This window comes from Blautia sp. Marseille-P3201T (assembly GCF_900120295.1).
Taxonomy (GTDB): Bacteria; Bacillota; Clostridia; order Lachnospirales; family Lachnospiraceae; genus Blautia.
Genome location: NZ_LT635467.1, coordinates 1 through 57,671 on the forward strand (window position 1 = coordinate 1; position 57,671 = coordinate 57,671).

The following is a 57,671-nucleotide window of genomic DNA, read 5'->3' on the forward strand; positions in this document are numbered from 1 at the left end:
ACACAACCTTTCTGACGCAGCCTTTTTACCCAGTTGTAAAAAGTTCCCGGTTTGATGTCGTGTTCCACACACCATTGATGATCTGTCAATCCACTTTGACGGCATTCCATGATGAGACGGTATTGTTCTTTGGCAGGTATTCTTTTGCTTCTCATGAGCACACCTCCATAAATCGGATAGAGTAAAATGCTCGCATCTATCATTTCTAGCAAGAGAAGATGAAGTGAAATGCTTGCATTTTCTAATGATTATTATGGATTCATTTTTAGGGCAACACAATCCGTCGAATTATTTTGCGCTTACTTTCAATTCACCTTTTTGCTTTTTTATTAATATTTATATTTTGAGTTATTTATAACACGGGAATAAAGAAATGATTAAAAAAGCACTGATTTTTCTTAAAACAAAAAATTCAGTGCTTTTTACAGATAGAGTAAATTACAAATGACAAACCATCCAACCCCTAATATCTTCATAAATATCTTCTTTGTCTGTCTCATTAATCAACTCATGTCTGTCATCTTTATAAAGTTTTATCGAAATATCCTCAATCCCTGCTTGTTCGTAAATTTCATAAACATTTTTAACTGCTTTTCCATAATTACCAACCGGATCTTCCTCTCCTGCAATCAAAAAAACCGGAAGATTTTTTGGTATTTTTTCAATATTATTTTCATTCTGTATGAACGACAGCACCTCCAATAAGGTACGGTATCCATTTACCGTAAAGGAATATGTACAATACTTATCTGCGTTATATTTATCCACAATAGCTTCATCCTTTGTCAGCCAATCATTTGATGTCCTGACGTTTGGAATACGAGCATTAAATTTGCTGAAAAACATATTTTTCAACATCCTGGATCTATAGCGATCTCCTTTAAATAATTTGGTCAGCGATACCATTATTTTACCAGCTTTCAGCACACTTCCGGACTGATTACCTGTTCCAGAAATAATCACTCCATCCAATTCATTTCCATATGTCATGATATAACGTCTTGCCATAAATGATCCCATACTGTGTCCAAACAAAAAGTAAGGGACATCCGGATAATTTTTCTTTGCAAAACAGGTTATTTTATATAAATCTTCAACCACTGTTTCGCTCATATTATCTGAACAAAAATACCCCCAATCGTCATCTGTTTTTGCCGTTTCTCCATGGCCGAGATGGTCATTCCCAACCACAAGAATGCCATATTGATTTAAATACCTTGCAAATTCATCATAGCGTTTTATATATTCAACCATTCCGTGAGAAATTTGAACTACTCCTATGACTTGAATATTCGGTTCCCAAATGACAACATGCAGCTTATTTTTTCCGTCTGTGGATGGTATATATACTTCCTTCATTATACTTACTCCTCATTTTTTCCGAGAGTCATCCATTTTATTCAAAACACAAGCGCATTCTTTAAATCTGTAAATATCACACCAAGCGCATATGCTCCTGCATCCGGATATCCGATACTTCTATCACCAACCGTACCTGCGCGTCCCATTCTTGCAGCAATTGCTTCTGTATCTTTCGCACCTTGCACCGCTGCCTGTGCTGCCTTTGTAAAAGCATGTTCGAAGGTTTCTTTTTTATCGGCGCAAGCCGTCCAGGTATCTGCACACGGAACCAATGCATCAATCAGTGTTTTATCTCCCACTACTGCACCTCTGCCAAAAGAATATTCTCCTGTTTTCTGGATTCCCGTTACTGCTTCCTGCATCATATCTGCAAATTCAAAAATCGTAAGCTCCGTTTTTCCATCTGCCTTTTTTCCTGCTGCCCGGAATGCAGATCCCCAGATTGGTCCAGATGCCCCGCCGCAATGTTCCATGATCACCATAGAACATGCCTGGAGAAATTCTCCTATACTGGATGTATGCTCTTTTGTAAGTTCTTTCCATTCTTTTTTAAGCTGGCGAAATCCTTTTGCCACACTCATTCCAAAATCGCCATCACCGGCGTGAGAATCCAGTTCACAGAATGGAATCTCGTTTTTGATAATGCAGTGGCTCATGGTTTCTACCATATAAACGATATTTTCCAGCGTGATTTTTTCATTTCTTACTTCTGCACAAGCTTTATATGATTCTTCTGTCAAATCCTCTTCTTTACATTCACGTATTTCTTCCTCAAGTACAATTTCCGGAACATGACCCTTTACAGAAAATGCTGGTGCTTCCGATTCCTGATCTAAAAGCTCTTTTAATTCTGCATTCATTTTCATAAAAGTTAAAGAGGCTCCAAGCATATCAATGCTTGTCATATAATTTCCTGCAAAGCTTCTGTAAACGCGTATATTTTTTTCATGAAGAACCTTTGCGACTGCATAATTGAAAAGATACAATTCCTGAAGAGGTGTGCTTCCGAACCCGTTTACCAGAACCGTCACTTCTTCTCCTTGCGTCACATTTAATTCTTCCGCCAATGCATCTGTCATTCTTTTCGCCAGCTCATCTGCCGAAGGAATATTTTCTCTCTGAATTCCCGGTTCCCCGTGAATGCCAACACCATACTCCATCTCATTTTCTTTTAATTCAAACGTAGGAGTTCCTTTTGCCGGAACCGTACAAGAACTCAAAGCAAATCCTATGCTGCGCACATTACTTATTGCATTTTCCGCAGCAGCTTTTACCTCTTTCAAAGAACCGCCTTTTTCTGCTGCAGCGCCTGCTATTTTATGTACCAGAACTGTACCCGCAACGCCTCGTCTGCCAACAGTATAAAGGCTGTCCTTTACAGCAATGTCGTCATCTACTTTTACATAGTCCACTTGAATTCCATCTTCTTCTGCAAGATGCGCTGCATTTTTGAAGTTCATCATATCGCCACTGTAGTTCTTTATAATCAGAAGTGTACCCTTATCACCTGCAGTTTCCTTAATTGCCTGATACACCTGAATCTGAGATGGTGATGCAAAAACATCTCCGCAAACAGCCGCATCCAGCATTCCCTTTCCCACAAATCCCGCGTGTGCCGGTTCGTGCCCGCTTCCTCCGCCGCTTATCAGGCTGACCTTATTCTTATCAAGATTTTTTTTTCGAATGACCTTGTATTTTTTTACAAATTCCAAATCAGGGTTTGTCAGGACAAGTCCTTTACACATTTCTGTCACAACGGTTTCCGGACGGTTAATGATTTTTTTCATACTTCATGCCTCCCACCCTTAACATTTGAGCGTTTTGTATTCTTTTCCAATAGAATCTGCAAGTGTAATCGCTGCAGCAACCTTTTCCACAGTAATCGGGAACGGCATTGCATAGATAGATTCCTCTGGAATACAAGCCTTTTCTGCCACCTGATACAGTTCTTCTTCTGTGATGTGATCCACGCCAATATCCTCCAGACAGACCGGAAGTCCAATGGATAAGCAGAAATCAAGAACTTCTTCTATCTCCTCCATAGGAGCATTTTCAAGTGTAAGCTGCGCAATGGTACCAAAGGCTACTTTTTCGCCATGAAAATATTTATGCGTTCCCTCCAAAATGGTAAGCCCATCATGGATGGCGTGCGCTGCTGCCAGGCCGCCGCTTTCAAATCCAAGCCCGGAAAGTAAAATATTAGTCTCAATTATCTTTTCCAATGATTCTGTCACTACATGATTTTCACATGCAATCTTTGCTTTCCATCCATCTTCTAAAAGAGATTCATAACAAAGAGATGCTAAGGCAAATGCCGCCTTTGTTCCCCTCGCTTCACCACATACACCTTCTCGGAATCCACATGGAAGTCCTGCATTGACTTTTGAATAAGACTGTACATTTGCACGCGCTTCGAAAAATGTAGATAACGCATCTCCCATTCCTGATACCAGAAAACGAACAGGCGCATGGGCAATTACTGTAGTATCAATCAAAATCACACTTGGACTCTGTTTAAAATATGCATAATCATCAAAAGCACCTTCCGGCGTATATAAAACTGCTGAATGACTGGTTGGTGCATCTGTAGCCGCAATGGTAGGCACTACGATCAGATTTTCTCCTTCTGCTACACACTTTGCTGTATCAATAGCTTTTCCACCACCAAGACCGATGGTACATGTACATTTACTTTCTTTTGCCAGTTCCTGTAATCTAGCAACTTCTCTTCTTGAACATTCTCCACAGAATCCACTTTCCACAAAACGAATATTAAATTTTTCTGCAGTACGTTTTAATTTTTCCTGTACCCTTTTTACATCATCCGGGTGAGCAATCAAAAGTGCTGAATCTCCAAATGTTTCCACAAAATAACCAAGATTTAAAATCTCATCTTCTCCCTGTACATATTTTGTTGGACAGATAAATGCCTTTCTCATAACGATTCCTCCATTCTTTCTCCGTTTATTTGATGGCATTATCTTATTATATATTTACACTAATTTCTGTGTGATTACAAATCTTGTTTTTGTATATTTTGCTGTTACTTTTTTGATTTATCATTTTTAAATTGCACTTTTATGATGAATTGTATTAATTTCACATTTTTTACTGCATATTTTTTCTATGTTTGCGATAGATTCCCGGTGTCATTCCCACTTTTTTCTTAAATGCCCGTATAAAGTATCCCGTCTCATTAAATCCCAACCGGTAACCAATATCGCTCACAGACCAGTCTTCTGTTTCCAGCCATTCCTTTGCTTTTTCTATTTTTGCATTAGATACAAATACCGAAAATCCTTCTCCTGTCTCTTTTATAAATAACCTGCTTAAATGACTTGCACTTACATGACAGATGTTTGCTGTTTCTGAAAGGGTAACATTATTTTCTAAATTTTCCACAATATATTTCTGTGCCATTTCCACAATTCTATTTTTTTTCACCATTTCTTCATTCTCTTTATGAAGAACGAAACCTTCCTCGTGTACACCCGTGACATTTTGATTTTCCCTCTCTACAATATAGTTGCAAATATCATATAACATATATGAAACTGTCTTTATCTTATCAAAATCTAATTTTCGAACCTGCTCATATTCATCTTTTAAAGCTTCTAATTTTTCTTTGATTATTTTATTTTCCGGGACAGAAGCAATCCGCTCTAAATCATTATAATCGGTCCTTACCTGACCAATCATCACAGCACCTAAATATGTCTCTTGAAACACGATAGGAATCGCCACATCCACCATTCCAAAGCAACACTTATAGATATATGTTTTATTTTCTCTCACTGCTTCCGCTCCGCCTCGGGAATCACATTTTTCACAGTATTTTTTCAAAACCTCGTCTGATCTTACTTTTTTACAAAACTCACAGCAGCCACTATGCTTTGTAATCGGTCTCCCCTTATAATCCACCATCAAAATTGCCATACCCGTTGTTTTTGCCAAAGAATCCTGTACTGTTTCCCATTTTCTTATTGAAAAAACTTTCTCTATTTTAATCATTGATGCCCCCAATTATCTTTTATATCCATCATTTTATCAGAAACTATTTTATATATTATAACAAAGGTCATAAATACTTAACAGACAAGAAAGAAAACAATTTATTCTATCATTTCCATAATCGCATTTAGGATTAAAATGTCTAATCTATCTTTATATTTCCGACAGGATGTAAAAGTATATGAATATCGCTTGACATATCGCATTCTTTGCAATAGGCGATTTATTAATTTCTAAAAGCAGCAGCGCCTGATGAAAGGAGTACATACTTATGACAAAATGGTTCAGCAAGTTTATCAAAAGCCAGTGAGGTTCAGTCCTTTTTACTAAATGAGCCTATGAGAAACACACTGTTCCAATCCATAAATATTGACTGTCAAGCAATCGAGTAGGAGGGAAATTTAAATAAATTTCCCGACCTCTCACACCACCGTGCGTCAGACTGTCTAACAATTCGAAAATTCAGTCTGATGTACGGTATTTTTATCTTCGATTTTTTTAATACCATTTTTATCTTTGTTTTTCACATGAATTACATGTGTTCCTCTCCCTGCTACATCACACTTTTTTCAAACTTCGTTACTAATTCTTCTGTTGAAAACATGCTTAATAATCGCTTAAAGTTATAAGCGATAAACATAGATGCAGCTTCTGCGTCAACATTCTCTTGTCTGCACCGAAGAAAGAAACTATATCCGAGACTTCTTTTTATAGTCCCAAATGGATGCTCCACGATACATCTTCTCTGTTTATAAACCTCGTTATTATTTAGTGTTTCATTATACACAATTTCAAGAACATCTTCATGTACCCAACGCTGTATCGTTCTTCCAGATGAAGAAGTAGTGCAGTCTTTTTTATATTTGCATGAATTGCAGTCTGTACACTTATATTTGCGATACTTCATGCCATTCTTCGAAGTATTTTCAAAAAATCGTAATCTATTTCCTGCCGGGCATGTATATTCATCAGTTTCACCATTATATATAAACTTTTCTTTGCGAAATTCATTATCCTTTGTAGCATTATTCGCTTTAGCTTTTTTTATAAAGATATTCATCCCGGCATCAACACAGTTTTTTATCTCCGTTCCGTTATAATAACCTGTATCTGCAAGAACTGTAGAAGACTCTTTTTCTAAAAGTTCGGATGCTTTTTGTGCCATAGTGTAAAAGCAATTGTAAAAGCCAGTACCGTTTTTTTATTCGGAACATAATTGACGTCTTTCCGGATTTTTGAAAAATGCCGACGATCCACATACGCCTTTGTATATGCTTCTGAATCTGTCATACCTCGCTCATCAATCATGCGAAGTAATCTCTGTGAAAATGTTTCTTCCAGCTGATTCATCAGATTATCAATGTTTCTGTTTACCGACATTGTAGAAGACATTCCTTTTTTGAGTTTCGTCTTCTGCATCGTCGAAACATCAAATTCTTCCGGTGCCGATTCTTCTGTCTGACTGTTCTCCAAAATCTGCTGATCCTGCAATGCTTTTTTCTCAGCTCTCTTTTTCCTGAAGCTTGTGATTCTATCAAAAATGGATTTCATTTCCTTATCCATCTTGATATCATCCTTCGCTGGTTCATAATATTTGTCTATGTATTTTCCCACTTCATCTATCAACTTTTGATCTGCCATATCTATACCGCCTTTTATCTTTCTTAATCGTCATAATGATTGAATCCACCAAAAAAGCCGGGATTGCTATGTCCCTTCTTTGGTTCCTGCGATAGACAAGGCCAGAGAGATATTTTCGTAGGCTGTCAGAGTATCCAGTAGATTGAAGTCCTGAAAGATAAAGCCCAGCTTTTTTCCGCGAAAGTCTGCAAGCTGTGATCCGTGAAGCGTCGTAATGTCCTTTCCCTCAAGCCTGTGAGGGGAGCTGCTTCGCCCCAGCCGTTTGGATAACGCCGTACATTGCTGCGGATTTTCTGCACCAGATCAAAGGTCTGCTGGTCGATAATGGCTTCATGGGTATTCTCAAAGATTGTCCATTCGACCTCAGAAACATAGTGGCTTTTCTTGTCCTTAAAGTGCTTGCGGGTCTTGAAATTGATGGTGTGCCCTAAATACTCTCGTTTTTTCAAAATATTCACGATGGTAGATGATCCTCATCCATAGGGGTCTTTGACCGGCTTTGAACGGTTCACACCCTCGTTGAAACGGGCAAGGTGTACGACAGGAATTTCAATCCGGTCTGCGGATAATTTGCAGGCGATCTGATAAGGCCCATATCCCTCCAGCGTGAGGGAGAAGATACGGCGTACCACTTCGGCGGCTTCCTCATCTACCAGCCAATGCTCCCGTTTTTCGTCCCATAAGTAGCCGTAAATCACAGTGCCGGTCAGGTGCTTGCCGCTCATGCCTTTTGACTTAAACACAGAGCGGATTTTCCGGCTGGTATCACGGGCGTAAAATTCATTCATAATGTTGCGGAACGGGGTAAAATCGTCATCGCCTAAATACATAAGAAAAAAGTATTGTAATGATTCCAGCATGAGTAGCAATAAAAATTCCTAGAATACATTTCATAATTCCCTCAAAAAGCGAATATCTTATATAAAAATCTGTCCAAATCTTTATGTCATAAAACAAATCAAAAATGCCGTTTACGAAAATTATAATACCTGCAATAATTGCTACACTTTCTAGTGAATTCTGTGGACGAACAATGAATAATACCCCAATCAGAAACATCATTATTACATTAATCCACATATCCGTCTCAATTTTTTTCAATACTTTCATTCTTTCTCCTCCCAACTCGTTTTGGATGCCAACTACGGAATTTACCGGTAATGAGCTTTTTCAATTTATGCCCTTTCCTAATGCCATAATGCATCAATAATTTATCCAATCTGAAATGATTCAGCAATAAACAAAGCTAATATATGAGCTGTAAAATTATCCTTTCATTTTTTCTTTTTATTTAATTGATAATTAATTACGACTGCACTAATCGAAACTGCGATTCTACATAAAAGCACTATCAAAAACTCGATTGAAAAAGGATCACTTATTTTTTCACCAAGCAATGTAGTCGTAACAATACTTAATAATGATCCAGCTATGCCTGCCAGAAGAAACATCGAATATGCGGTGCCACACGCTCCAAAATACACACTTACAATATCGCATGGAAGAAATCCCACAATTCTTGTTATGAAACAGGCGAATGATACATTCTGTTCCTGATATTCAGCAACCTGTCCTGCTTTCGGATATTTTTTGCATATTTCCTGAATAGTCCGTTTTCCTGAATATCTGCCGATCCAATAAGGAATAGTAATTGTAATTACAAATCCAGCTGTACTAACTAAAACAGCTATTATCGGTTGAAATAAGATTCCACTTGCAATATACAAAATAGAAAGTGGAAAAACCACCGTCAAACTTTTCAAAGCAAAAAAAACAAGCAATATTCCCACTGCACATATTTTATTTTGTGGAGTGTATCGCAAAATAGTGTCTACCGATAATGGTTCGCCTGATTTTCTTACAATGATAGCAAATACAATACACATAATTACCATTGCTACAATCGGAACAATTCTTTTTTTGTTTTTCATTTTCTTCATCTTCTTCAACAACATTAATACTAGCAAATTTAATAATATAAAAGGAAAGAAACACAATCTATTTAATTCAACAAATTATATTCCTTTCCCCTCTTTTACAGAAACCTTTCCGTTGTAAATGAAATGCTGTAATTATTTCTTATGCTCACGTTTAGCTCTATTCTCTTTCCAGAGTTTATCTGCAACTGGCTGCCAGTTTCTTGCATACTGATCACATTTTGAGCATAGATGATCTGCAGTTTCTGGAGATTGCAAGTCGGTGGAATGTGCCCCTGCTTTTTCAACCATAGCACGAAGTTTTTCCGGATTTTCCAGCATTGGGCATGGACGAAGCATATTGTCATTGAATGGCTGATTATCATGATAAGCCATCATCATTGGAGAACGAAGTGTTTCCAGCAATGACTTTTCTCTGATATTTGAATCAGAATAGTGGATAAATACACATGGGTCGATATCTCCATTTGCATTGATATGTAAGTAACGATGACCGCCTGCGATACATCCTCCGACATATTCCGCATCGTTCTGGAAATCCATTGCGAACAAGGGTTTTGTCGCACGATACTTACGGATTTTTTCGTAAACTCCCATACGCTGTTCTGGTGTTGGAAGCAATTCAGGCGCCGCATCATTTCCAACCGGCATATAATGAAAATACCATACGAAATATGCCCCCATTTCAATCAAAGAATCATAAAATTCTTCTGAGGCAATAGAATCATAATTCATACTGGTGTAACAGCATGAAATACCATATACCAATTTTTTGCTTCGAAGAAGTTCCATGGCCTTGCGTACTTTCTTGTAAACCCCATCGCCACGTCGTCCATCCGTAGCTTCTTCAAATCCTTCCAAAGAAATGGCTGGAACAAAGTTTCCAACTCTAAGCATCTCATCTGCAAATTCTTCATCGATCAGTGTTGCATTAGTGAAGCAGAGGAATACACAATCTGAATGCTTTTCGCAGAGACGGATCAGGTCTTTCTTACGTACTAATGGTTCTCCACCTGTATAGATATATAAATATACACCCAGTTCTTTACCTTGGCGAATAATGTCATCAATTTCATCATAAGTCAGATTTAATTTATGACCATACTCTGCGGCCCAGCACCCGGTACAGTGAAGATTGCAGGCAGATGTCGGATCCAGAAGGATTGCCCATGGAATATTGCAGTTATATTTTGCCCTCAATTCTTCTTCTTTTTTCCATCCAACCAGTGCCGAATTAATAAAGAAGTTTACTGCCAGCGTCTTTGTTACATTGGGATCAACTTCCTTGAAAAGACGGCGAATATATTCGTAATATGGATGTTCTGGATTCGTGATTGCTTCACGGATCATCCGTCTCTGTGTAACGAATTCTCCATCTGCAAACTTATCTGCCCAGTCCATCATCTTCGGCATATGCTTGTCTGGATCTTTATAAATATAATCAAAAGTCTTTTCAATCCCCAGTTTCTTTAATGTGTTTCCTGCATTCATTTTATTGTCCTCCCATTCATTTGAATTTCTAGTATATAAAACTATCCATAACATTTACGAATCTGTCTTAACAGTACAATGAACTATGTAATGTCTCGTTCCACCTTCTGCCAATAATGCACTCCCGGCAAGAATCATTGTCTTACATAGCAAAGTTACTGTGCCCAGGATTCCAGATAATACTGATAATAGCAAAATCCATTTCCACTCTGTCATTCCAAATCTTTTTGCATCAAACGATGTCTGGACAGCTAGAAGACTATCAAGAAGAATAAAAATCCCTAATCCCGCCAACAGATAACCATCTTTATAATTTTTGATACAAAGCACAATCATTCCCAACACGATTAAAAAAACACCACATGCAAAATCATATTGAAAAGCAAGGCAATAAAGATCTTTTGAAAAATATCCAATTATTTTTATAATTCCATATGCCATCAAAAGGATTCCCGCTGCTAATCTACCATTTTTTTCCATCACATCAGGACAAATAATACAGCAAAACCCGTAAATATAAAAAGCTATAGAAATTAAAATATACCCCATTTTTGCTGCCTTTAGTTGTATCAAATTTTTCTCACCTCCCGTATATCCATTAATTTAATTGAAACAGAAGATTTCGGCAATGGACAAAATAGGGGTGATTATCCAAAAATTGGACGTTTCTTTTCTTTTGTTCATTTTTTGGATATCTGCCTAATATTTGACTATGGAGTATAATAAGCAACTATTATAAAATATAGTGAAAGAGAAATTATAAAAGAGGGAGATGAGGAAAATGGCAACAGCCATTGTAACAGATAGTAACTGTGGTATAGCAGTTGATGAAGCTGAGACATTGAATATTCATATCATTCCTATGCCTATTCTAATAAATGAAATTTCATTCTATGAAGGATTGGATATTTCGTATTCTGAACTTTTACAGCATTTAATGGATAAAGATCATGTTACAACTTCACAGCCTGCACCCACTGATTTGGAAACAATGTGGGACAAACTATTAGAAAGCAAATATGATGATATCATTTACATTCCGATGTCCAGCGGATTAAGCAGCTCTTACCAAACTGCCTGTATGCTCTCTGAGGATTATAACGGCGCCGTATATGTAGTAGATGCACACCGTATTTCAGTCACACAAAGACATGCGGTCATGGATGCTGTTGCACTCAAAAATCAAGGCTTCTCTGCTGCTTCAATCAAGGAGATCTTAGAAAGAAATGCCTTTCAATCCATTATTTTTGTTGGGGTAGATGATATCGAATATTTAAAACGAGGGGGACGACTCACCCCAGGTGCTGCCGCTATAGCATCTGTTTTGAATATAAAACCGCTTTTGACTATTCAAGGGGAGAAAATTGATTCCTATGCTAAAATGCGTGGTAATAAGAAATGTCAAAAACAACTTATCAAAATAATGAAAGAAAAAAGCCTTGACTATTTGACACAGGGAAGAAAATTAAGAATTGGAATTACAGGAAGTTTTTCAGATGAGAAAGATGCCAAGGAATGGTATCTTTCAGCAATACAGGTGTTTGCTGATGCCCCTCTCCAATATGATCCATTAACATTCAGCATCACCTGTCACACTGGGCCAAATGCTTTTGGAATGGGCATCAGCACTTATCCTGAGGAATTATGCATTTAAGTAATGCCTTTTCACCAGAACCGGAAAACAGTTCACAAGATTCTTGGCAGAATTCAATAAGATCATATGATGCATCATTCTCCATCCAGTCAAGTATGATCCCTATTAATATACATTTATAATACCTTATCAAACATTCTGCTTTATTTTCAATAAGCGACATATTTCCGGTTCTGTTTTCTATATATGTACAGATAACATGATTACCTACTTTATTTAGATATCCCAAAAAATAATCTTTTTTGGAAGAACGATACAGATGTAATAACGCTTTTTTCCTTTTCATACATTCTTCTGCCATATAGATTATACAGTGTTCTAAGGATTCAAAGACTACTTGATTCTTAATAACCTCATCTGACCATGTTTCAACTGACCATTCCGTAAGAGATGGAATATCTTGAAAATGATAATAAAATGTATTTCTGTTTACATGGCAATGATCTACAATATCTTGTACCGTAATTTTATTATATGGCTTTTTCTCTAACAACTGCCAAAATGCTACAATAATTTCATGTTTTGTTCTATTCATCTTTATTGCCCCCATCTGCAACACTACAATCATTATATCTAAAAACAACCCCTTTTACAACAACACAGAGAGCTTCTCATAGCAGTTTTCTAATACTGAGAAGCTCTCTGTGTTTTCAGTTAATTAAAAATTCATTGCAACATCCCACGCACCCCAAATAACCGTACGAAGATTTCCAACCTTTTTGCAGTCACCAACAAGTGGTAACTTTCCACTATTCTCAAGTGGTGATGGAAGATAACCAACAGACATAATCACATCATCACCTTGAATAACTTCTTTGCTGCCATCTTTACGTTTAATAATAACACCTTCTTCTGTAATAGAATCCACAGCTGTTTCCAGATAAACTGGAACTTCATGTAATTTGAAGAAGTCACGAAGGTATGAGCTATTTGCGAGAAATACCCCTGGGACAGCAATAAGATCTTTTTTCATTTCGATGATGATTGGATTTTTCCCCTGCAAATATAAATCATAAGCGATTTCACAACCGGTTAATCCTCCACCAACAATGATTACATTTTGACCAACATTCTTTTTCTTAATTGCTTTTAGGGATATATACCCTAATTGATGGCTGTGGTTTGTATGATTTTCTTTTCAGTCTTTCTACCAAGTCATCTATGTTTTGCTCCAGATTTCTCCCGTACTCTTTCTTAGTAATCTCATCAACACCGACTGCTTTGTTTCCGTCTAATTCTTTGTGACATTGCAAAAGCATTTCTTTATTGATTAGATGATACAACGATGTGAACTCTGGTCTCGGCGAATTTGCCGATATTTCTGCTATTCTTTCTAATTTCGTTTCCATCAATACCTCCGTCCCTGAGTACGGTTGATGTGTCCTCAGAAAGACCATTATTATGTAGCTCCCTTTCCTCCGTTGGCATTACCCAACTTCTTCAGTACTATGAAGCTATCCGACTGCCTACTGTTCTTTTGACATTCTCCTGTTTTGCAGTTGTTTGCCATACTTGCAATGGCAAGAAACAATAGGCTCTCCCCAGTTGACTGAATAATCACAATGTAAAACATAAAGTGCTCTTTGACCCCGCAGAAGCAAACCATTTCTCACCAATTCGAATTGATTTGTATTGCTTTCCGTCGAAATTAGAACGTCAGCCTTCTAAATGTCAAAATTTCGAGGCTCAATCACACTCTCTATTTTCTCGCTGTCTACGCTTAGCAACTACCATTACTGACAGTCACCCAAGACTCGCTACTGGCGGTTGGTTAGACCTTACCAGACAGGCATTCCACCTGCTAGACTACTCGCCCTTATCTGGGCGCACAATTCCGATTTCACGATATCATCTCTAATACTGATTTTACCGTATTTTTCAGATTCAGTCCATCTTTTAATCCCAGCCGATAGAAAAACTCTTCTGTATCTGCTCCACTACTGAAAATTGCATTTGTTGTGGTATACTAAAGTTGTAACATTCCGTTCGGATAAAATAGAATAAAACGAACAAGGAGAACCCACCATGACAAAAAAGTACAGCGAAGAATTTAAAAAGCAGATGGTACAGGAATATTTAAAAGGTACCAGCTATCCAAAACTTTCAAAAGAATACCATGTTGCAAAATCCACCCTCGTAGGATGGGTGAAAAAATACAGCGAAGAATGCCAGTTTACAAAGCCACAAACCTCTCCCTCTTTTTCAGAAAATGCAAAGGAAATTCACGAACTTCAGAAGCGTATCCACGAACTGGAAAAGGAAAATCTTTTCTTAAAAAAAGCAGCGGCATTCTTTGCAAAGGAAATCGATTAGAGGCTTATCGATTTATTGATGAAAATAAGGATTTCTTTGGGCTGCGCTGGTTATTCCAGCGTTTCCATATTTATCCCAATGCTTATTATAACTACCGGAAAAACCGAAAAAAATCCTTTCTGCAACATCGGCAACAGGTTTTTGAACAGATTAAAACTATTTATTATAATAATAACCAAATTTTAGGACATAGACCTATGATGATTTTTCTGAGAAGACAGGGGATTTCTTTAAGTAAAACTACCGTTCATAAATATATGAACCAAATCCTGGGGCTTCATGCAATGATTATGAGAAAAAAGCCGACGTATGTCCATGGAATAAAAAATAAGATTTTCCCAAACCTCTTAAAGCAGAATTTCCATTGCCCAAAACCAAACCGGATATGGTGTACAGATTTTACCTATATCCGTATGGGGAACGGAAAAATGCGTTATAACTGCTCTATTCTTGACTTATATGACCGCAGTGTAGTTGCCAGTTTAAATTCGGACTATATCAATACAGAACTGGCAAAGGCAACTTTAGAGAAAGCACTGCTGACAGAAAAGCCTGCAAAAGGATTGATTTTACATAGTGATCAAGGCTGCCAGTTTACATCTTGGGATTTTATCAATTATTGTGAAAGTAAGGGAATTTGTCAAAGCATGAGTAAGGCAGGCTGTCCTTATGATAACGCACCGATGGAGCGTTTCTATAATACACTAAAAAATGAATTGATATATCCCAATCATTTTTATGATGCAGCCAGCTTAGATGAAGCACTAAACCGCTATGTGTATGTATGGTATAATCATGTCCGCCCTCATTCATACAATGATTGGAAAACACCATTTGAAGCCAGATATGCCGGGTGAATTTTTCGAACAAAGTGTTACAAAAATGCTTGACCACTACAGCCTGATCCGGGAGACCTCATGTTAGGTGATATCTCCGGCCTTGAAAAGATCTACATTGTCTGCGGCTATACGGACATGCGCAAATCCATCGATGGTCTCTGTGCCATTATCGAAGACCAGCTTAAGATGGATCCGACATCCAGTGCGCTCTTCCTGTTCTGTGGAAGAAGACGGGACAGGATCAAAGCTCTGTTCCGTGAACCGGATGGCTTTGTCCTGATCTATAAACGGTTATCTGTCCGGGGTGGATATCAATGGCCCAGGAAGCAGTCAGAAGTCCGGAACCTTTCCTGGCGGGAGTTTGACTGGCTGATGTCAGGAATTGATATCGACCAGCCCAAAGCACTCAAAGCAGAGTAAAAAACATCTGGATTCCGGTAAAAATCCTGCACAGAAAAATGACTGATTTCCTTATAAATTCAGCGTTTTTCAGCCCTTATTTTCCTTTAGGAATAACTGTATTTCTGGTATAATAAAGGTATCAAATCCAAGGAGAGAACGATGGCTTCCAGTGCAAAAGACATCCAGCTCTTAGAGCTGAAGGACACCATAACACAACTGAAAACAATGATCTCTGAGCAGACGGAACTGATCAGATCTCTCCGTCTTGTTATTGACGAAAAAACCAGCCACGAAAAAGCCCTTCAGGAACAGGTGGACTATCTTACCAAAAAGCTTTTCGGTTCCTCCAGCGAAAGAAGAACCGATGACATTCCAGGACAGCAGCACCTTTTTGATGAAGCGGAAGTGGAACAGGATCTTTCCCTGTTGGAAGAAGAGACCGTGATCCGGGAGCATACCCGCAAGAAGAAAGCAACCCATGAGGATCTTTTTAAAGGCCTGAAGGTTGAAAAAGTAGTCATCCCTCTTCCAGAAGAAGATCAGGTCTGCCCGGTCTGCGGTACGCAGATGGTTCTGATCGGCGAAGAGTATGTCCGCCGTGAGCTGGAATTCATCCCGGCCACATGCAAAGTGATCGAATACTACAGCCAGAGTTATGGATGTCCGTCTTGTAAGGAAGGATTGGGAGACACGGAAAAACCTGTGATCGTAAAGTCTCAGGTTCCGCAGGCCCTGGTAGGAAAAGGCCCAGCGACCGCATCCACCGTTGCATGGACGATGTATCAGAAGTACGCCAATGGACTTCCCCTTTACCGTCAGGAGAAAGACTGGAAACAGTATGGTGCCCAGATCAGCAGGACGACACTTGCAAACTGGATTATCTATTGCTCCAGGAATTACTTACAGCCAATGTATGATTACTTCCACCGGGAACTGCTGAAGCACAGCTTTGCAATGGCAGATGAGACCAGAGTCCAGGTACTGAAAGAAGAAGGACGCCGGGCACAGACACAATCCTTCATGTGGCTGTTCCGCAGCGGCGAAGACGGCCTCCCGGCCATTATCTTATATGGTTATTCTCCAACCAGGAGCGGCAGCCATGCAAAGGAGTTCCTGGAAGGCTATCACGGGTATCTGGAAACGGATGGTTATCAGGGTTACAACAGCCTGTCGGATATCAAACGATGTTCCTGCTGGGCGCACATCCGCCGGTACTTTATCGACGCCGTTCCCAAAGGGAAACAGTATGATTACAGCCAGCCTGCAGTGCAGGGAGTCCAGTACTGTAACCGCCTGTTTGCCATAGAGGATTCCATTAACAAAAAATATCCCGGTGATTATGAAAAGCGTAAGCAGCTGCGTCTCGAGAAGGAAAAACCTGTTCTGGAGGCTTTTTGGTTGTGGCTTGAACATCAAAAGCCAGTCCGGAATACCCGCATGGATAAAGCGGTGAATTATGTCCTTAACCGGCGGGAAACAGCGGAGACCTATCTGGAGGATGGTCGCTGCAGCTTCACAAACAATCTCAGCGAGAACGCGATCCGTCCATTTGCAGTCGGTCGGAAGAACTGGCTGTTCAGTGATTCTGTCTCTGGAGCCAATGCCAGTGCTGTAGTTTATACAATGGTTGAGATGGCAAAGGCGCATGACCTGAATGTTTATGGATATCTGAAATTTCTGCTGGACCATCGGCCAACGAAAGAAATGACCGATGATCAGCTCGCAGAGCTTGCACCCTGGAGCCAAAAACTCCAATCTATCAAAAATCGCATGTGAATTATAGTGAATTACTCCAACTCGCAAAGGGCTGGGGTAATTTTATATCTGGCCGCATCATTATTTGGCGGTTACCATTTTACTCTATCCAATTTATGGAGGTGTGCTCATGAGAAGCAAAAGAATACCTGCCGAAAAACAATACCGTCTCATCATGGAATGCCGTCAAAGTGGATTGACAGATCATCAATGGTGTGTGGAACACGACATCAAACCGGGAACTTTTTACAACTGGGTAAAAAGGCTACGTCAGAAAGGTTGTGTGGATTTGCCAGTGTCAACCGGACGCAGCTATCGTGCACCGGAAAGCCAGGAAGTTGTCAGAGTGGATTTTCATGATACTGACCCGCTCCCATATGAACAGCCATTCAATGTGATTCCGGTGGCTACGGAAAGAAATAACCTTTCTGTAGCAGAGCCACTGAAACTGTCTGTGGGAAGTTTTCATCTAACAATACCAAATGGAACAGATCCTCAGCTTCTGGCTCAAACGCTTCGCATTGTGAAGGAGTTGGGATGTTAGGGGATATCACAGCCGCCGATGAAATCTATATCGTAACAGGCAGAACGGATATGCGGAAATCCATTGACGGGCTGTGTGCTATTGTAGAGGATCAACTTCATATGGAGCCAAGGCGAAGCGCCCTGTATCTTTTCTGTGGAAAACGTTGTGACAGGATCAAAGCTTTGCTCTGGGAATCTGACGGATTTGTGTTGCTGTATAAACGTATGGAAGTCCAGGGCAGATTCCGCTGGCCCAGAAATCAGTTGGAAGTAAAGCAACTGACATGGCAGCAATTCGACTGGCTCATGTCCGGTCTTGAAATCGAACAGCCAAAAGCATTCAAACCTACGGAATGATCGTGTAAAACCTCTATGCCAGCCAACAAAAATGGAGAGCTTTCCACACCCTGTATCATGTCTGCAATCCCTTGTAAATACTGGGTTTTCTGCTTCTTTTTCATTGTTTTTTATGGTATAATAAGAGCAGTAAAAAAGGAGCAGAAAACATATGGCTGGTAATTCAAAAGATTCAAAAATCCTTGCGTACAAGGACATGATCAACCAACTGAATAAAACGATTTCCGCACAGACAGAACTGATCCAGTCTTTACAAAAAACATTGGAAGCAGACCGTCTGGAAAAAGAAAATCTTCGTCAGCAGATTGAATATCTCACGAAGAAGCTCTTTGGTACTTCCAGTGAAAAACGGAAAGATATCGATGGTCAGCTGAATCTTTTTGATGAAGCCGAGCAGGAAGCAGATCCGGCATGGAAACCGGAACTTCCTGATGATATCATTGTTTCAGAGCATAAACGGAAAGCACGACGGACACACGCAGAACTCTTTAAAAATGTGCCTTCCTGCGATGAGATCCTTTCTCTTCCAGAAGAGGAACGGAACTGTCCAACCTGCGGAACACAGATGGAATGTATTGGAAAAGAATTCGTCCGTCATGAGTTCCGGTTTACTCCAGCCAAAGGGAAAGTGGTAAATATCTATCGGGAAACGTATAAATGCCCGGAGTGTGCCAGATCAGAGGAGCACCCTGATGATCAGACGTTTGTCAAAGCTCCTGTTCAGGAACCATTGATTCCGGAAAGTTATGCCTCCGAATCCGTTGTTGCATGGGCGATGCACCAGAAGTATCAGAATGGTCTGCCATTAAAGCGGCAGGAAGAGGACTGGAAGCAACTGGGTGTCCCATTAAGCCGGGCTACGCTTGCTAACTGGATCATTTACTGCGCCGAGAATTATCTCCGTCATGTTTATGATTATTTTCACCGTCAGTTACTGAAGCGTAAATATCTGATGGCAGATGAAACTCGGGTTCAGGTACTGAATGAGCCGGAGCGTAATCCTGAAACAGATTCCTGGATGTGGCTCTTCCGCAGTGGAGAAGATGGACTTCCGCCGATCCTGCTCTATCATTACACAGAGACAAGGGCAAAGTTCCATGCGGCATCTTTCCTGCAGGGGTTCCGTGGATATCTGGAGACCGATGGATACCAGGGTTATAACGATCTGCCGGATATCAAACGCTGCTCTTGCTGGGCACATGTGAGACGTTATTTCACAGATGCCATACCGAAAGGGAAAGAGTATGATTACAGCCTTCCGGCGGTGCAGGGAGTACAATTCTGCTCCAAGCTGTTTGATTGTGAGCGGTACTCAAAAGCAAAAAATCATACTGCGGAGCAGAGAAAACAGTTCCGTCTTGAAAAGGAGAAGCCGATACTGGAGGCATTCTGGAATTGGCTGGATCAACAGCGTCCAAATAAGGGAACCCGTTTGGCGAAAGCGGTGAACTATGCCCAAAATCGGAAAGACACCCTGATGACCTATCTGGAAGACGGTCATTGCAGTTTATCCAATAATCTTAGCGAGAATGCAATCAGACCATTCACTGTTGGCCGGAANAAACTGGCTGTTCAGTGCCAGCCCGAAGGGAGCTGCCTCTAGTACTATTGTGTATACAATGGTTGAGATGGCAAAAGCGAATGACCTGAATACCTACAAATATCTGACATATCTCTTATCACAGCGGCCAGACGCTAAAATGTCAGATGAACAGTTGGAACAGCTTGCCCCATGGAGCGAGACTGCGAAAGCGAACTGTCAAAACTAAACATAGAGCAAAACGCTTGCATCTATCATTTTGGTGCAAGCGTGATTCATGGGTAGCGTAGCAATATTTTGCGCTTACTATTCAAAAGGATAAATTTGTAGTTACCCAAAAATTAAGCGCTTACGTTTTAACATCACATTAACATCACGAGGATGTGAAAAAACCCGAGAACCCTTGAAAATAAAGGGCTCCCGGGTTTTGCTTATTATTCGAATTCTTTTTCTGATTTGATTTTTCATGTAAATCTGCTGTTATTATGTTTCAAAACCGTATCATTTTGATACCGTTTTGTATCTTGTTAATGTGGTTTCAAAGCTGCTGTACCCAAATTGTACCCAACACCTTTTCAAAACTATTTTGAAGTATTTCTCTGCAAAATTAGAGGTATTATTTAACCATTCTTGTCTTGATGAATCAATCATATCCCGGACTTCTTCGTGCCTCAAAAATAAGACTGCATATGTATAGGATTCCCATCTTGGTCGGTATAATTATTAATTATCCCTATCAACAAATCAAATTGGCACATATCATCTCTTACATCATTATTCTGTCTAAAACAATCAATAATCTCCGTAAGAGTTTTTCCCTTTCCTCCACTTTGAATTGCAGAATTTACCCTCTTCACTTTCCAACCAAAAGGCTCAAACCTTTTATACTTTACTATATCACTTCTGAATTCAAATAGTGGTGTCCCAGGCTTTGCATCCCATGCAATAATCAGCCACATTATTGCATTGTACAACTGCTTAGCCGTTGGGTTCCATGTTTCTTGCGCTCGCCTACCACCAGTTCCATCACCTCTATGTTCTCCGTCATTACCACCATCTCCATGCAAAGGATTAAACAATGGTAAACCTTCGTGATTCAGCAACTTAAGAAAATCTCTTGAAGCTCCCATTCCACACTGAATAACTTCTTTTTTTCCATTAACTTTATGCACTGCTTCAAAAATATAGTAGTCTTTCTCAATAGTAGCTCCCGCGTCACTATGTTTTGTTTGACCTGCCAATAACTGAATGTGCGCCACGGGTTCAACATTATAGTTTTGAACAATCCACTGTCTTTTTTCTGTGCTTCTACACTCCATAAACTCACCTCTCACATCATTACAAAAAGGCAAATAAAAGTATATTTATGTTTCATTATTAAGTACTTTCCAAATTGCTCTGTAATCGCTACCTGACATTCCTCTTTTATTTTCAGCGAAAGCATCCCACTTATCAGATGATAATCCTTCAATCCATTGCCTGATTTCATAAGAAGACTGTTTGTAAATATTATCAAAGTCCTTTTTGTACTCAACTCCCATTTCTGCCGCCACACTTCTCGGCACATTATTCATACGCATCAAAATAGCTTCATCAGAATTAACTCCATAATAAATCATGGCCGGCAAATTAGCTGCCTTTTGCAATTCTTCTTCACTAAGACTGTCTTCATTAATGCCTAACTTCTGAATCGTAGACAATCCCCATGTTGCAGAATTAACCAATTTACCATATATTGCTTGACAGCATTCAGTCATTGCATCTCTATCATCACCAAAATACTGACTCGCTAAGGTTTCTAGCTTCGTTCCATTTACCCAATCCGTTGTAAGACGTGCAATCATATCTCCTGATAAATTTCTATTTCCTTTTGCTATATCCTGCATATTTTTACTTATTTCGGGAATATTCATCATTATTCCAATTAAGTCTTTAAGTTGGCTATCATTACCAAACAAAGAAGACCCCTTTAAGTTATCTTGCCGAATTCCCAATTCCTTGATTCTATACGCAGTACGACCTAACGTCTCCATTGAAAATCCTGTTGAATCAGATAATTTTGCCAATCCCTTATTCTTATTTAACACCTCACCATATTCCTTAACAGCAGAAAGAAGTATTTTTCGTTTTCTTGGCTCAATGTTGGAATATCCAAATGTCCTTCGCAAAAACAAATCTGTCTTTTCCTCAAACTCGCCTAAATCCTTACATTGATTAAACATATGTGTAATATACTGTAAAAATTGCGACCATTCTGGATTATAAAACTGATCTGTTAAAGAAAATTGTTCCCCAAACTCTATAGTTTTTTCTGCAATTTTCTGTAATTGAGAAACCAATTCTTCTGTTGACTTCTTTACATACCTAGTTAGTTTCGCCAACTCCTCCTGCTTTTGATTATCATTCCTAGCCCCAATTGTTATTCCAATCATTCCCACATCATTTTGTCCTGCCCTACCAGCTCTACCTACTAAATTCCAAAAATCACGTATTGGCATTTCTGACGTATATGGATATGCAATTGATGCCATTATAATTGTGGAAACAGGAAAATTTATTCCTTGAGCAATAGTCGTCGTAGCTACCAGTATATTTAGCTTACCTCTTTCCATCAGCCATTCTATTAGTACTCTCACTTCATCAGACAGTCCGGAATGATGCACAGCAATGCCCTTTGACAGTAACTTCACAAGTTCAAACTCTTCACCATATTCTGCAGCCACATATTTCTTCACAAGTTCTACATCATTATCATTACATTCTAATTCTAACTCTTCATATAAAGCATGCGCAATATTCCAACAATCCTTTACATGCCCTCCAATAACTAAAACTCCTTTTCTATCAGCTAATCTTTTGGTTGAAGCTATAGCCAATTTCATTTTGTTTAAGTTACTTCTAGTCACGTCAATTAACGCTTCATCAGATAGAACCATCTTCTTTTCAAGCTGTATCTCTGCGCTATTGGTTAATAACGTTTGATAAAATAATTTCCAATTTCTTCTATTACCCTCTGGATAAATGGCTCCTAATATTCTTTTATTCGGTTTCCAGTCTATTGCTAAACTAATTGACTTAGGGCTATCTGCATCCAACCATTTTGCTATTTCTTCACTATTTTTTATAAATGGAGTTAACAATAAGAAATTTGCCTTTGAACAATCATTTTTAATATTTGCCAAAAGGATTTCTAAATTGATTCCTCTACTCTCTTCTTCAATATTATGAGCCTCATCCACAACCGCTAAAGCTAATGGTCTTCCCATCTTAGTTTCAATGCCATCCCTAATCAACAAATTCATCTTTTCAGGTGTAACAACTAACACATCAAATCTATCTTCGCTATCAGTAAGCATATTACTCTCAAAAGAGTCTATTTCAATAGCCCCACTCATCTTTTCAACCTTTATTCCAATAGGTTCAAATTCTCTTTTCAGTTTTGCAGCCACTTGATTTACCAATGCTCGAGTAGGTGCAATATACACAACCCAACCATTATCCTCACTAAATTGATTTAACGCCTGGAGGATTCTAAATTGGGCAATTAAGGTTTTGCCACTAGAAGTAGGCATATTAACAACAATCGCTTTGTGTGCTGGATCCAATAACCCCTCTTCCAAAATAGCATGCTTTTGAGGATACATAAGTTCAAAGACTGCTTTGTCTTGTGTTGTTATATTTCTTACAAACTTTGTAACTCTAGAATTTACTCTTTGCGTAACCATCCACACAGAATTTGAAATCATCTTTTGAAGCATTCTTTGAAGCATTATCAGTATTAAATTAAGAGATACAATCCCTCCTTCTTCCGCTGCTTCAATAGCCTTTCCAAAATGCATTCCTATCTGCTCTCTAATATCCAGTATTTCTCCATTTATCATAAATGTAGCCATTAAATCTACTATTTTTGCCAAATGGTACAAACTAATCAATTCATATGTAGCAAGCATTTTATTACTAGGTGCTATAGAATTGATATAATACAATTCAAATTTTTTTTGGTCTTCTCTAAGTTCAGAAATCAATTGGCATGCCATTGTTAAATCCTTCCAATTTTCTTTCTTTACAAGTAAAAATAATGCATTACATATTTTTTTAAAAACACATATATTCCAATCATCTTTTTCTTCAACCAAAATATTTATATTATTTTCTATCAGATATCTTCTTCCACTTTCCCATTGTTCTCCAATATAAGAATACACTAATATTTTTAACACATGCTTTGCTTTCTCAATACTGTCTACTGGCATTGGCAAGGCAGACAATAACAAATAAATTTTTTGACTTACTTCGGCAACATCCTTCTCATTAACATCCTCTGACTTAAGAATATCCATTAAAGTCAGTTCTAAAATCTCCTGTACATGCTCTATTTTAGAATAATCGATTTCCTCTTCTTGATTTAGGACACAAGAAATAGACTTGCCATTTACCATATCAAATGCAAGTTCATATTCCTCTTGTGGTATTAAATTATATATCCAATTTTCAGACCAACTAGACATAAAATACCTCCTAAATCAACTTTTCCCATGCCCCATCTTTCATCTTATAGTTCGAATATACTGCCAATAACTGAACATTATGCTGACCGTTAATCCTTTTTTTCAAATCTATATATCGATTTTTTAAGTCCATCTCATTCGGATTTGTATCTCTTACCAAGACACCAATTAATTGTATGCTGCTTCTGTCTTTCACATAATGTTGCATCGCTTCTCTAATATACTTTTGTACCAACAAATCTTTATCTGAATTACACTTAATAAATATCCATTTCACCAAAGATTTTAGTTTATCAGAATTTGTCCCCAATTCTACTAATTGATCAATCATTCCAGCCGAACCATACATAACCCCTGGCGGATTTGTATGTTCCTCAGATGTTTTGACCTCTCCAAAAAGGAAATTAACTGCGCCATCTTCCATTTCAATGAATCCAACTAAGTCCGCACCTGTATTATTACTATTTGGATTTTTCAAATCTCTATCACTATTATATGTAAATTTTGCGCTATATCTGCTCTCTACTATTTTTTCTGCTACTAATTCTCCAATTCTAAAGTTACTCACTTTAGGCATTGTGTCGAAAACAGCCTGCAAATTTTCCGAATCAAAGCCCGTCATATCAATAGCTACTTCTTTCATCTGTGCATTATAATCTTCATCTTTATATATCGGAGATATTGTTTGCTTCAAAAAAGCAGGAAATTCATCTTCCACAAACGAAATTCCTTCATACTCTAATTTTCCATTTTCATCTCGTTTTTCATACTCCAAATCTAATGAAATCTCGTTTGCTTCCACATTACCACCTCCATTTGAGCAAAAAATCCCTAATTTATTATACCATACTTTACCCTAAATGCACCAAATAAATAGAAGAAGTAACAAAATATTTAGCTACTTCTTCCATTAAACCGATAACCGACACCCCAAACCGTCTGTATGTAGATTGGCTTGCTTGGATTGTCCTCAATCTTCTCCCGAATATTCCGAATATGGCTCATGACGATATTGTAATCGCCAAAATATGGCTCTTTCCAAACACTATCATATATTTGTTCTTTGCTGAATACTATTCCGGCATTTTGAGCTAACAACAATAAAATTTCAAATTCTGTATATGTAAGTTGAATCTCATTTTCTTCACGAACCACAATCCGCTTAAACTTGTCAATACAAAGTCCTTCAAAATGAAGTTTTTCTTTACAGAAGTCATCATGTTTCAGAACTTCTATTTCTTCATTAACATATGACAAAAGACGATTGAAAATATGCTCTTCTCCATCCTCAAATGATAGAATTAAAATCTTCCCAAATGATTCCCCCATTCCACATCCTATATAAGCCAATTATTTTTATGCAAATTGTTTTGTCTTATAAAATACCAATCCTTTTACCAAACACCCTATGGCAAAGCAAACATTTATTCCCAATACAATATACCATATCTCATATATGTCATTTACAATTCCCGGCATGACAAGAAAAATCGGCATAGAATCTACTATAAGCCATATGATTCCGCCGAAAAACATCCTTATCAATACAGGAAGTCCCCAGCATGCAGCCGCAATAATTACTGCACCAAAAGAGCTATCCTGATATGCAGAAATGCATAATGTAATAGCACATAACGATAAAAGTGCCTGAAAAGCTAATCCTAATAAAATGCCAAGATATTTCAAAAATAATACAGGTTGAAGCATATGTTGAGAAAGCACCATCCAGGATATATTTTCAAATCCCTTCAAACCATATATCATCCAGCATAAGACTAAATTGACTAACACAAACCACATAAAAATGAAAATAGTGAATGTAAAAGAAGCTAAAATTTTAGCAGGAACATCTTTTCTTCTTCCTTCTTCCGTGCTAAAAATTAATGGCAGCATTTTCGTCTGGCTTTCCTCTGCGAAAATGGTAGACACCCCGCAAATAATCAATATGCTTCCTAAAATCAATCCAAACTGAAGCATTTCAACGAATACCTTCCATCCCGTTGTATATGCCAAATAAGGTGTTTTCCCAATTTCATCATAAGCTTTTCCCAATTCTGTTTCCCCCAGAAAATACCTTTCCGTTGGAAGTACACCATTTTCCCATGCACCATTGGTAAAATATCTTGTAACAAAATCATTTAAAAAGTTTCCATCTCTCCACCCTGGCATATTTTCCTCAAGTTTTGTAGGCAAACCATATTTTTCAATTATTTGATTCACTTTTTCATCCGTCAAATCACCTTCAAATTTTTCCGTAATCTTCCGATTCATCTGTACTGCTTCATAACCGGAATAAAACTTCCCATCTATTGTCGCTATTTCTCCACCGACCTCTGCAAACCAAAAATACAGAAGCAGCAATCCTGTCGCAACCAGCATTCCTATTTTAAATATTTTATTTTGAAAAAGTTTAAAAAGCTCCATCTTATAAAGTCGCATTTTTTTCTCCCCCTGTTATTTGTGTATGATAAAGATATGCATCTTCCAGTGTACTTTCCACATTTTCTGCACCTGCAACCGGCTGTCTTTCTGAAATAATTCTTAGTTCAACATTTTCTCCACTACTTCTCATATTGCTTACAATGAAGCTACTGGTTAACTGCCCTGCTTCTTTTTCAGAAACAATACACTTCCAAACACATCCTTCCACTTTGTCAGTGAGCTCTTTCTCCGTTCCTTCTTGAATCAGTTCTCCATTCTTCATAATCAAAATACGGTCTGCAATATAATCTATATCAGATACGATATGTGTAGACAGTAAAACCATCCTATTTTTTCCAAGTGAACTAATCACATTACGAAATCGTACTCTTTCCTTTGGATCAAGTCCTGCTGTAGGTTCATCTAAAATCAAAATTTCAGGATTGTTCAGAAGTGCCTGTGCAATTCCTATTCTTCGTATCATACCTCCTGAAAAAGTCTTTAGCTTTTTCTTTTTCACATTTTTCAGCTCTACCATATCTAAAAGTTCGTCAATACGACTATTGGCATAATCTTCCGGTAGTGCTTTCAATGCCGCCATATATCGCAGGAAGCGTTCCGCAGTAAAATCACCATAATATCCAAAATCTTGTGGTAAATAGCCCAATAACCTACGATACTCTGCTCCCATACTGGCTATCTCGATATTATCGCAATAAATACTCCCCCCCGTTGGCTGCAAAACACCACAAATCAATCTCATTAATGTTGTTTTTCCCGCACCATTTTCTCCCAACAGTCCATACACACCATTTGCAAATGTATAATTGAATTTTCTGACTGCTTCTTTATCCTTGTATTTTTTTTGTACATCCATCAACTTTAATTCGTGCATAATACTTCTCCTTTTTCCATTTTACTAAGCAATTTTTTTATCTGCATTACAAATAAAAGTCCCGACACAAGAAAAGCTACTGCCCATATCCAAAGAGTTGTTACAAAAAGTGCTCTCGGAATCGAACCTATTACTCCATAACTTATTGATAAAAAGATGGCACTCATACCAAATAAAGATGAATTTTTTCCTCTTTTTTCCATTAATAAAATCCCTAATGCAATTATACTTGATACTAGATATGGAGTTAAAATATACAGCCCCACCTGTAATAATCCAACTCTCCAATGATAGTTCAAATAGCCAGCTATCAAAAACAATATCATAACATTTATCATCCCCGACAATACCAGCCATGCAGCAACACACTGTTTTGTATTGAAATAGCAGCTTTCTCCTAACTCTGCCATTTTTCCAAAAAACAATTTATCAATCACACCAATAGAAGTTATACTTAGAATACCTGCTCCAACCATACATACAGTAATCATCTCATTTTGATTCAATCCGGCATATTGCAATGCTGTAATAAAAATAATTCCTAAACAGATAAGGACACCATAAACAGCAAAAAACAATTTATCCATGTACCAAAATTGATGAAACAAAATATTTTTTGTAGACATCATTGGCGTTCTCTGCTTTTCCATTTCCTCAATCATTGCATGATAAGTCTTTTGTTTTCTTATTTCATCAACATGAACTTGTTCATCTGCCTTTGCAAAAAGAGTCTTTATTTCGCTATCTCTCATAATCATTCTCCATTAACTTTTTTAACTGATTTACACCTAATCGAAATCTTGACTTTGTAGTAGAAACACTGCACCCCATAATCTTTGCAATATCTTTAAATTTCATTTCTTCATAAATACGCAGAATAATAACTTCCCTCGTATCCTGCGAAAGTTCCTTTAATAAATTTCTCAAATAAACGGCATCCTCCGCTTCGGTCAGCATATCTTTATGGTTTGGAATTTTATCAATCTCCTCCCATTCGACGGCTGTTACTTTTTCTTTCTTATCCCGGAAATAATTAAAACATATATTTCTTGCAATAGTCAGGAGATAACCTTTGAGATTATGATGTTTATAAGAAGTTCCATATTTCATAAATTTCAAAAAAGTTTCCTGAGCAATGTCGTAGGCATCATCCTCTGTTTGAACCATATATAGACAAAAGCGATAAATATCTGCATAATATCGTTCAATAATAATACCGACTGCCTCTTTATTTCCGCTATGTACTTTTTGAATCAATTCGCTGTCTTTCATAGCGTTTTCTCCAATCATAAAACGTCTTACATCTTATATAACCACTACAAAGCGAAAAAAGTTCACTATAAATTAACTTTTTATTATTTTTTGCCATTCATCCTCAAATACCCACAATAGCTCACTTAATTCTACTTTCTGTAATTCATTATATAACTATTTTCCGCACCTGCGTTTACATTATGTTCAAACCGGTTGCCCTTTCAAAACTTTATTACTTTCTGCCTATTTTTCTCCTATCTTAGCCATTGCAATATATTATTTCCTCTCTCACAACTTCTTCTGCCCTAGCCCTGATATTATTCATCCTTTGCACCCATAACATCTGATTCACCCCTGTCAACTGCTCTGTCACTCCCTCACGTTCTGCCATTTGCTCCACCAGCGCATCAAACTGTAATTCTGCCTGTTTCTGCACCATGAGCAGATGTTCCTTTAGCTTTCCACTTAGAACCATTCCCTGATAAATGCCACTCTTATATTCTTTCAGATAATGTTTCCGCATTAATCCGAACTTTCTCAATTCTCCTTCCGGCTCCGGTTCAGGAATTATGTTCGGTATCAAATAATCTCCACATTTTTCATAAGTCAAATTCACTGTACGTTCCTCGCTTTCTTCAAATTTACATTACCTGTTGCAATTTTTTCTTCTTATCCGGCATTTCCTGTTGTGTTGTCTTTCTCAGTCGATTCTGCTCCGCTACATCCGCTTTTTTCTCTTCGAGTTTTTGCTTAAAAGATTTTGGTGCCAGCGATTTTACAAACTCTACAAATGCCTCTCCAAGTCCCCTTGCTGCCACAAACTGTTTCAACTTCTCAATCTGGTTAGTAAGAGTTGCTATTTTCTTCTCCAAAGCAGATATTTTCTTTTCATATTTTTCCAACAAATAATTCCTTGATACTGCCCGGCTGAAAGCATCCATAATCTTATTCCAATCACTTTTCTTTACCTTGACATATTCCTCACCGCCAAACAGATGATTGACCGGAATTGCTTCACTTTTTATCTTCTTGGTTTCTGCATCTACTTCTTTTGAAATGGTCTTTAAGGTAGTTGCTCTCAGATTATGCTTCTCAAGTAATTCCTGATTGCTTTTATCCCTTGCCTCCAGTTCATCAATCTGCTTCGCCAACTCCTCGGCTCGTGTAGCAAGTTCCTTGTTATGTATCTCCATTTCCTCTGTCTGTTGTTCCAGTGCTTCCACTTCTCGCATTGCCGCTTTATACTCCGGCAGACTAAGATTATCTCTCTGTATTCCCAGCACCTCTATGTCAATGCCTTTCTCCCGGCAAAGTTCCGTCAAATAGGCTCGTTCTCTTTGTTGCCACGCAACTGTTTCATTTTCCTTTTTACTGACCGCCTTTGCAAATCCCATCTGCTGTAGTGCCTTTGTAAGACTATTGCGGGTTTCCATGCCTGTTTTATATCCATGTGCCACCGGAATGTAATCAATATGTAAATGCGGTGTCGCTTCATCCAGGTGCATGACGCAATTGAACAGATACAAATTCGGATTACGTTCCTGAAAGGTTTTTGCATACTGCTCCAATATTTCAATGGCTGACTTTGCTTCCTCTGTAAGATTACCGTTTTCATCCACCACAGGAGTATCTTCTTTTTTCCCTATCTGAACGATATTTTCATAGAACGTCTTTTCCTTATTGCCGGAATTTTCGATTTCTTTCAGATAATTTTCTTTTTTCCTGTCCTTACGCTTTTGCGCTGCATTATAATCCATAAGTGCCTGCCCAAAGCATTTCTCATACGCTTGTTCCAAAGATTCCTGCATATAAATTCGGTTCCAAGATGTCCTTTCGGATACCACATTTTTGCTGATAAAATCTCGGTTGTTATGTGTCAGATGCCCTTTCCCTTTTGGGAAAGAAATTGTTTTTGCTCCCAATCGTCTTACCTTCTTTCTTCTGTTCGGCTCTAAATGCTACGCATTTATCGCTGCTGTGTAGGAACCTTCTCGAACATTAATAGTTCGAGAAGTATCGCCAGCTCTGCTGGCTCTTTTGTTACTTTTGTCAAAAGTAACGCCTTATTACCTTTGACACTGCGTATCAAAGGTAGGCGCTCTGCGAGGCTAATGCCACTCTGCGAGTGTCATAGTCTGCCATTGCAAAATCATCATGGCATACTGCTCATTCCAGCAAAACGCCCCGTCATTCGCTATGGGTGACGGTACCGAATAAAATACTTTCGGTACCGTATCATTGGCTTCCACTTCGAAAGTGAATACCAAGCGCCAAAATGGGTTTCCATTTTCGGTACCGCCTATTCACCCATGGCAAGTGCCATTGACATCATGGCATCCGACATATCCGTCTCCGGCACTTGCTCCGTTTCTTCCTCGCACTGCTTTCTAAGTGAGATGAATCCTCGCCCGAAACGGTTCTTAGGGCATGTTCCCCAAGTTTCTTCATCAACTGCCTTAAAAGCGCTTCCTGCATCTTTGAAATTCGATCTGCAACGCTTTCCTCAATATGTTCCGCTGTCAATTTCAACCCGTCATAAAAAGCTTCCTCCGAAAGCATCTTTCCGATTGGAATATTTTCTTCGCTCAAAGCTTTCTTGGCTTTCAATAGGGAGAAGCAAGGCTCCTCTGCTTCTTCAGCATCCCCCTTAGGTACCTTGCCATCCAAAACTAATACAAAGGCATCCGAAAGTGCCTTTCCATAGGAGCTGTCCTTTCGGGTCAAACTCTGTAGATACTCCCATGTCCGGCGCTGGTTCTCATCCTCCATGCAGAATCGCACATTGCTTGATTTGTATGTTTTTCTCATGCAGTTTTTCCTCTCATCCGCTGCTTCATTTCTGCCAAAGCCTCATATCCCTTTGCATTTGCACAAATATCGGAAATGACAGTTACATTTCCCTTTTCTGTCAAATCTGAAAAGTGCCTCAGCAGGCAACCACCACCGCCAATGATATAGAGATGAACCAGATCTTCCTTATAGCCATGTGCCGCCAGCTTTTTCATGATTTCCTCTGTATAGCTTTCCGCAATTCGTTTCGTGACCATTGCTACATTATCAGTTCTTTCGCCTATGCCATTTCTAAGCAAGGGTTCTATTAACATTTCCGGCACTTCCACACCGCCTCTCTTGGACAGCTCTTTCTGTATTTTTTCCATACAATGATGTACCCCGAATACTTCTGTGCTGATGCTCTTTTCAATCGGTCTGCCATCGTGAATTTCAAGGATACTCATGGTTCCGTTGCCAATGTCAACCAGCATATTCATTCCCGGCATTGCCCCTTGATTATGAACAGCTGCCAGCCCCTGCGGAAAGATTTCCACACCACACAGATGCACCTTGTAGCGTTCCTTTTGGAACATGAAATCCAGTTCCTTCTCCTGCATCAGATACGCTCTCCAATCGGCAGCCTGTGACTTTACCCACGCAAGCGGAAGTCCTACTGCAAGCACTACCTCTGCCTCATGCAGTCCCCGGAATTTCAACTCCTCTGCCAGTCCTGCCAAAGTCAGTATGTAGAAATCCTCTGAATCTGTTTTGTTTCCCTGATATACTAAGTGGCTCTCGCCAATCACATAATATTTATCCCGATATTTTACAAAGTTGGTACTGACAATCGGTTCCTCATCATACGCTTCCACTCCGGTAGTAAATACTCTATGTGCAGTCTTGATATTCCCGTACCCATGATCCAAACCGATATAAATTTTTCCTTTTGCTTTTCCATTGTTCTGAATGTAATTTTTCTCCATTAAAATATCCTCCTGAATGTCCTGTTTACATATCCGTTTACACGTTTTGTTTACAAATGCTCTTTTGAAATATTTCCGTTTACTCTGTTTACAAAGCCTCAAAACCTTAATTTTACTGCATTCTTTCGTAAACCGGATCGTTTACATTTCCGTAAACGAACGCCTGTAAACAGAATTTGTAAACGCAGCCTAAAAAACTTTTTTGCTACTATTCAGCCATGCACAAATATTGGAAATAGTCTGTTCATGCTTGCATGATAAAGACTATTTTCAAATATTTGTATAGGGCGTTTAGCTCAAGCGAGGAAATGCAACGCATTTTCGAGCTTATGGCTGAATAGTAATCATTTACTGAACGGTATTACCGCATCCTCTGGCAGTTTCTGAAACTGATTTTTACCTGCCACCCTGCGCCACCCTCTTTGTGTGCCATATCCGGCAAATCTGTGGGAAGATATTTTTTCCCACCCGACAATGCTATGGTTCATGACATTATTGATTTCTTTCAGTTCCCAGTCCTTTGGTGTGTCATACTCGTAGGAAAATGCTTCCTTGTAAATCATAATGCTACATACATAATCCTCTGCCAGTTCATCCAACCAGAGCTGTATCACTCCGACCTTTGCATCCTCCGGCATAAAATCCTTCTGCATCTCCTTTAAGTATTCTTCTGTTTCCCTCGACAGCTTTAACTCATGAGAACCGTTCCGATATAGTTCCATCGCTTCCGCCCACGCCTGACGTATGTATTCCCTTGATTCTTTTTCATCCTCAAGAATGTGCTTTTCCACCCGTTCCGGATGTACCAGCACCGGGGCAAATCTCCGGTTCCCTGTACGATCAAGAGGAAGAAAATCCATATTGTTGGAAGTACCCACAAATACGCATTGTCTTGGTCTGTCCTCTGGGTGCGTTTCGTAGGGAATTTTATAGGTTTCCTTTTGCCGGCTGATAAAAGACTTAATATCTTCAATGCTCTTGGCATTGACCGTTGCCATCATTTCCGACATTTCAATAATCCAATGTCCTTGCATCTTTCGATAGACATTATCATCATCCATCCGCTTCAAATCATCTGAAAACCATTCATCATTGATGGCTAGGAATCGAAAAAATGTTGACTTGCCTGCTCCCTGCCCTCCTACAAGGCATACCATGATTTCAAATTTGCATCCCGGCTCATACACCCTGCGGATAGCTGCCAGCATCAAGAGCCGCATGATTTCTACCGTGTAATCATCGTGATCAGCACCCAAATATCTGGGCAAAAGATTATCTATTCGTGGCAGTCCATCCCATTTGATTTTTTCCAAACACTCCCGGATAGGGTGATACTTATTTTCACTTGCAACGATATTCATAGCCTTGTTGATGTTACGGTCATTTTTTAGACCATAATTCTTTTCCAAGTACCAATGTATCTGATACACATCAGTATCCGTCAGACTGGAAGATGTGCGCTGCCATCCCAGATTACCGACAATATCAATCTTTCCGGACAGCTCATTTTTTCTAATTGCACCCTTCAGCAACGGATCACGCTGAAATACCAACATACAGTTATTGATTGTCTGACAGATATTGCCTTTTTCGTTTCTTGCCAAATCTGCCCGAATATCCTCTACCGTGCTCATTTCCGTATCAAGCACTTCCCCGATTTCGTTCCATGATACGTTCTCTTCCGATTCTGACTCTCTCTGCAACTTCTTCCACCTCCTTCCTGCCTTTCATAAAAAGTTCCTGTTTATCCTCCGTATTGCCCATGCATAAAATATCCAACCAGTAATTCATAATCGGTTCCGCATGAAGCATCCGTGCATAGTCCTCTGAAAAAATAATATCCGGTGGCTTTCCATTAAGGAAAATACCCATCTGCTCTATCAGTGATAAACTGTCCCTTAAACTCTCAATACTGTGATTGCACCATCTGTCAAAACGCTCCCTGATGTGTATCAGCCTTTCACGTTCTGTCCGTTCTCTACGAATACGCTCTCTGTCCTGCTCTCTTAATTCCTTGTTTCTTTTGACCTCTATCGGCAGCCGGAAATCTTCTACAATCTTTAGTGCCGCCTCATATTGCGATAAACCAAACATCCGGGAAACATAGTCAATCACATCCCCTCCCACACCACAGGCAAAACAATGATAGTTCTTATCAATCTTCATGCTTGGGTGCTTATCATCATGGAAAGGGCAACAGGCTAACCCATTTCTTCTGACCTGCAGACCATAGTTTTCTGCTACCTGTCTCGCCGTCAGATACTCCTTTACCTCTGAAAAAATATTCAATATGCAATTTTCTCCTTTCCTCTAGAGAAAGCCTTTGCTATAATAAATGTGTGTGTTGGATAGAAAGGCTTTATCCTTTTTATTCCTGAATGCCCTTGTTATCAGCAGGGGCATTTTTATTTACTTCCAGCAATTGTTTTACCAGTTCCATCAGTAATCTTTCCTCTTCTGTATTGCCATTCTGTAAATGTACCAATATCTGCTCCAATACTTTTGCCACCCTAACCGACATATAATTTCCGGCAATAACCGTTACCTCTTGCCCTAAAACTGCTTTCCGGTAATATTCACCTTTCGATATCCCTGATAAAATTATCTTCGCTTCCACTTGGCTTTTCTCTTCGTCACTCAGCCAAAAAGCAATTGTATTGCGCCGAAACCTGTCTTCTCGTTTACACGCCACTCTCCTCACCTCTTTCCACTTTTCCAAGTCTATCTGCAATTTTCTTCTGTGCATCCATAGACTGATGACAATAGGTTTCAATCGTAGTCGTAACCTTTCCATGCCCTAACCGTTTTGCAATCTCGACTGGACTGAATCCCATTTGCACAAGCATACTTGCATGACTGTGACGGGTACAATGAACTGTAATTTTCTTTACACCCGACAACTTAATTCCACGCTCCATCTCATGTTCAAAGAAACTCTTTGTCCTTCCGGCAAAAAGACGGGTTCCCGGTCTCACATGATACAATGTGGCAATATATTCCTTTAGCTCCTCCTGCAATTCCTTATGTATCGTAATCACTCGAACCGAGCTTTCCGTCTTTGGTGCCGTAATCAGATCCTCTCCATCAAGCCTCGTCAAAGATTCGTCAACAGTTATGGTTCCCTGTTCAAAATCAATATCTCTCACCTGCAATGCCAGCAATTCTCCAATCCGCATACCTGTCCAAAATAAAATCTGGAAGGCAATCCAGGAATCCTGCTTATCCATAATCGCATCTGAAAATTTCTGAAACTCCTCAAGTGTCCAATACGGTCTTTCATCCGCTTTACTCTTGCCCATGCTTCCGGCTTTTCGACAGGGATTCGAACGCAAATCATAGAAATTTACTGCATAATTCAAAATCGCACTAAGCTGATTATGTATTGTTTTTAGATATGTGGGCTTAAAACCTTTTTCCATCATCTCTCCCTGCCATTTGCGTATCATGGGAGCTGTGATTTCATTAATTGGCGTCTTTCCGAAATATGGTAGCACCTTGTCATTCATTACATACTCTTTTTGCTTCATGGTAGTTTTTCGTAAGCGCTTTTCCATATCCGCCTTATAAATCTCCCAAAAGTCCGCCAGTGTCATCGTCGGATCAGATGATTGCTGCAACATGAAATGTGCGTACCATTCTTCTGCTTCTTTCTTGGTCTTAAAACCCCTTTTTTGTGATTTCTTTTTGGTTCCCGTCCAATCTGTCCAGCGATATTGTATCCGCCACGTACCATTGGGATCTTTCTTTGCATTGCAGCTCATGCACTTACCTCCTTTGCTCCTCCGTACCATTTTTCCTTAAAATACTCCACCGGAATTTTTCCGGCGATTGTGAGAAACCCTTTACTTGCCTAAATCCTTATTCATTTCTCTAAGGATTTTGTAAGATTTCCCCATGCTCACACCAAGCATTTTTGCAATGTCCTCTGCACTGTAATAGATTTTTTCGTTCATATTGTTTCCTCCTGTTTCTTTATTTGTTTCTGTATAGTATCATTTTGTTGCGTTTTTATAATATCGTAACTTTTGTTGCGTGTCAATATCTTTTTGCTTTATTTTTTTGTTCTCGTGTGTTATCCTATATATGATGTTGAACAGTTTCACAAAAATATAGCTTTAGAGCAGGAGGCATGTTGTAATGACAGTCGGGGAAAACATAAGACATATCCGGCAGGAACGCAATCTTACCCAAAAACAATTAGGAGAAATGGTTGGAGCAAGTGAAGCCTACATTCGTGCCTACGAAAGCGGCAGAAGAAATCCCAAACCATCATCTCTTGAAAAAATAGCAGACGCTTTATCTGTCAATCCCGAAGTACTGGCGAACTCTGATTTTGATGGTATAAAAGCTATACACAGGCTTTTTCAGATATTCCGACAATACGATGGACAGCTCTTTGAATACCAGGATAAAGATGGAAATGATATGGTTGGAATCAGCTTTGGAACATTGTCTTTGATGCAATCATGGTTAGATCGTTATGAAGAATATATGGAAGAAGTTGAGAAATGCAATGAAATAAAAGATGTTAAGAAACGTGGGGAAGCTTTGCTGAAAGCGGAAGCCGATTTTAATCTTTGGATGGATATTTATCCGGAATCGGAACCATGGAAGGAACGGCTTAAGATTCAGAAGGCGCATGATGAGGTTATGGATAAGATGGGATTGAATACAAATATTAACAAAAACTAAACAACTTCTTTCTAAAACACTATACACCGAGTATATATTGTGCAGATCTTTTTTATTTGCACATAAATAAAGTAAGCGCAAAATAATTCGACGGATTGTGTTGCCCTAAAAATGAATCCATAATAATCATTAGAAAATGCAAGCATTTCACTTTATCTTCTCTTGCCAGAAATGATAGATGCGAGCATTTTACTCTATCCGATTTATGGAGGTGTGCTCATGAGAAGCAAAAGAATACCTGCCAAAGAACAATACCGTCTCATCATGGAATGCCGTCAAAGTGGATTGACAGATCATCAATGGTGTGTGGAACACGACATCAAACCGGGGACTTTTTACAACTGGGTAAAAAGGCTGCGTCAGAAAGGTTGTGTGGATTTGCCAGCGTCAACCGGACGCAGCTATCGTGCACCGGAAAGCCAGGAAGTTGTCAGAGTGGATTTTCATGATACTGACCCGCTCCCATATGAACAGCCATTCAATGTGATTCCGGTAGCTACGGAAAGAAATAACCTTTCCGTAGCAGAGCCAATGAAGCTGTCTGTAGGAAGCTTCCATCTAACAATACCAAATGGAACAGATCCTCAGCTTCTGGCTCAAACGCTCCGCATTGTGAAGGAGTTGGAATGTTAGGGGATATCACAGCCGCCGATGAAATCTATATCGTAACAGGCAGAACGGATATGCGGAAATCCATTGACGGGCTGTGTGCTATTGTAGAAGAACAACTCCATATGGATCCAAGGCGAAGCGCCCTGTATCTTTTCTGTGGAAAACGTTGTGACAGGATCAAAGCTTTGCTCTGGGAGTCTGACGGATTTGTGCTGCTGTATAAACGCATGGAAGTCCAGGGCAGGTTCCGCTGGCCCAGAAATCAGCTGGAAGTAAAGCAACTGACCTGGCAGCAATTCGACTGGCTCATGTCCGGTCTTGAAATCGAACAGCCAAAGGCATTCAAACCTACGCAATGATCGTGTAAAAACTCTATGCCAACCAACAAAAATGGAGAGCTTTCTACACCCTGTATCATGTCTGCAATCCCTTGTAAATACTGGATTTTCTGCTTCTTTTTCATTGCTTTTTATGGTATAATAAGAGCAATGAAAAAGGAGCAGAAGACATATGGCCGATAATTCAAAAGATTCAAAAATCCTTGCGTACAAGGACATGATCAACCAACTGAATAAGACGATTTCCGCACAGACAGAACTGATCCAGTCTTTACAAAAAACATTGGAAGCAGACCGTCTGGAAAAAGAAAACCTTCGTCAGCAGATTGAATATCTCACGAAGAAACTCTTTGGTACTTCCAGTGAAAAACGGAAAGATATCGATGGTCAGCTGAATCTTTTTGATGAAGCCGAGCAGGAGGCAGATCCGACATGGAAACAGGAACTTCCTGATGACATCACTGTTCCGGAACATAAGCGAAAAGCACGACGGACACATGCAGATCTCTTTAAAAATGTCCCTTCCTGCGACGAGATCATTTCTCTTCCGGAGGAGGAGCGAAACTGTCCAACCTGCGGAACACAGATGGAATGTATTGGGAAAGAATTCGTCCGCCATGAATTCCGGTTTACCCCTGCCAAAGGGAAAGTAGTAAATATCTATCGTGAAACCTATAAATGCCCGGAGTGTGCCATATCAGAGGAACACCCGGATGATCAGACATTTGTCAAAGCGCCTGTCCAGGAACCATTGATCCCAGAAAGTTATGCATCGGAATCCGTTGTAGGATGGGCAATGCACCAGAAGTACCAGAATGGTCTGCCATTAAACCGGCAGGAATCGGAATGGAAGCAGCTGGGTGTCCCATTAAGCCGGGCTACGCTTGCTAACTGGATCATTTACTGTGCCGAGAATTACCTCTGTCATGTTTATGATTATTTTCACCGTCAGTTACGGATGCGTAAATATCTGATGGCAGATGAAACCCGGGTTCAGGTACTGAATGAGCCGGAGCGCAATCCTGAAACAGATTCCTGGATGTGGCTCTTCCGCAGTGGAGAAGATGGACTTCCGCCGATCCTGCTCTATCATTACACAGAGACAAGGGCAAAGTTCCATGCAGCATCTTTCCTGCAGGGGTTCCGTGGATATCTGGAGACCGATGGATACCAGGGTTATAACGATCTGCCGGATATCAAACGCTGCTCTTGCTGGGCACATGTGAGACGTTATTTCACAGATGCCATACCGAAAGGGAAAGAGTATGATTACAGCCTTCCGGCGGTGCAGGGAGTACAATTCTGCTCCAAGCTGTTTGATTGTGAGCGGTACTCAAAAGCAAAAAATCATACTGCGGAGCAGAGAAAACAGTTCCGTCTTGAAAAGGAGAAGCCGATACTGGAGGCATTCTGGAATTGGCTGGATCAACAGCGTCCAAATAAGGGAACCCGTTTGGCGAAAGCGGTGAACTATGCCCAAAATCGGAAAGACACCCTGATGACCTATCTGGAAGACGGTCATTGCAGTTTATCCAATAATCTTAGCGAGAATGCAATCAGACCATTCACTGTTGGCCGGAAAAACTGGCTGTTCAGTGCCAGCCCGAAGGGAGCTGCCTCTAGTGCTATTGTGTATACAATGGTTGAGATGGCAAAAGCGAATGACCTGAATACCTACAAATATCTGACATATCTCTTATCACAGCGGCCAGACGCTAAAATGTCAGATGAACAGTTGGAACAGCTTGCCCCATGGAGCGAGACTGCGAAAGCGAACTGTCAAAACTAAACATAGAGCAAAACGCTTGCATCTATCATTTTGGTGCAAGCGTGATTCATGGGTAGCGTAGCAATATTTTGCGCTTACTATTGTATTTCCCAAGACAATAATTATCACAACATCAGCTAAAATAATACCCAATGCAATATACACAAAAAATGCCGGTAAAATATTTTCAAACACCCCCATAATTAATAGAAGAATTGCTATAACAGACATTCCAATTCCCATTGTTCTGCATAGCTTTTTTTCATTATATTTTGCCTTTTCTTCTTTTGAAGCTGTATTATATCCGGAAATTAACCAACTTCCATGTCCAGAAATCAAAACTATGGAAAGTACAGCAAATATTATAAATCCAACATATACTACCCAGTCTGGTCCAGTTGATAAGTCTGCCAGTTTCATTTGTATAACACCTCCCACCAAATTTCGATGTTGTTAAAGTCCACAAGTCGAAAATTCTGCATTACTCATCATCCTTAATCATATATAACAAATTATTATATTCTTGGTCCTATGTCAAGATTTAGTACAAGTTAAAATGAGGTTTTCCTCATCTTAACCTGCCAGCTGCAATTCATCTTGCTGAAGCCTACGATACAGCTCTTCATAATCGTTTGGTGACATATAATCACAGTGACTATGAATTCGTTTCGTATTGTAGAATGCTTCCAAAATGCAGTTAAAGGATTTTTGCGCCCTAAAATACATACAGAAACTAGAAAATACAAATCTCCCGAAGAAGTTCAAGTATTAAAAATACTGATTTCTACGGGAGATTCATATTTTAAGATTTAGAGCCTAAAAATCGGTATTAACCGATAGCCCCATGATTTGAGAAGTTTTTCCTTCCTAGGACGCTTCAAGATTATCTTTATACAATAAACAATCTCATGAATATAGTTTATTATTCCGTCACAACTAGATACCAGGATGTTCCACTTTCACTTAAATTTGTTTGCTGACACCACTCACCATCTGCTGAAGAATTATTTCTAACGCCTAAATACAATCCACTCAATCGATTTTTTAAAGCATATGAACCATCATCCTTTTCAATCACTTCCCACATCTGGTTCCATCCTTGATTATATTCATACTGTATAATAGATGCCCCCACCTGCGTGGACATAGAATTCACATCCAAAACAAGACCACTGTTCTTGTTCTTTATAATATAATAGTTTCCATCTACCTGCTCAAATATCCATTTTTGGCTGTTCCATCCACCATACGTATATTGTTCTATACTCGCATTGTTATCCTGGGACCCCTGACATACGTTAAGTGCTTTCTGACTATTCACGTTATAAAACTCATATGAGCACTCATTTGATAAGAATGTCGTACCCGTTTTGAAAGCATTTAAAGCATCTGTAAATCTAAGTGTATTTGAAGAAACTTCTTCAGTCGCACCTAATGTGTAACCATCTGGTAAATACTGTGAATTTGCTTCTGGTTCCCAATAGAAAACGCCAATGCCTTTATTTCCAGGCACAGTATTCAAGGCATTTATTTCTTTACGAAGCAGTTCATAGGTTTTAGCTGCATCAGTTTCCACCTCGCCAGTTTCACAAATCATTACTTCTTTCTCGTATTTTGTTGCCATATTGTATAGATTTACTGCAACATTTTCAATCTCATCTCCACCTGTCCAATACGGGTAGTAGGAAAGTCCTACTACATCGGTTTTTCCTCCGCATTTTGTAATAAAATTACTAAAAAACCATTCAAAATGTAAAATACCACTTCCATGTGTCAAATGTGTAACTACTTTTGAATTCGGGCTTACAGCCTTCACTGCATCATATCCACTATTTAAAAATGCCGTAAGTTGCTCGAAATCACCCGTTTGATTACTTCCATAGGGATATAGAACACCATAGCTCACTTCGTTGCCAACCTGCACCCATTCAGGAGTTATTCCATTTTCTCCCAAAAAATTCATTATATAGTATGTATAATCATATACATATTTTTCAATTTCTTTTGCTGAAGCCCCCGACCATTGTTCAGGTATATCCTGGCATAAAGGATCTGCAAAATGGTCACTATAATGAAATACAAGCATGATTTTCATACCTAGATTTTTGGCTCTTTGCGCAGTATATAACAACCCTTGAGTATCACAATATCCCAAAAGACATGTTGTTCCATCAGGTTTTGTCCAAACAAAATCTGTCTCCGGATTTACAAAAACCCTTAATCGAACCGCATTAATGCCTTTATTCTTTAACACAGACAACGCATCATCGACATTTCCGTCCTCATTCAAATATTGTATCCCCTGATTTTCCATTTGACTTAACCACCCAATATCCGCACCGTATACAATATCATTATCTTGCTGATTTGATGCATGAGTTGTTACCGGCAAAACCATTACTGCTAAAAGCGCACTCATTACTAATGAAACTATTTTCTTATATAGCTTTTTCATGCCGCTACCTCACTTCTATTTTTCTTACTACATCTTCGCATCCATTTGCTGAAATTGTTACTGTAATGATTCCAGATTCATGTCCGGCTCTTACACATGCCATCGCATCTCCATCAAATGTATTACAACATCTGTCAAAATAATCTTCTTCATTAGACGGATTACTACTTCCAAGACCTTGTAATTTACCTGCACCATCAACAGATACCGTAATCTGTTTTATTTCTTGCTGGTTCGTTTTTCCACTTTCATCACAAAGCGTAATGTTCAGATAACACAGATCTTGTCCATTGGCAGTAAGCACTTTTTTATCCATTTTCACATCAAGAGTTGTTGATTTCTTAGCTGTTTCCAATGAATATCGTCCCCGTTCCATTCCATTCACATAGTCAATTGCCATCAATGTTCCTGCTTGATACGGCACGGTAAATTCAGCCATATATTGGTTTTCTTTTCCAGCTTTTTTTCTCCCCAGACTCTCATCGTTCAGAAAGAGTTCTACTTCTTCTGCGTCAGAATAGACATCGACACTTGCAGAAGTACCTTCGTATCCAGTCCACGTCCAGCTGGAAATATTATCTTTAAACATCCACGGAGTTTTCGATGGAGTCTGTCCATTACGATCAACTCGTTCAACCGCAATATATGGTTCATGCCTTAATCCATATACAACTTCACGATAATAACTGATTGGTCTTCGTACCCCTGTAATTGTGATATCCCCAATATATGCCAGACGATCCGGATAGACACTGCCAAAATTCTTTGTTCCATCGTAATAAAAAATACCACAGCCTGCTTCTCCGAGATAATCATATCCTGTCCAGGTAAAATCTCCTATAATATGAGAATAATCCTCTACCAATGTCCACAATCTGAATATATCTGCTGGAAATGTTTCCGTTCCCACTACCGCTTTATTCGGATGTAGCTGTGCCTCTAACACATGGCGTCCTGTCATGTAATTTAATCCTACAATATCTGTCGCATCACTTACTCCTGCAATAGCTTCTGATAATTTAGGATGTGCTGCAAATGCGTCTCCTGCCTCACCAGACATGAACTCCATGATTCCATTGAGTGCATTGCTTCCCATGGATTGCCCTTGATTGTCACCGCTATTCCCTTCATCTTTTCGTTTAATCAATGGAGCCACATCTCTCATAATTTCAAATAGTCTGGCTCCTGCCGCATTTAACCCATTCACGCCACAAGTCGTAAATCGTGTATCATCTAGTTCATGTAGTTTCTTACAAAGCATCCGGCTGATTTCAACTCCACGCGTTGTTCCGAGCTCGGATATTTCATTTCCGATGGAATAGATTGCTACACACGGATGGTTATAGTCCTTGTTTACCATTCTGGTCGTAACTTTTTCCCATTCATCTAAGAAATGTAAGGCAAAATCATGGCTGTTTTTATGAACCGTCCACATATCAAACAGTTCATCCATAACGATAATCCCCATTTCATCACAGATATCCAGCATTGCCTTGCTGATTGGATGATGAGAACTTCTAATACTGTTAAATCCTGCTTCTTTGATAATACGAATCTTTCTTCGTTCCGCATCATATATCGTTGCTGCACCAATAATTCCATTATCATGATGCAAACAAGTTCCCCGCAGATTCAATGACTTTCCATTTAGGCAGAACCCGTGTTTTCCATCTACATAAATGGTTCTGATTCCAAAATGTTCCTTCTGTTTATCAAGAATTTCTCCATTCTTCAAAAGAGTAACTTCTATTTGATAGAGATTTGGATATTCTGTATCCCATAAGTGTGGATGTTCAATCTCCACATTCCATGTGAACTGTTTTAGTCCACATTCCTCATCTGTGATTTCTTTCTTACAACTACAAATTACTGCTCCTTCATAATAAATATCCACTTGAGCTTCATCTGCTCTGGAATCTTCGGAGATGTTTTCTATCTGAACAGCTAATTCCAACCTTGCCATTTTTTCATCTGCAGATATCGTTGTAATTTTCACACCTTCCGGCGGAATATAAGTGGATCCTCCAAGATATAGATTGACATCTCGATAAATTCCACTTCCAGAATACCATCTGGAGTTTTCTTCTGCTGAGTTATCTGCAATGACTTTAATCTGGTTCATCTGTCCGTAATTCAAATATGGTTTCAAATCCACAAAGAATCCTGAGTATCCATACAGGTTTGTAGCCGCCAATGCCCCATTCACATATACCATTGCTGTTTCATATATCCCCTCAAATTCCAGAATAGCAGCTCTGTTTTCCCATTCTTCTGGCACATCAATGTCTTTAAAGTATGTATAAATTCCACCTGGATAAAATCCTGTCTGGCTTCCATTCTTTGTCTCTTTGGTACGTTTCTCATAAATCATTGCATCATGCGGTAAGGTCACAACCTCCGGTGCCTTTCCAGACATCTCCATGATTTTCAATGAGGAAACCACCCCTTTACAGAATTTCCAATTATCTAGTAACTTTATTTTTTCCATAACACACTGCTCCTATACATTCTGATGTTCTTCATCCCATTTCTGATTTGCTTTTTCTACATCAAGTCTGGAAAGTAAATATGTAATCAGCACACCGATGAGAACCGGAATGATCAGATATATCCATAAAATCATATTTGTCGCTCCTGCTGTCTGAACAGCGGCATCATTTACAAATCCGCCCACTGCTAATAACCAGCCCACTGCAGCTGTACCGATTCCACCACCGATTTTAACACCGAGAGAAGAACAAGAGTACATCGTTCCTTCCATGCGAATTCCAGTTGTTCTTGTTGTGTAAGCACTGGCCTCTGCAATAAACGCATTCAATGAGCCACTGAGGAATCCTGCAAATACGCCTTTTACGAAAAGAATAATGAGAAAAAGTGTGATATTTTTCGTTACTGCAGCATAAATCAGTGGAATGCCAAGTACACAACTGATGCCATATGCCCATGTATTTACCTTCTGCATATTACCGACTTTTTTAATAATGAACGGTGCAATAATTAATGCAAAGATTACCGGAAACATTTTCATCATATTTAGTAATCCATAAATTCCTTCATTTCCAAGATAATATGTTGCAAAGAAAACACCTGATCCTGTAACAAGATTGCTCATAATATAATACACAATGTAAATAGCAACAATCATCAGATAATATTTATTTTTCAAAAGGACTTTAATTGTATCCAGAAAACTTAATTTATCTTCAGCTGATTTTCCGTCCTCTTTCACAGTTACTTCCTCATCCGGAAGTTCTTTCACAGCAAGAACACTGATGGTATTTACAACAAGTGCAATTATTGCAAATACAATAGCAACCATTCTCCATCCATTTGCACCACCACCAAAAGCACTTACTGCAGAAGTTACTGCAAATCCTAATACAATATTTGTTACAACTGCAAACATGAAACGGAATGAACCAAGTTGAACTCTTTCATTTGGGTTTTTTGTAATCAATGCAGTCAATGATGAATATGCAATACCATTCGCTGTATAAAAAATTGCATTTAAACAGGTATAAAATACGAAGAAATATGCATACTGTGCAGTTCTTCCCATTCCTGCCGGAACTGAGAAAAGCAGTGCCAAACAACCTGATACACCAATTTGTGCATATAACATCCACGGTCTGGCTTTTCCCATTTTAGAATGTGTTCGGTCAATTATATTCCCAAAGAACACATCTGTAACTCCGTCCACACACTTGGATACCAACATCAATGTACCAATCACAGCACTATTCATTCCCATTACACTTGTAAGATACAACAACAAAAAGCTGGAAACTAATCCATAACTACAGTTTGATGCAAGATCACCAGATCCATAAGCTAACTTTTGATAAAACTTTAAATATTTTTTTTGCGAAGCATTCTCTCCCATTGTAACTTCCTCCTTAAATGTTATGCCCATTTTGCCGGCTCATGAGCTCTCTATATGATATGTTTCAATCATATCGTAATTATTATTCGTCAACAATATCATTTATTGGTGGAATATGATATACTTTGTAACATATCTGGGAATCGAGGTGCTTATATGCCGAAAATATCATTTAATAAAGATTATAAAAATGCATTAACTATCTATGGAAGAGAAAGTCATTTTAATCAATATTATCATTTAGAAACACCATTTAGTTTCGTATTAGAGACCTATTATAAGGATGAAGTAAATGAATATATCAGTTTGACTAATTTTACCCCGACTGACATTAAACACACAATTGTTCCAAACATCAGCACAATCTTCACAAGTCAAAATCGAGTGTTACATCAACATGATTTCTATGAATTCATGTATGTTTTAGACGGGACTGTAACAAACTCTATTGAAAATACTATCCGTATCTATCCCAAAGGTTCAGGATGTATCGTTAACCGAAATTTGAGACATGCCGAAAGATTTGATGGAAACTTCCGTGTATTTTTTCTCAATCTATCCAAGGAATATATCACTAAGATGATAAAAGAGACGCACAATCTCTATTTTGCAGAAGAACAGGAGATACTGGACAGTCCAATCTTAAAATTCTTGCAAGAAAGTGAAAATAATGATGTTCTGTCTAACAAGCAATTCCTTGATATATTTCCGGTACAAGGAAATGATTTTGCACATCGCTGTATGTATAAAAACGGAGAAAGCATCTCAAAAACTATGCTTTCTCCTACCTTTGGGAGTTCCCATCTGATTGACGGATATATTTGCAATATTTTAGGACTTATATGTGATACAACAGCTTTTCACACAACTCATGTGAAATTAGATTACAACAACGACTTTTTAATTTTTTCCAGAGCAACCCATATGATAGAAGATTCCAACGGATTGATTTCACGTAGTGAACTAGAAACAAAATTGCATTATAGCGGAGATTATATCAATCGGATTATCAAAAAATACAGCAATTTAAACTTATCTAGTTATTGTATGAACTATCGCTTAACGAAGGCCATTGATCTGCTCAAAGAAACGGATCTCTCGATTTCTGAGATTGCATTTCAGCTTGGCTTTAAAAACCGTACCCATTTTTATAAACAGTTCAAAAATCACTATGGAATGATGCCAAGTTCGTTTCGTAATCAAAAATAAATCTTATATCGTTTTATTATTGAAAATCACACTACTCTATGGGACGTATGGCTGCCCCGGTTATGGCTTGCCGGATAAACTCGGCTTCCACCGTATATCCGATCAGGGCAGGCTTGGTTTCATACCTTTGCAAACTGCTCATCCAGATCTTTCTCATCTGCATTGCATTTCAAAAATGTACGAAATTCCGATTTACCTATTTCTTTATATTTCTATTATAACAGTTCTCTATATCCGCTACAATGAAAGCATAGTTAGCTAGAACAAACTATTCATTTATCCATCTACAACAACTCACATCATTGCTACATGACATATCACTCTTCCGGGCGGGAAAGAAATCCACATCACATAGGCAATCAATATATTATATTCTAAGTACCGTGAGTTATATTATTGCAAACCTCCATTTCACCACTCAATTTTGACTCGGATACCGATACTCATCATCAAAATCATCATGGTATTTCTCATTTTTTCGTAGGACAAAAGTCAGCGAAACCCTTGTATTTACTGGGTTCTTTCTAACTTAGCATTATAATAACTCATTCCCCTCTATCTACCATCTCTGTCTATACGTTTCTTCTTGATGTTTTGTTTTGCATTTGCCTGTTCCAAATGCTTTGCAACTTCTATTGCTTCCTTGACCTTATTTTTTCCCAAAACAGCTACAACCCGATCCATATCATATGACACATTTAACAAAGCTACATTCTCTTTCTTTATAACAGATACTTCTTCTCGCAACCGATCTACACGATTTTCAAGATCCAGGTTTCGATCTGATAGCTTTTGATTTTTGCTTTTCAGTTCTAAATATTTGCTATACAATGCCTGTATCATGTTCGCAACTTTTTTCACCAAAGGAAATATTCTCTTCCTGTAAGATTTTGCAGACTCTAAAGTTCCGGCTTCTGGCAGCCATTCTTCCGGATAATATCCATACTCACGTGCATGTGAGTCAACAAGTCCAGCTTTTGAATTTAGTGCAGAAAATCGTTTTTCTAACACTTCTGTCTTTTTAATTACTGCATCTCTCTCTTTTTCTACCTGTTCTTTTTCCTTTTGGATCTCATCCACACATTCGCTGATATCATGCAAATCATGTTCCAATAAATTCTTATGTTCCGTTAATTCTTCTACTTCCTGTTCTCGAACCTTTTTCTTGTAATCCAACACAGAAAGATGTGGTTCATGAGTTCCTTTCTGCTCCCATTCTATCTCATTTTCCCTCATGACCATGGCTAATTTTTCCTTTTCTGATTGTACCCATTGATTTAGCTCCGTCTCACTTCTGGAACCACCTTTAAATCCTAATGACGATAAGGCTTGTTTTAAAGATACTCTTGTATCAAGTCCTCGCTTACTTCCTGTAACATAGGGAATAAAATCAATATGTAGGTGTGGTGTTGCTTCGTCTAAATGCAGATGAGCAGCAAATACTCGCAACGTAGGATTCCGTTCTTGAAATCCTTTCATGTATTCATCTAATATCTTTGCAGCAAGCTGTCCCTCCATCGTTTCTGATCCCATATTGTCTTTATCACCGATCTGAAGGATAACCTCATGAAATAATTTTTCTTGTTTCCCGGAACGTATCTTTTCATAGTAATCATCTATCTTACGATCTTTTCGAGTCTGTTTATCGTTGTAACGTTTCAAGGCTTCGTCAAATAATTCATGATATACGTCTTTGATATCTTCATTACAATATTCAACATTCCAATGGGTTCTGTTCGGATCCGTATTCTTTGCATGAAATTTTCTACTGTTATGGTTCAGGGAGCCTTTCCCTGTCATAAAACTAATCGTCCTCTTCAATAAATCTCCTTTCCTTCATTTTAAAACGCCAGATATGGCGATCATGTTTTGTTACTTTTGTCAAAAGTAACGCAAAAGCACTTTCGACAGCCTAACGTCCATCAAAAGTACCCTTGCGCCCTGCCGGGAGCTTTCAAATCAGCCAGCACTGTATCGGCTACACCCTACGGCAATTCTCCTTGTTTGGTATGATACAGGTGCGTGCCACGCTCCTGTTCTATATTCCCCAAACAAACATCACCACCGATAACTGGCTGACACTCCACGCTTATGTAAATATTCCTGTCGTGCTTTCTCCTGCTCTTCCTCAGAAGGAGCCGTCTTATACTTCGTATAGAGTTCATGTCTGACTAATGCATCCAATTTTTCTTCCAAGCCATTTCGAATATCTTCTTCATACTGATCATCTGAACCCAGATGATAAAAGATCAATTTTCGAAACAGTTCATAATCAATCTGTACTTTTTTCATCACTTCACTCCTTTTTAATCAAGGTGGCAAGATTCCCTATTCTTTAAGATATGGTAATCTTGCCATCTTCCTTTACTCTTCTTGTAACATCCAGAACCATTTATTTCCTATCTTCACAGAATCAATCTGTAATTCCTTCTTCGCATTCCAAAGTGTTTTCTTTTTAATTCCTCGTTCTTCTGCTTCTTCCGCTATTTTTGCCTGTTCCATTGATCCATTTGCTAAGATCTCTTTTAAAAAATCTTTCGCACTTCGGATTTTTTGCCCTCGTCCATCACCAGACAATAAGTCCTCTGCACTGATGTCATATTTTCCAATCCAATGGAATCCTTTTTCCTTGTCTAATCGAAAGGCAATCGCATCTCCTTCCGGAGCAAGAGAACTCTTTACATGACAGATCACTCGGATTTCCGGTTCATCTTTCACTCTTCCAACAATCAACACGCTTCTTGCTGCCGCTTGAAAGTCAATAGAGCCCAATCCACGATAGGATGATTTTCCATTACTATTCTTATTCATATGACCGATCAGAATAATGGCACATTGATATTTCTCTGCTAATACAGAAATTCTTTTCATCAATGGGCGAATCTCATTTGCCCTATGCATATCAACACCAGCCCCTAGAAAACCTTGAATTGGATCTAATACTACAAGTCTTGCTTTCGTCTGTATAATCGCTTCTTCCAGCCTTGCATCTACCATGGTTAATGGCTGATCCTGGTCATCAATCACCAAGACTCTGGAACAATCTGCCCCTGCCGCTAACAATCTTGGTTTGATTGTATCGCCCAATCCATCTTCAGCTGTTTGATAAATCACATTGATTGGCTTTACACCTGTTTCTTCTTCGGTTATCTCATTTAGTATTGGTTCTCCCTTTGTTAATTTTGCAATGATCTGCAACACCACGGTGGTCTTACCCTCTCCAGGATCTCCCTGAATAATGGTGACCTTCCCGTATGGTATGAAGGGATAAAAGAGCCATTCAATTTCTTCCACTTCAACCTGATCCATGTGGATCAATTTCAGGCATGGTTCTGCCTTTTTTACTTCTCTATAATGTTCTTCCATTTCCACCTCCTGCCCAACCGGGCAAGTCCCTGGCAAACAGAATTTAACAATTGTTGCAACAACAATTTTGTGATATACTCAAGTTGTTAGGATGGTATATCAGTTATTCTGATGATCAGGGAACTTGCTCAGATTATTTCTGGGCTTTTTCTTTTTTCCTTCTTTCATAGTTTCTTTCTTCTGCAAATGCATTTAATATCTCCAACATTGTTCGAATAGGTGTAAACAATTCTTCATCGGCATTCTCTAATGTAGTTAACCTTTTCAGTTCCTCTTCAATCCCTCGAAGCTGTTTTCTAAACTGTACTAACATCAATGGATTTCCTACTGCTGTGACTTTTTGATGTAAAACACTTTCAATGATATATTCTTGTCTCGTCTGGTATCCACAAAGCTTTACTCTTAAATCCAGCTCTTCATTTTCTTCCGGAGACATTCGAAACGCTATGGTTACATTACGCCACCGATTCTTGTTATCCCGATTTTTTTCACTCATCCAGATATTCCTCTCTTTCCTGATTTAGATTTTCCGCCATCTCTGTTTGGATTGTCGGGAACAAATGTGCATATCGATATGTGATCTCCACACTTTCATGTCCTACCCTTTCTCCTATTGCCACCGCAGAATATCCCATATTGATCAACAATGACACGTGAGAATGTCGTAAATCATGGATTCGTATTCTCTTCACTCCTGACAACTTCACACCTCGATCCATTTCATGATGAAGATAGCTTTTTGAAATTTGGAATATCCTGTCATTTTCATTTAAACCATACAGCATTCCTATATACGATTCTAATTCTTCGCTTAAAAATTCCGGCATGGTGATCATACGATTACTCTTCACAGTCTTTGGATCTGTAATAATATCCTTCCCCTCTAATCTTTGATAAGATTTATTGATCCGGATAGTACACGCCTGAAAATCGAAATCTGCCGGTGTCAGTGCTAACAACTCTCCCATACGCACTCCACACCAATATAGAATTTCAAATGCATAAAAGGAGATTGGCTTATCCGCCACCGCTTCAATGAACTTCATATACTCTTCTTTTGTCCAGAAAAGCATCTCTTTTGTTCTTTCTTTTCCCATAGATCCTGCCTTGCGTGCAGCATTGCTTTTCAAATCATAGAAATTAACTGCATGATTCAAAATTGCACTCAGCTGATTATGGATGGTCTTTAGATAGACCTGTGAATAGCCTTCTCCTTGTTTATTTCGATAGTTCATCATGGTGTTCTGCCACTGTCGAATATCGGAAGGTTTTATTTCCTGCAACTTCTTTTTCGAAAAATATGGGAGAATCTTTTTTTCTACAATATGCTTTTTCGTCAGCCAGGTATTATATTTGATTCTGGATTTGATATCATTCAGATAAAGATCTACAAAATCTTCAAAATACATATCCAGACTCAAATTCTCCTTTAATTTAAACGCTCTTTCCCATTCCTGGGCATCACATTTGCGTTTAAATCCCCTTTTCGTCTTCTGCTTTCTTACGCCGGTCCAGTCCTTATAATAGGTTCTTACCTCGTAAGTATTTGACTTTTGGTTTTTGATTACTGTCAAAACATCACCTCCTGCTATTTCATTTCGTTCATACCGTAAACTCGTTCTTCAAAATATTTACGGCTGATTTTTCCTTTGACAACAACGAAACCTTTTTGCTCCAATTCAGCATTTAACTGACGGATCAAACGATACGCATAGGAATCAGATACTTCTAATTCTTTCGCTACTTCTTTTGCTGATATAAATAATTTACTAGCCATCTATATCCCCCCTTTCTTTTTCAGTTCATTATCGAACGGTGTATATGCATCATAACATTTCATTTCCGTACTGTCAATAGAATAATTTCAAAAATGAATGGTTTATTTTTATATTTCATTTTTGAACTGTTTATGCTATACTTTTAAGTAACAATCAGCAAAGGAGTGTTTTCTTATGACAGTAGGTGAGAAAATAAGAAAATTCCGGATCGATCAAGGATATACACAGAAAGAATTGGCAATCATGTCCGGCTTGAGCGAATCGGCAATTAGAAATTATGAACTTGGGAATCGTTTTCCATCATCAGAACAATTGGAAAAAATAGCAAACTCATTAAAGATCAGTCCATACGCCATGTCTGATCCAAACTTTGATACTTATGTTAGTGTCATGCACGCATTATTTGCTTTAGAGGATCAATATGGTCTGCACGCCTACCAGGATGAATCCGGCGTACCACAACTCATGTTTAAAGACAAAGGACATGATTCTTTAAATATGCTGGATAATATTGGAGCATGGGCTGATATGTACCAGAAATTCAGAAATGAAGAGATTACAGAAAAAGATTATTTAGACTGGAAAAGTCAATTCCCAGCTAAATAAAAAGAAATTATTTACAATAATATTAAAAAAGTATTGTCATTTGATTGTCAACGGACATAGAAAGAGCCAAGAAAGCCCGTAAAATAGGCATTTCTTGGCTCTAATATATTATTCAAACTCGCAAATAAAATCTCATCACTATACTTTTTAGTATTGGTGTTATGGTTCTATTGGGTTTTATATGTGTTCAACTGTCCTAAATCCATAGGCTGTACTGAACGGTGTTATCAATTTGTTATCATGATTGTGTTATCAATCAGAAATTAAAATCGTTTTTCCCTGTGTAACATACTGTATGTTATCACCATCTTTCTTCGCAATATCATGCATAGTAAAAGTAATCTCTCGATTATTTTTTGCCAAATAATTTGCTACATCTTGTAAATAATTTTCGTCGTAATTATCAGCAACAACACTTAAAATATCTTGTCCAGTTTGAGTTAACTTATATATTGGAATTATTATTTTCTTTTCCTCAATATTATTACTTTTTAATAATTTCATATCATATATCAGTTCTAATGGATACTGTGCTGTTACTCCTAATGTTAACTGCATTGATCCTGATGAATCTATTAATCCACATTCTGACATTTCAACTATTTTTCCATACAGCACATTATATTTTTTATTTATTTCATCATCATTTAAAATTGCAAATGTTCCTCTATAATTAATTATGTACGGCCTTAATTCTTCAAATAAAGTTGCTTCTTGCTTTGTTATCTTGCTTAAAGTATCCAGACTACGTAATGTAAAAGAATTAGGACTTTTTATTTCACCAGCCAATACTTTTCCCCATAATTTTTGCATATCAGTATTGCTAATATCCTGTATAGAATTAAAAAATCTCATTAACCAATCTTCATTTACTACTTCATCAGCAACTTCATTTTCATCTTGAAGAATTGCTTTAGCTTCATTAACAACATCCTCTATATTTTTCTGTTTTCGCATTTCCTGATAGAGCATTCTTGAACATGTTCTTCTATATAATTCTTTTACTTCTCCTAAAGGTTGCTCCATATCATTACATAAGGAAATTGCTTTATCTGTAATTCCACCATCCATTTCAAGCATATCAATTTGTTTTGCTTCCTTATCTATTATGTTTCTCACTTCTTGAGGAATCATAATAGAACCTAATCCTTTAGATACACAATTATATAATTTTTGTAATCCATTTGAAAAATTTTCATTCATCTTTTTCTTCCTCTATAGTATTAAATAGCCGTTCCAGTTCTATATTAATACATGTAATATAATTATCCAAATAACTTTGTATGGTCAAACTTACAAATATAAGCGCAAAAGAAAATAATGATAATGTATCTGCTAACTTTGCATTTTCTTTAATAAATTCTGTTGATAATCCCAAAATAAATACAATCAAAACACCTATTAGAATTCCATTAGCTATCAAAGAAGTTTTTTCAATTATATTTTCATATTTTTTATGTATATTTTTCTGATCGCTTTTATACTCTTCAAGCTTTGACACTTTTTCGCTATTAGATTTGTCTTCATTTTCAACGCCCCATGCATGCAAAAATCCAATGGATACCTTTATTATTCTAGTTTCAAGTAGCTGTAACGCAGAAATAACAACATCCATAATTTGTACTATAGCAACTGCTAAAGATACAATAGAACACAACAAGATTACTTTTCCACCTACATACCCCAAAAAATTCATTCCACCAATAATAAAATATGCCACCGCCAAAGCAATAATTAAAATATTTGCATACTTAATATTTGATTTCATTCCAGTTCCTCTTCAATTAGTTAAATATCCTTGTAACATCCTGATATCGGTTAACTACACGATAAATCTCTACATATTCGTTACCGACCTTGTAGATAATCACATAATCTTCCCATATCGCATATTTATAATCTGTCCGAAAGCTGACCCGTTTGGAGAGATCCGACCCCATTCCCGGAAACATCTGAAGATTTTCAAATTTTCCATAAATCTCTTTTATCGTCTTCGCAGCATATTCCTCGTTGTCTTCAGCAATGTAATCCCGAATATTTTTCAAATCCTTTGCAACAATCGGATTGATCCGCAGTTTTAACATCTTATTCCCCCACAAGCGCTTTCAGTTCATCCAGATCCAGCCAGCCTTCTCCGTCTTTCACTGCTTCTTCGGCTTCCTGCAGCTTCATCAGAAGCTTTTTCTCTGCCCGGTCACGCTCATAATCTTCAATATCCATGACAACAAAACGTCCTCTGCCATTCTTGGTCAGATATACCGGTTCTCCTTTGTGACAGTTTTTCAGGACTTCATTATAATTTCTCAAATCAGATACTGGTAAAATATTTGCCATATTCTTTCAGCTCCTTCCTTTGATTTCAAATTGTTTCTTCTACTTTTATTATACACAAAAAGCTGTAAAATTCAACGTAGATTTTTACAGCTCTTATCATTTCTATATATTTTTATCACAATCTATTTCAAATATTGAGCAAAAATCGCCTCCAGTTCTTTATTCCCTTTCAAAAATTCATACTCTTCTTTATTTTCAATTTCTGTAGCTAACGCACGAACAAAATTATTTCCGACTCCTGAAAAAGATTTTCCCTGTACTGTATCCGCATATCTGTAATATAAAGGTGATTCCACCATCTTCCATGGCTTCTGTGACTCCATCAACACTTCTTTTATCAACTGAATACATTTTTCTACATCCTTTCGATACCCGGCAATCAATAGATGTGGTACTACTTTACCGTAATCCCACAGACCAAACAACGACACCATATGTTCTGTGATTTCGGCAATCTCCTCTGCTTTACAATGATTTCCAGTTTCTTCTTCCATTTCTATCAACTTATACAGATAGCTTTGTATATTCGTAACTGTCTGCATCAGTTTTCCCTCTAAAAAGAACGCTGCAACATCTGTCCCTTCCTGGTGTGCTAATACATTCGTTTTCATAATTGTGGCATCTATCACAGTATCTGGAATTTTATCCAAAAAGATATTTGCTTCTTTATATTTTTCCATTTGTATATATTTCGCCGCAAGCATAAAAATACTGGAAATCCTTACCTTTTCATCCGGACTTTCAGCAGTTCGTTCCAGCCATTCAACAATCACATTATTACATTCCAACTTTTTCTCATCATCGATATCGGATAAAGTTAGCGCCGCATTTAAAACAGTAGCAATTGAATAAATCAACGAATCACAATGAGGATATTCCTTTATTTTATTTTTTCCCATCTCAAAGGCTTTTATAAAGCTATCCAATGAAACTTCCGAAAGCTCATTCACAAATTGTCCAATCTCTTTTTCTGTCAATTCTTCACGAAATGAAAATAATTCATTCATATCAATTTTTAATAATCGAGCAAGTGCCGGAAGTAATGATATATCTGGATATGTGTTTCCTTTTTCCCATTTATTTACCGCAGGAGTAGAAACGTCCAAATAATCCGCCACCTGTTCTTGAGTTAATCCCGCAGTTTTCCGATAGTTTTTTATCTTCTCACCAATTTGCATTGTTCCTACCTCCTGTTTATATTCTCATTATAGTATTTCTAATATGTGTTTACAATTGAGCTTTCGTTTAATTATGGCTTCGATTTCTTAACTAACGGTTAAAATCTGCGAGAAAAATGCTCTATTTTATAATTCGGCAGATCAAGATATCCTTAAATTCAATTAATTCAAAAATAAGTGTATCAGTACTCCAATCAAGAAGCAAATCATCGCTGTAACACCCGCACTGATAATAACCTTTAATATATTTTGATAAGGTCGTTTTCCCACTTCAACTGCCTTATGAAGTTCATCCAATTTTTTTCCCTCCGTAAATGCAACAATTTCCTTATAAGTTTGTATATCATTTTTCTTTTTTAGTTTTTCAACCTTTAACGCCCAGTACTTTGTAATAATAAATAAAATCCCAAACGGAATATACGCATACCTCCCGAGCCACATAAACAAAGGTACTGCCGATATAATTAACACGGCCAAATGAACTGTATAGATGGAACCATAATAATTAAACTTTTTAATTTCTTGATCGCTAATAATTTCTTTCATTTTCTCTATATCTCCTTTAATTAATTGATCGAGAGATACATTAAACAATGAACTAAGAAGTAACAGGCTATGAATATCAGGATAACTCTTTTCGTTTTCCCAATTAGAAATTGTCTGTCTTGTTACATATACCTTTTCTGCCAGTTCCTCCTGTGATAGATGAAGCTCTGTTCGGTATTTTTTTATCTGTATACTCAGCTCCATATAATTTCCTCCCTTCGCAAGTAATTTGTTCTCTTAATCTGA

At 38.3% G+C, this 57,671-nt stretch carries 57 protein-coding genes and 4 pseudogenes; 13 read left to right on the forward strand and 48 right to left on the reverse strand.

The genetic code is table 11. From position 1 onward, the window contains the following. The 13 genes and pseudogenes from tnpA (BQ7352_RS15125) to BQ7352_RS02425 all read right to left on the reverse strand — a co-directional run. Positions 1 to 155: IS66 family insertion sequence element accessory protein TnpA (tnpA, locus tag BQ7352_RS15125; protein ID WP_200791359.1), on the reverse strand; the 155-nt coding region annotated here is incomplete at its 3' end. A gap of 283 nt (positions 156 to 438) precedes the next feature. Continuing rightward, entirely contained in the window at positions 439 to 1,359 is a 921-nt protein-coding gene (locus tag BQ7352_RS02370; protein ID WP_072446666.1) for an alpha/beta fold hydrolase, read from the reverse strand. Positions 1,360 to 1,400: 41 nt separating this feature from the next. Next, positions 1,401 to 3,149, reverse strand: coding sequence for a dihydroxyacetone kinase subunit DhaK (gene dhaK / locus BQ7352_RS02375; RefSeq protein WP_072446668.1), 1,749 nt, complete (start codon positions 3,147 to 3,149; stop codon positions 1,401 to 1,403). 18 nt (positions 3,150 to 3,167) lie between these two features. After that, positions 3,168 to 4,301: a glycerol dehydrogenase gene (locus BQ7352_RS02380; RefSeq protein ID WP_072446670.1), complete on the reverse strand. Its 1,134-nt coding sequence runs from the start codon at positions 4,299 to 4,301 to the stop codon at positions 3,168 to 3,170. Between the two features lie 169 nt (positions 4,302 to 4,470). Beyond that, the gene (locus tag BQ7352_RS02385) at positions 4,471 to 5,373 is read right to left on the reverse strand and encodes a PocR ligand-binding domain-containing protein (RefSeq protein WP_072446672.1); all 903 of its coding nucleotides are present in this window, start codon (positions 5,371 to 5,373) and stop codon (positions 4,471 to 4,473) included. 553 nt (positions 5,374 to 5,926) lie between these two features. Then, positions 5,927 to 6,538, reverse strand: coding sequence for a transposase (locus BQ7352_RS02390; RefSeq protein ID WP_242948499.1), 612 nt, complete (start codon positions 6,536 to 6,538; stop codon positions 5,927 to 5,929). Further along, positions 6,511 to 7,014, reverse strand: a complete 504-nt coding sequence (locus tag BQ7352_RS02395; RefSeq protein ID WP_072446674.1) for a hypothetical protein — start codon at positions 7,012 to 7,014, stop codon at positions 6,511 to 6,513. Before BQ7352_RS02395 ends, BQ7352_RS02390 begins: the two co-directional genes overlap by 28 nt. 78 nt (positions 7,015 to 7,092) lie before the next feature. Further along, positions 7,093 to 7,245: pseudogene (locus tag BQ7352_RS14710) on the reverse strand (ABC transporter ATP-binding protein); the annotation flags it as partial. Next, positions 7,242 to 7,835: pseudogene (locus tag BQ7352_RS02405) on the reverse strand (recombinase family protein); the annotation flags it as partial. The pseudogenes BQ7352_RS14710 and BQ7352_RS02405, both read right to left, overlap by 4 nt. After that, complete coding sequence (locus BQ7352_RS02410; RefSeq protein ID WP_072446676.1) at positions 7,828 to 8,124, reverse strand: DUF308 domain-containing protein; 297 nt, start codon at positions 8,122 to 8,124, stop codon at positions 7,828 to 7,830. The pseudogene BQ7352_RS02405 and the gene BQ7352_RS02410, both read right to left, overlap by 8 nt. 164 nt (positions 8,125 to 8,288) lie before the next feature. Then, entirely contained in the window at positions 8,289 to 8,945 is a 657-nt protein-coding gene (locus BQ7352_RS02415; protein ID WP_242948500.1) for a TVP38/TMEM64 family protein, read from the reverse strand. A 141-nt stretch (positions 8,946 to 9,086) separates the two neighbouring features. Beyond that, positions 9,087 to 10,442, reverse strand: a complete 1,356-nt coding sequence (locus BQ7352_RS02420; RefSeq protein ID WP_072446681.1) for a radical SAM/SPASM domain-containing protein — start codon at positions 10,440 to 10,442, stop codon at positions 9,087 to 9,089. Between the two features lie 54 nt (positions 10,443 to 10,496). Continuing rightward, positions 10,497 to 11,015, reverse strand: a complete 519-nt coding sequence (locus BQ7352_RS02425) for a DUF308 domain-containing protein (RefSeq protein WP_072446683.1) — start codon at positions 11,013 to 11,015, stop codon at positions 10,497 to 10,499. A 208-nt stretch (positions 11,016 to 11,223) separates the two neighbouring features. Between BQ7352_RS02425 and BQ7352_RS02430 the strand changes: the two genes are divergently transcribed. Beyond that, the gene (locus BQ7352_RS02430) at positions 11,224 to 12,096 is read left to right on the forward strand and encodes a DegV family protein (protein WP_242948501.1); all 873 of its coding nucleotides are present in this window, start codon (positions 11,224 to 11,226) and stop codon (positions 12,094 to 12,096) included. Here BQ7352_RS02430 and BQ7352_RS02435 read toward each other — a convergent pair. From BQ7352_RS02435 to BQ7352_RS02445, 3 genes are all read right to left on the reverse strand, one after another. Next, entirely contained in the window at positions 12,065 to 12,631 is a 567-nt protein-coding gene (locus tag BQ7352_RS02435; RefSeq protein ID WP_072446869.1) for a TetR/AcrR family transcriptional regulator C-terminal domain-containing protein, read from the reverse strand. The two genes, BQ7352_RS02430 and BQ7352_RS02435, sit on opposite strands and share 32 nt — an antisense overlap. Positions 12,632 to 12,754: 123 nt before the next feature. Next, entirely contained in the window at positions 12,755 to 13,195 is a 441-nt protein-coding gene (locus tag BQ7352_RS02440) for an FAD-dependent oxidoreductase (protein WP_083429830.1), read from the reverse strand. Then, a complete protein-coding gene (locus BQ7352_RS02445) occupies positions 13,176 to 13,445 on the reverse strand; it encodes a hypothetical protein (RefSeq protein ID WP_330390347.1) in 270 nt (89 codons plus the stop codon). Before BQ7352_RS02445 ends, BQ7352_RS02440 begins: the two co-directional genes overlap by 20 nt. 676 nt (positions 13,446 to 14,121) lie before the next feature. Between BQ7352_RS02445 and BQ7352_RS14255 the strand changes: the two genes are divergently transcribed. From BQ7352_RS14255 to tnpC (BQ7352_RS02480), 6 genes and pseudogenes are all read left to right on the forward strand, one after another. After that, positions 14,122 to 15,266 (forward strand): IS3 family transposase gene (locus tag BQ7352_RS14255; RefSeq protein WP_143143368.1). Its coding sequence is split into 2 segments (ribosomal slippage): positions 14,122 to 14,362 and positions 14,362 to 15,266, totalling 1,146 coding nucleotides; the frame shifts between segments, so codons are not numbered across the junction. A 60-nt stretch (positions 15,267 to 15,326) separates the two neighbouring features. Beyond that, positions 15,327 to 15,668: an IS66 family insertion sequence element accessory protein TnpB gene (tnpB, locus tag BQ7352_RS02460; protein ID WP_072446690.1), complete on the forward strand. Its 342-nt coding sequence runs from the start codon at positions 15,327 to 15,329 to the stop codon at positions 15,666 to 15,668. A gap of 141 nt (positions 15,669 to 15,809) precedes the next feature. After that, positions 15,810 to 17,426: an IS66 family transposase gene (gene tnpC / locus BQ7352_RS02465; RefSeq protein ID WP_072446692.1), complete on the forward strand. Its 1,617-nt coding sequence runs from the start codon at positions 15,810 to 15,812 to the stop codon at positions 17,424 to 17,426. A 109-nt stretch (positions 17,427 to 17,535) separates the two neighbouring features. Then, complete coding sequence (tnpA, locus tag BQ7352_RS02470) at positions 17,536 to 17,949, forward strand: IS66 family insertion sequence element accessory protein TnpA (RefSeq protein WP_072446693.1); 414 nt, start codon at positions 17,536 to 17,538, stop codon at positions 17,947 to 17,949. Beyond that, entirely contained in the window at positions 17,943 to 18,287 is a 345-nt protein-coding gene (gene tnpB, locus BQ7352_RS02475; protein WP_066546197.1) for an IS66 family insertion sequence element accessory protein TnpB, read from the forward strand. Before tnpA (BQ7352_RS02470) ends, tnpB (BQ7352_RS02475) begins: the two co-directional genes overlap by 7 nt. A 151-nt stretch (positions 18,288 to 18,438) precedes the next feature. Next, positions 18,439 to 20,056: pseudogene (gene tnpC / locus BQ7352_RS02480) on the forward strand (IS66 family transposase). Positions 20,057 to 20,498: 442 nt separating this feature from the next. Here the strand turns inward: tnpC (BQ7352_RS02480) and BQ7352_RS02485 are convergent. The 16 genes from BQ7352_RS02485 to BQ7352_RS02560 form a co-directional block, all read right to left on the reverse strand. Beyond that, complete coding sequence (locus BQ7352_RS02485; RefSeq protein ID WP_200791360.1) at positions 20,499 to 21,146, reverse strand: hypothetical protein; 648 nt, start codon at positions 21,144 to 21,146, stop codon at positions 20,499 to 20,501. A gap of 45 nt (positions 21,147 to 21,191) precedes the next feature. Further along, positions 21,192 to 24,335, reverse strand: coding sequence for a DEAD/DEAH box helicase (locus tag BQ7352_RS02490; protein ID WP_072446695.1), 3,144 nt, complete (start codon positions 24,333 to 24,335; stop codon positions 21,192 to 21,194). Positions 24,336 to 24,345: 10 nt separating this feature from the next. Beyond that, positions 24,346 to 25,137, reverse strand: coding sequence for a hypothetical protein (locus BQ7352_RS02495; RefSeq protein WP_072446697.1), 792 nt, complete (start codon positions 25,135 to 25,137; stop codon positions 24,346 to 24,348). A 92-nt stretch (positions 25,138 to 25,229) separates the two neighbouring features. Beyond that, positions 25,230 to 25,664 (reverse strand): winged helix-turn-helix domain-containing protein, encoded by a 435-nt coding sequence (locus BQ7352_RS02500; protein ID WP_242948502.1) that lies wholly within the window; start codon positions 25,662 to 25,664, stop codon positions 25,230 to 25,232. Positions 25,665 to 25,691: 27 nt separating this feature from the next. After that, positions 25,692 to 26,774 carry an ABC transporter permease gene (locus BQ7352_RS02505; RefSeq protein ID WP_072446699.1) on the reverse strand — a complete coding sequence of 361 codons (1,083 nt, stop codon included), beginning with the start codon at positions 26,772 to 26,774 and terminating at the stop codon, positions 25,692 to 25,694. After that, positions 26,761 to 27,651: an ABC transporter ATP-binding protein gene (locus BQ7352_RS02510; RefSeq protein ID WP_072446702.1), complete on the reverse strand. Its 891-nt coding sequence runs from the start codon at positions 27,649 to 27,651 to the stop codon at positions 26,761 to 26,763. Before BQ7352_RS02510 ends, BQ7352_RS02505 begins: the two co-directional genes overlap by 14 nt. Further along, complete coding sequence (locus tag BQ7352_RS02515; protein WP_242948503.1) at positions 27,639 to 28,403, reverse strand: hypothetical protein; 765 nt, start codon at positions 28,401 to 28,403, stop codon at positions 27,639 to 27,641. The genes BQ7352_RS02510 and BQ7352_RS02515 overlap by 13 nt, the downstream gene beginning before the upstream one ends. After that, a complete protein-coding gene (locus BQ7352_RS02520) occupies positions 28,393 to 28,923 on the reverse strand; it encodes an RNA polymerase sigma factor (protein ID WP_072446706.1) in 531 nt (176 codons plus the stop codon). Before BQ7352_RS02520 ends, BQ7352_RS02515 begins: the two co-directional genes overlap by 11 nt. 241 nt (positions 28,924 to 29,164) lie before the next feature. Then, on the reverse strand, positions 29,165 to 29,521 hold the full coding sequence (locus BQ7352_RS02525; protein ID WP_072446707.1) for a TnpV protein: 357 nt from the start codon (positions 29,519 to 29,521) through the stop codon (positions 29,165 to 29,167). A 25-nt stretch (positions 29,522 to 29,546) separates the two neighbouring features. Beyond that, the gene (locus BQ7352_RS02530) at positions 29,547 to 30,827 is read right to left on the reverse strand and encodes a plasmid recombination protein (protein WP_072446708.1); all 1,281 of its coding nucleotides are present in this window, start codon (positions 30,825 to 30,827) and stop codon (positions 29,547 to 29,549) included. Positions 30,828 to 31,233: 406 nt separating this feature from the next. Continuing rightward, positions 31,234 to 31,713, reverse strand: coding sequence for a hypothetical protein (locus BQ7352_RS02535; RefSeq protein WP_072446710.1), 480 nt, complete (start codon positions 31,711 to 31,713; stop codon positions 31,234 to 31,236). Further along, positions 31,710 to 32,660, reverse strand: a complete 951-nt coding sequence (locus BQ7352_RS02540; RefSeq protein WP_072446711.1) for a ParM/StbA family protein — start codon at positions 32,658 to 32,660, stop codon at positions 31,710 to 31,712. Before BQ7352_RS02540 ends, BQ7352_RS02535 begins: the two co-directional genes overlap by 4 nt. Positions 32,661 to 33,004: 344 nt before the next feature. Further along, complete coding sequence (locus BQ7352_RS02545) at positions 33,005 to 34,294, reverse strand: virulence-associated E family protein (protein WP_072446876.1); 1,290 nt, start codon at positions 34,292 to 34,294, stop codon at positions 33,005 to 33,007. Positions 34,295 to 34,301: 7 nt separating this feature from the next. Beyond that, entirely contained in the window at positions 34,302 to 34,949 is a 648-nt protein-coding gene (locus BQ7352_RS02550; protein ID WP_072446713.1) for a CHC2 zinc finger domain-containing protein, read from the reverse strand. Between the two features lie 79 nt (positions 34,950 to 35,028). Beyond that, on the reverse strand, positions 35,029 to 35,352 hold the full coding sequence (locus BQ7352_RS02555; RefSeq protein ID WP_072446715.1) for a plasmid mobilization protein: 324 nt from the start codon (positions 35,350 to 35,352) through the stop codon (positions 35,029 to 35,031). Next, a complete protein-coding gene (locus BQ7352_RS02560; RefSeq protein ID WP_072446718.1) occupies positions 35,342 to 36,421 on the reverse strand; it encodes a site-specific integrase in 1,080 nt (359 codons plus the stop codon). The genes BQ7352_RS02555 and BQ7352_RS02560 overlap by 11 nt, the downstream gene beginning before the upstream one ends. 376 nt (positions 36,422 to 36,797) lie before the next feature. Between BQ7352_RS02560 and BQ7352_RS02570 the strand changes: the two genes are divergently transcribed. From BQ7352_RS02570 to BQ7352_RS02585, 4 genes are all read left to right on the forward strand, one after another. Continuing rightward, complete coding sequence (locus BQ7352_RS02570) at positions 36,798 to 37,352, forward strand: helix-turn-helix domain-containing protein (RefSeq protein ID WP_072446720.1); 555 nt, start codon at positions 36,798 to 36,800, stop codon at positions 37,350 to 37,352. A gap of 219 nt (positions 37,353 to 37,571) precedes the next feature. Beyond that, complete coding sequence (gene tnpA, locus BQ7352_RS02575; protein ID WP_200791357.1) at positions 37,572 to 37,985, forward strand: IS66 family insertion sequence element accessory protein TnpA; 414 nt, start codon at positions 37,572 to 37,574, stop codon at positions 37,983 to 37,985. Continuing rightward, positions 37,979 to 38,323 carry an IS66 family insertion sequence element accessory protein TnpB gene (tnpB, locus tag BQ7352_RS02580; protein WP_003023173.1) on the forward strand — a complete coding sequence of 115 codons (345 nt, stop codon included), beginning with the start codon at positions 37,979 to 37,981 and terminating at the stop codon, positions 38,321 to 38,323. Before tnpA (BQ7352_RS02575) ends, tnpB (BQ7352_RS02580) begins: the two co-directional genes overlap by 7 nt. 151 nt (positions 38,324 to 38,474) lie before the next feature. Further along, positions 38,475 to 40,091 (forward strand): IS66-like element ISRgn2 family transposase, encoded by a 1,617-nt coding sequence (locus tag BQ7352_RS02585; RefSeq protein WP_072446722.1) that lies wholly within the window; start codon positions 38,475 to 38,477, stop codon positions 40,089 to 40,091. Between the two features lie 78 nt (positions 40,092 to 40,169). Here BQ7352_RS02585 and BQ7352_RS02590 read toward each other — a convergent pair. The 4 genes and pseudogenes from BQ7352_RS02590 to BQ7352_RS02610 form a co-directional block, all read right to left on the reverse strand. Further along, positions 40,170 to 40,490: pseudogene (locus BQ7352_RS02590) on the reverse strand (DUF3784 domain-containing protein); the annotation flags it as partial. 502 nt (positions 40,491 to 40,992) lie between these two features. Continuing rightward, complete coding sequence (locus BQ7352_RS02600; RefSeq protein WP_004223558.1) at positions 40,993 to 42,525, reverse strand: glycosyl hydrolase 53 family protein; 1,533 nt, start codon at positions 42,523 to 42,525, stop codon at positions 40,993 to 40,995. Between the two features lie 4 nt (positions 42,526 to 42,529). Then, positions 42,530 to 45,013 carry a glycoside hydrolase family 2 protein gene (locus BQ7352_RS02605; RefSeq protein WP_004223561.1) on the reverse strand — a complete coding sequence of 828 codons (2,484 nt, stop codon included), beginning with the start codon at positions 45,011 to 45,013 and terminating at the stop codon, positions 42,530 to 42,532. A gap of 12 nt (positions 45,014 to 45,025) precedes the next feature. After that, the gene (locus tag BQ7352_RS02610) at positions 45,026 to 46,408 is read right to left on the reverse strand and encodes an MFS transporter (RefSeq protein WP_040351280.1); all 1,383 of its coding nucleotides are present in this window, start codon (positions 46,406 to 46,408) and stop codon (positions 45,026 to 45,028) included. A gap of 156 nt (positions 46,409 to 46,564) precedes the next feature. Between BQ7352_RS02610 and BQ7352_RS02615 the strand changes: the two genes are divergently transcribed. After that, positions 46,565 to 47,617, forward strand: a complete 1,053-nt coding sequence (locus BQ7352_RS02615; protein WP_052530472.1) for a helix-turn-helix domain-containing protein — start codon at positions 46,565 to 46,567, stop codon at positions 47,615 to 47,617. 555 nt (positions 47,618 to 48,172) lie between these two features. Here BQ7352_RS02615 and BQ7352_RS02620 read toward each other — a convergent pair. The 6 genes from BQ7352_RS02620 to BQ7352_RS02645 all read right to left on the reverse strand — a co-directional run bounded on the left by BQ7352_RS02620 (position 48,173) and on the right by BQ7352_RS02645 (position 52,760). After that, positions 48,173 to 49,417: a plasmid recombination protein gene (locus BQ7352_RS02620; RefSeq protein ID WP_083429833.1), complete on the reverse strand. Its 1,245-nt coding sequence runs from the start codon at positions 49,415 to 49,417 to the stop codon at positions 48,173 to 48,175. A 258-nt stretch (positions 49,418 to 49,675) separates the two neighbouring features. After that, positions 49,676 to 49,909, reverse strand: a complete 234-nt coding sequence (locus BQ7352_RS02625) for a complexin-2 (protein WP_072446726.1) — start codon at positions 49,907 to 49,909, stop codon at positions 49,676 to 49,678. A 72-nt stretch (positions 49,910 to 49,981) separates the two neighbouring features. After that, entirely contained in the window at positions 49,982 to 50,983 is a 1,002-nt protein-coding gene (locus BQ7352_RS02630) for an AAA family ATPase (protein ID WP_072446728.1), read from the reverse strand. A gap of 133 nt (positions 50,984 to 51,116) precedes the next feature. Further along, entirely contained in the window at positions 51,117 to 51,479 is a 363-nt protein-coding gene (locus BQ7352_RS02635; protein ID WP_072446730.1) for a plasmid mobilization protein, read from the reverse strand. Next, positions 51,472 to 52,557: a site-specific integrase gene (locus BQ7352_RS02640; protein WP_008976823.1), complete on the reverse strand. Its 1,086-nt coding sequence runs from the start codon at positions 52,555 to 52,557 to the stop codon at positions 51,472 to 51,474. Before BQ7352_RS02640 ends, BQ7352_RS02635 begins: the two co-directional genes overlap by 8 nt. 14 nt (positions 52,558 to 52,571) lie before the next feature. Then, positions 52,572 to 52,760: a hypothetical protein gene (locus BQ7352_RS02645; protein WP_003019365.1), complete on the reverse strand. Its 189-nt coding sequence runs from the start codon at positions 52,758 to 52,760 to the stop codon at positions 52,572 to 52,574. Between the two features lie 175 nt (positions 52,761 to 52,935). On the opposite strand from BQ7352_RS02645, the gene BQ7352_RS02650 reads away from it, so the two are divergent. Beyond that, entirely contained in the window at positions 52,936 to 53,367 is a 432-nt protein-coding gene (locus tag BQ7352_RS02650; protein ID WP_072446732.1) for a helix-turn-helix domain-containing protein, read from the forward strand. Positions 53,368 to 53,619: 252 nt separating this feature from the next. Here BQ7352_RS02650 and BQ7352_RS02655 read toward each other — a convergent pair whose 3' ends face one another. From BQ7352_RS02655 to BQ7352_RS02680, 6 genes are all read right to left on the reverse strand, one after another. After that, positions 53,620 to 54,570 (reverse strand): DUF2806 domain-containing protein, encoded by a 951-nt coding sequence (locus BQ7352_RS02655; RefSeq protein WP_072446734.1) that lies wholly within the window; start codon positions 54,568 to 54,570, stop codon positions 53,620 to 53,622. Beyond that, positions 54,563 to 55,135: a hypothetical protein gene (locus BQ7352_RS02660; protein ID WP_072446736.1), complete on the reverse strand. Its 573-nt coding sequence runs from the start codon at positions 55,133 to 55,135 to the stop codon at positions 54,563 to 54,565. The genes BQ7352_RS02655 and BQ7352_RS02660 overlap by 8 nt, the downstream gene beginning before the upstream one ends. 16 nt (positions 55,136 to 55,151) lie before the next feature. Beyond that, positions 55,152 to 55,451 carry a type II toxin-antitoxin system RelE/ParE family toxin gene (locus BQ7352_RS02665; RefSeq protein ID WP_072446738.1) on the reverse strand — a complete coding sequence of 100 codons (300 nt, stop codon included), beginning with the start codon at positions 55,449 to 55,451 and terminating at the stop codon, positions 55,152 to 55,154. A 1-nt stretch (position 55,452) separates the two neighbouring features. Next, positions 55,453 to 55,701: a type II toxin-antitoxin system prevent-host-death family antitoxin gene (locus BQ7352_RS02670; RefSeq protein WP_005333597.1), complete on the reverse strand. Its 249-nt coding sequence runs from the start codon at positions 55,699 to 55,701 to the stop codon at positions 55,453 to 55,455. Between the two features lie 122 nt (positions 55,702 to 55,823). After that, entirely contained in the window at positions 55,824 to 56,879 is a 1,056-nt protein-coding gene (locus tag BQ7352_RS02675) for a helix-turn-helix domain-containing protein (RefSeq protein WP_072446740.1), read from the reverse strand. Between the two features lie 162 nt (positions 56,880 to 57,041). Continuing rightward, positions 57,042 to 57,629: a helix-turn-helix transcriptional regulator gene (locus BQ7352_RS02680; RefSeq protein ID WP_072446742.1), complete on the reverse strand. Its 588-nt coding sequence runs from the start codon at positions 57,627 to 57,629 to the stop codon at positions 57,042 to 57,044. Positions 57,630 to 57,671 lie beyond the last annotated feature (42 nt).

Bases quoted from the DNA above. Each gene is read 5' to 3' on its own strand.
- BQ7352_RS02630 (WP_072446728.1), bottom strand. From the start codon at position 50,983: ATGGAAGAACATTATAGAGAAGTAAAAAAGGCAGAACCATGCCTGAAA.
- BQ7352_RS02655 (WP_072446734.1), bottom strand. From the start codon at position 54,570: ATGAATGAAAATTTTTCAAATGGATTACAAAAATTATATAATTGTGTA.
- BQ7352_RS02445 (WP_330390347.1), bottom strand. From the start codon at position 13,445: ATGGAAACGAAATTAGAAAGAATAGCAGAAATATCGGCAAATTCGCCG.
- BQ7352_RS02515 (WP_242948503.1), bottom strand. From the start codon at position 28,403: ATGAGAGATAGCGAAATAAAGACTCTTTTTGCAAAGGCAGATGAACAA.
- tnpC (WP_072446692.1), top strand. From the start codon at position 15,810: ATGGCTTCCAGTGCAAAAGACATCCAGCTCTTAGAGCTGAAGGACACC.
- BQ7352_RS02635 (WP_072446730.1), bottom strand. From the start codon at position 51,479: ATGAGTGAAAAAAATCGGGATAACAAGAATCGGTGGCGTAATGTAACC.
- BQ7352_RS02585 (WP_072446722.1), top strand. From the start codon at position 38,475: ATGGCCGATAATTCAAAAGATTCAAAAATCCTTGCGTACAAGGACATG.
- BQ7352_RS02520 (WP_072446706.1), bottom strand. From the start codon at position 28,923: ATGAAAGACAGCGAATTGATTCAAAAAGTACATAGCGGAAATAAAGAG.
- BQ7352_RS02410 (WP_072446676.1), bottom strand. From the start codon at position 8,124: ATGAAAGTATTGAAAAAAATTGAGACGGATATGTGGATTAATGTAATA.
- BQ7352_RS02545 (WP_072446876.1), bottom strand. From the start codon at position 34,294: ATGAGCACGGTAGAGGATATTCGGGCAGATTTGGCAAGAAACGAAAAA.
- BQ7352_RS02675 (WP_072446740.1), bottom strand. From the start codon at position 56,879: ATGCAAATTGGTGAGAAGATAAAAAACTATCGGAAAACTGCGGGATTA.
- tnpA (WP_200791357.1), top strand. From the start codon at position 37,572: ATGAGAAGCAAAAGAATACCTGCCAAAGAACAATACCGTCTCATCATG.
- BQ7352_RS02600 (WP_004223558.1), bottom strand. From the start codon at position 42,525: ATGAAAAAGCTATATAAGAAAATAGTTTCATTAGTAATGAGTGCGCTT.
- BQ7352_RS02510 (WP_072446702.1), bottom strand. From the start codon at position 27,651: ATGCACGAATTAAAGTTGATGGATGTACAAAAAAAATACAAGGATAAA.
- tnpB (WP_003023173.1), top strand. From the start codon at position 37,979: ATGTTAGGGGATATCACAGCCGCCGATGAAATCTATATCGTAACAGGC.
- BQ7352_RS02665 (WP_072446738.1), bottom strand. From the start codon at position 55,451: ATGTTAAAACTGCGGATCAATCCGATTGTTGCAAAGGATTTGAAAAAT.
- BQ7352_RS02490 (WP_072446695.1), bottom strand. From the start codon at position 24,335: ATGTCTAGTTGGTCTGAAAATTGGATATATAATTTAATACCACAAGAG.
- BQ7352_RS02660 (WP_072446736.1), bottom strand. From the start codon at position 55,135: ATGAAATCAAATATTAAGTATGCAAATATTTTAATTATTGCTTTGGCG.
- tnpA (WP_072446693.1), top strand. From the start codon at position 17,536: ATGAGAAGCAAAAGAATACCTGCCGAAAAACAATACCGTCTCATCATG.
- BQ7352_RS02380 (WP_072446670.1), bottom strand. From the start codon at position 4,301: ATGAGAAAGGCATTTATCTGTCCAACAAAATATGTACAGGGAGAAGAT.
- dhaK (WP_072446668.1), bottom strand. From the start codon at position 3,149: ATGAAAAAAATCATTAACCGTCCGGAAACCGTTGTGACAGAAATGTGT.
- BQ7352_RS02535 (WP_072446710.1), bottom strand. From the start codon at position 31,713: ATGAGAAAAACATACAAATCAAGCAATGTGCGATTCTGCATGGAGGAT.
- BQ7352_RS02670 (WP_005333597.1), bottom strand. From the start codon at position 55,701: ATGGCAAATATTTTACCAGTATCTGATTTGAGAAATTATAATGAAGTC.
- BQ7352_RS02485 (WP_200791360.1), bottom strand. From the start codon at position 21,146: ATGGAGTGTAGAAGCACAGAAAAAAGACAGTGGATTGTTCAAAACTAT.
- BQ7352_RS02650 (WP_072446732.1), top strand. From the start codon at position 52,936: ATGACAGTAGGTGAGAAAATAAGAAAATTCCGGATCGATCAAGGATAT.
- BQ7352_RS02505 (WP_072446699.1), bottom strand. From the start codon at position 26,774: ATGCGACTTTATAAGATGGAGCTTTTTAAACTTTTTCAAAATAAAATA.
- BQ7352_RS02605 (WP_004223561.1), bottom strand. From the start codon at position 45,013: ATGGAAAAAATAAAGTTACTAGATAATTGGAAATTCTGTAAAGGGGTG.
- BQ7352_RS02370 (WP_072446666.1), bottom strand. From the start codon at position 1,359: ATGAAGGAAGTATATATACCATCCACAGACGGAAAAAATAAGCTGCAT.
- BQ7352_RS02560 (WP_072446718.1), bottom strand. From the start codon at position 36,421: ATGAGCTGCAATGCAAAGAAAGATCCCAATGGTACGTGGCGGATACAA.
- BQ7352_RS02435 (WP_072446869.1), bottom strand. From the start codon at position 12,631: ATGAATAGAACAAAACATGAAATTATTGTAGCATTTTGGCAGTTGTTA.
- tnpB (WP_066546197.1), top strand. From the start codon at position 17,943: ATGTTAGGGGATATCACAGCCGCCGATGAAATCTATATCGTAACAGGC.
- BQ7352_RS02680 (WP_072446742.1), bottom strand. From the start codon at position 57,629: ATGGAGCTGAGTATACAGATAAAAAAATACCGAACAGAGCTTCATCTA.
- BQ7352_RS02615 (WP_052530472.1), top strand. From the start codon at position 46,565: ATGCCGAAAATATCATTTAATAAAGATTATAAAAATGCATTAACTATC.
- BQ7352_RS02645 (WP_003019365.1), bottom strand. From the start codon at position 52,760: ATGGCTAGTAAATTATTTATATCAGCAAAAGAAGTAGCGAAAGAATTA.
- BQ7352_RS02540 (WP_072446711.1), bottom strand. From the start codon at position 32,660: ATGGAGAAAAATTACATTCAGAACAATGGAAAAGCAAAAGGAAAAATT.
- BQ7352_RS02625 (WP_072446726.1), bottom strand. From the start codon at position 49,909: ATGAAAAAAGTACAGATTGATTATGAACTGTTTCGAAAATTGATCTTT.
- BQ7352_RS02500 (WP_242948502.1), bottom strand. From the start codon at position 25,664: ATGGGGGAATCATTTGGGAAGATTTTAATTCTATCATTTGAGGATGGA.
- BQ7352_RS02430 (WP_242948501.1), top strand. From the start codon at position 11,224: ATGGCAACAGCCATTGTAACAGATAGTAACTGTGGTATAGCAGTTGAT.
- BQ7352_RS02385 (WP_072446672.1), bottom strand. From the start codon at position 5,373: ATGATTAAAATAGAGAAAGTTTTTTCAATAAGAAAATGGGAAACAGTA.
- BQ7352_RS02415 (WP_242948500.1), bottom strand. From the start codon at position 8,945: ATGAAAAACAAAAAAAGAATTGTTCCGATTGTAGCAATGGTAATTATG.
- BQ7352_RS02570 (WP_072446720.1), top strand. From the start codon at position 36,798: ATGACAGTCGGGGAAAACATAAGACATATCCGGCAGGAACGCAATCTT.
- tnpB (WP_072446690.1), top strand. From the start codon at position 15,327: ATGTTAGGTGATATCTCCGGCCTTGAAAAGATCTACATTGTCTGCGGC.
- BQ7352_RS02610 (WP_040351280.1), bottom strand. From the start codon at position 46,408: ATGGGAGAGAATGCTTCGCAAAAAAAATATTTAAAGTTTTATCAAAAG.
- BQ7352_RS02390 (WP_242948499.1), bottom strand. From the start codon at position 6,538: ATGGCACAAAAAGCATCCGAACTTTTAGAAAAAGAGTCTTCTACAGTT.
- BQ7352_RS02420 (WP_072446681.1), bottom strand. From the start codon at position 10,442: ATGAATGCAGGAAACACATTAAAGAAACTGGGGATTGAAAAGACTTTT.
- BQ7352_RS02395 (WP_072446674.1), bottom strand. From the start codon at position 7,014: ATGGCAGATCAAAAGTTGATAGATGAAGTGGGAAAATACATAGACAAA.
- BQ7352_RS02620 (WP_083429833.1), bottom strand. From the start codon at position 49,417: ATGACAGGGAAAGGCTCCCTGAACCATAACAGTAGAAAATTTCATGCA.